Here is a 57,505-nt window from a genome sequence, read left to right as displayed (position 1 = left end):
CGGGCCGGGCAGCCGGTGCTGGACGTGCTCGTCATCGGCGGCGGGCAGAGCGGGCTCACCGCCGCCTTCGGCCTGATGCGCGAGCGCGTCACGAACCTGCTGGTGGTGGATGACAGCGAGCCGGACCTCGCGGGGCCGTGGAAGACCTTCGCGCGCATGCACACGCTGCGCACGCCCAAGCACCTCACCGGGCCGGACCACAACCTGCCCAACCTCTGCTTCCAGTCCTGGTACGAGGCGCAGCACGGCGAGGCCGCGTGGCGGGAGGTGGAGCGCGTCCCCAAGGAGATGTGGGCGGACTACCTCAACTGGTACCGCCGTACGCTGGAGATTCCGGTGCGCTGCCGCACGCGGGTGGGCGCGCTGGCCTGGAGCGCGGAGGAGGAGTGCTTCGTCGCTCCCCTCCACCACACGCGAGAGGGCGACGCGGGCGTGCTGTATGCGCGCAAGGTCGTGCTGGCCACCGGCATCGATGGCTCGGGCCGCTGGGAGGTGCCGTCCGTGGTGGCCGGCCTGCCGCGTGAGCTGTACGCCCACACGCGCGACGACATCGACTTCGAGGCCCTGCGCGGCAGGAGCGTGGGCGTGCTGGGCGCGGGCGCGTCCGCCTTCGACAACGCAGCGGTGGCGCTGGAGCACGGCGCCGCCGAGGTGCGCCTGTTCTACCGCCGCAAGTCGCTGCCCAACGTGAATCCGTACCGCTGGGCGGAGTTCGTGGGCTTCCTCAAGCACCACGCGGACCTGCCGGACGCGGACCGCTGGCGCTTCATCCACCGCATCATGGAGATGGGGCAGTTGCCGCCCGCGGACACCTTCCGCCGCGCCCGCTCCTTCCCCCAGTTCCACCTGCACGGCGGCAGCCCCTGGCTCTCCGCCGAGGAAGTCGGTGGCAGGGCCCGCGTCACCACGCCCCAGGGGCAGTTCACCTTCGACAAGCTCATCGTCGGCAGCGGCACGGTGACGGACCTGTCGCTGCGCCCGGAGCTGGCGCTGCTGCACGACGACATCGCGCTGTGGAAGGACCGCTTCAGCCCGCCGAAGGGGCAGGAGCACGTGGACCTCCTGCGCCACCCGTACCTGGGCGAGCACTTCGAGTTGCAGGAGAAGCACCCGGGCCGCGCGCCGCACCTGGCGTCCATCTTCAACTTCACCTTCGGCTGCCTGTTGTCGCTGGGCTTCGGCGGGGCGAGCATCTCCGGGATGAAGTACGGCCTGCCCCGGTTGGTGAGCGGGGTGACGCGGCAGCTCTACCTGGATGACCGGGACGCGTTCTTCGAGTCCCTGGAACGCTACGACGAGAAGGAATTCGAGCCATGAGCGGAGAGCAGTTCGTGCTGCGAAGCCGGCGGGTGCTGGCGCCGGGAGGCCTGCGCGAGGCGGCGGTGGTGGTGAAGGACGGGAAGGTGGCGGCGGTGGTGTCGCCCTCGGAGATTCCGGTGGGCCTGCCGGTGACGGACGTGGGCGACAAGGTGGTGATGCCCGGCGTGGTGGACAGCCACGCGCACATCAACGAGCCCGGCCGCACCGAGTGGGAGGGCTTCGAGACGGCCACGCGCGCGGCGGCGGCCGGCGGCATCACCACCGTGGTGGACATGCCGCTCAACTCGCTGCCGCCCACCACCACCCTGGACGCGCTGCTGCTCAAGGCGCGCACCGCGGAGGGGCGCTGCCAGGTGGACCACGCCTTCTGGGGCGGGGTGATTCCGGGCAACGCGGACCAGCTGGAGGCGCTCATCGACGCGGGCATCTCCGGCTTCAAGTGCTTCCTGTGCCCCTCGGGCGTGGATGAGTTCCCGCACTCCGACCGCGCGGTGCTCGACGAGGCCATGCCGGTGCTGGCGCGGCGGGGCGTGCCGCTCATCGTCCACGCGGAGCTGGAGTCGCCGGTGCGGCGCGGGGCCAGGGAGGCGGACCCCCGCACGTACCGCGGCTACCTGGAGTCCCGGCCGAAGCGCTGGGAGAACGACGCCATCCGGATGATGGTGGAGCTGGCGCGCAACCACGGCTGCCGCGTGCACATCGTCCACCTGTCCTCGGCGGACGCGGTGCCGATTCTTCGCGACGCCCGCCGCGAGGGGCTGGCCATGTCGGTGGAGACGTGCCCGCACTACCTCTCCTTCACGGCGGAGGAGATTGAGGACGGCGCCACCCACTTCAAGTGCGCGCCGCCCATCCGCGAGTCGGAGAACCGCGAGAAGCTGTGGGCCGGGCTGGCGCAGGGAGACATCGAGCTGGTGGTGTCGGACCACTCGCCCTGCACGCCGGCGCTGAAGCACCTGGAGAAGGGGGACTTCGGCGCGGCGTGGGGTGGCATCGCCTCCCTGCAGCTCAGCCTGCCGGCGGTGTGGACGGAGGCGCGCAAGCGCGGCCTGGGGCTGGAGCAGCTGGCGCGGTGGATGTGCGAGGCCCCCGCGAAGCTGGTGGGGCTGGCCGGGGTGAAGGGCACGCTGACCCCCGGGGCGGACGCGGACCTCGTGGTGTTCGACCCGGAGGCTTCCTTCACCGTGGAGCCCTCGCGCCTGCTACACCGTCATCCGATAACCCCCTACGCGGGCCGGTCGCTGACGGGCGTGGTGGAGATGACGTTCCTGCGGGGGATGAAGATCTACGAGCGCGGCCAGCCGTTGCCGCGCCCGGTTGGTCGCTGGGTGCGCCGCCCCGTCGCGGCGCGTGTCGCTGCCTGAAACACCTGAGACACCTGGAGAAGGACACACCATGCACGCACCCGAAGAGGGAAAGCTGCGCGTTGGCTTCACCGAGCTCGTCGACCTCGCGGCGGAAGCCGTCGGCGGCCGAGCCCTGCTGGCCAGCGATGAGTTCTTCGCGGGCAAGGAGAACCTCCTGAAGCCCGGCCGGGGCGTCTTCATCCCCGGCAAGTACACCGAGCAGGGCAAGTGGATGGACGGCTGGGAGTCGCGCCGCAAGCGCGTGCCGGGCCATGACTGGTGCATCCTCCAGCTCGGCCTGCCGGGCGTGGTGCGCGGCGTGGACATCGACACCAACCACTTCCTCGGCAACTTCCCCGAGTTCGCCTCCGTGGACGCGCTGGAGGTGGAGGGCACGCCCACGGCCGAGTCGCTGGTGGATGCGAAGTGGACGCGCATCCTCCCGCAGCTGCGGCTGCAGGGGGGCTCGCGCAACCTGTTCCCCATTGCGAGCGAGGGGCGGTGGACGCACCTGCGCCTCAACATCTACCCGGACGGCGGCGTGGCGCGCTTCCGGGTGCACGGCGAGGTGCGGCCGGACTTCGAGCGCCTGACGCGCGCCCATGGCACGGTGGACCTGGCGGCGGCGGAGCACGGCGGCACGGTGGTGGCGTTCAACGACGCCTTCTTCGGCGGCAAGGACAACCTCATCCTCCCGGGCCGCGCGGCCAACATGGGCGAGGGCTGGGAGACGCGCCGCAAGCGGACGCTTCCGGGCTTCGACTGGATTGTGGTGAAGCTGGCCGTGCCGGGCACCGTGCAGAAGGTGGAGGTGGACACCGCGCACTACAAGGGCAACTTCCCGGAGTCCGCGTCGCTGGAGGGCTGCTACCTGCGCGAGCCGGTGGTGGACTTCGCCAACGCGCACGACATCGCCTGGACGGAGCTGTTGCCGCGCACGAAGCTGCAGGCGGACCACCGGCACTTCTACGAGTCCGAGCTGCGCGCGCAGGGGCCCTTCACCCACGTGCGCCTGAAAATCTTCCCCGACGGCGGCGTCAGCCGGCTGCGCGTCCACGGGCGGCCGGCGTGAGCGCGCTCGAGCGGCTCAACAAGCTGCTGGCGTCGGAGGCCCGCGCGGAGCTGATGCGCTGCTGCGGCTCCTCGCGCTGGGCGGACGGCATGGTGCGCTCGCGGCCCTTCCGGGACGCGGAGCACCTGTTCGCGGAGGCCGCGTGGCTCTGGAAGCAGACGGGGCCGGACGACTGGCGCGAGGCCTTCACGCACCACCCGCGCATCGGTGACGTGTCCCAGCTCCGGGCGAAGTTCGCCGCCACCGCCAGCTGGTCCTCGCAGGAGCAGGGCGGGGTGAGCGGCGCGGACGAGGCGGTGCTGCAGGGACTGGCCGAGGGCAACGCCGAGTACGAGAAGCGCTTCGGCTTCATCTTCCTGGTGTGCGCCACCGGCAAGAGCGCGGCGGAGATGCTGGGCCTCCTGCGCGCCCGCCTGGACAACGCGCCGGACGAGGAGCTGCGCATCGCCGCCGAGGAGCAGGCGAAAATCACCCGCATCCGACTGGAGAAGCTGCTGGCGTCATGAGCACTCTTTCCACCCACGTCCTCGACACGCACCGCGGCCGCCCGGCCTCCGGAGTCCCCATCTCCCTGGAGCTCCAGGGCCCCGGTGGCACCTGGAAGGAGCTGGCGCGCGGAGTCACCAACGACGACGGCCGCGTGCGCGACTTCCTTCCGCAGGGCGCCCGCGTGGAGCCCGGCATCTACCGCATGGCCTTTGACACCGGCGTGTACTTCCGCGCGCAGGGCGTGAAGGGCTTCTACCCGTCGGTGACGGTGGTGTTCGAGCTCACCGCGCCGGAGGAGCACTACCACGTGCCGCTCCTGCTGAGCCCCTTCGGCTACTCCACCTACCGGGGGAGCTGAGTCAGAGCTTGCGGCCCATGGCCTGGGCGGCGCGGATGGCATCCCCGCCCCGCCGCAGCAGGGCGTGCAGCTCGGTGATGAGGACCGGCGGCTTCACTGGCTTGACGAGGTACACGTCGGGCCGAGGGGCGTCCTGGTTGCCCTCCTCGCGGGGCTGGTAGCCGCTGACGAAGACGATGGGGATGTCCTTCAGCGTCGGCTCGGCGCGGAAGCGGCGGCACAGCTCGTAGCCGTCCATTCCGTCCATGTTCACATCGGACAGCAGCACGTCCGGAGGGTGGGCGAGCGCTTGCGCGAGTCCCGACTCACCGTCGGCTGCCGTGTCGCAGTCGAACTCGCCGGACAGCAGGAGGCGCAGCGTCTCCCGCATCGTCCACGAGTTCTCGACGATGAGAACCTTTGGCTTCACGTCACACCGACTCCCAGGGTGGGGAGGCGGCGGCTTCGAGGCCCGGCGCTCCCGCGTTGACTCAACGACACCTCCAGCATCACCGCACCGCGCACGGCGAGCAAGGGGTCCGCAACGCCCCCCGTCGGGGCAGGCAGACCCCGGGGCTCCCGGGCGATGCGGCTGGACGCCGGGGGACTACTCCTCGGGTGGGGGATTGACGAGGCCCCGGCGGGACACCTCGGAGTCGGGCTCCTCGTCGCCGCGTGCCTCGCGCTCGGGCACCTTCTCCGTGGTCCACTCCTCGCCGCGCTCCACGCGGGCCTCCCAGTCGGTGTCCGACGTGGGGCTGGCCTCGCGCGCCTCCCGGTTCAGCCGCTGGGCCGTTTCGGCGGCGCCCCGGTCCTGCGCGTCCTCGAGCTGCCCCCGGTTGCGGGGCTGGAAGTTCTCTCCGGCGTGGAAGCCCGCCTGCTGGTCGTCGCCGATGTCCCGGGGCCGTTCGTCCTTCGGGCCCTTGCCCTTGTTGCCCGCCATGGTGTCGCCTCCGTGCGTACCGCGTGCCCGACTCAAGTTCGGAAGCGCCGGCACGCCAGGCAAGCGCGGCCCGGCCGGCCGTCCGGGTGGTGGGCTAGCGGGACGGGGTCGTGCCTTGGTGCGCCAGCGTCGGGCCACCCCGGGCCACTTCCTCCACCCGCGGGCCCAGCCCGGCGGTGGGCGTGGCGATGCGGCACGCCGCGCCCCCGTGGACAAGCCCCACCACCTGCATCCGCGAGTCCACCAGCGGCGCGCCCGAGTCCCCCGGCCGGCCCCTCATCGTGGTGAAGAGGGCGGCTGGCACGTCCGGCAGCGAGGGGCAGCGCCCCAGCCGCTCCAGCAGGGCCTCCTGCGCGTCGCCGGGCCTGTCGTGGCGGCCGGTGAAGATGAGCGGCGCGCCCGGCGCCGGCAGTGTGTCCGCCACCTCCAGCGCCCGCACCGGCGCCCGGGCATCCAGCCGGATGATTGCCACGTCCCGGCCCCGGTCCACGTGGACGTAGGTGCCACCGAGCCGCTGTCCGTCGATGAAGGACAGGTCCACCCGTGTGTCGTGCGGCTGGACGCAGTGCGCCGCGGTGAGGGCATGGTTTCCGTCCTCCACCACCACGCCCGCGCAGTGCCCCGGCTCCAGCGTCACCGTGGCGGCCGCCACGTCGTCTACGTCCAGCGGGGTGTCCTCCTCCGGCGGAGCGCCGCCGTCACAGGCCGCCACCGCGAGGACGCCCAGCGCTCCCACACATGCCAACCACCGCCTCGAGCCCGCGCGCATCATCCACCTCCGTCGCGGGTGCGCCACTCAGCGCTGGCGCCCCTGACGGGAGGATGCGCACCCACCGTGCGCACCCTTCACGAAGGGCTGTCCGGCAGGCGCACGGCCGGGGCGCGCGTCGGTCGTCGCTTGCCTGTGCACGACGGAGGGAGGTCCGCTGTTACCCGTAGCAGCCCCATCGAACGTGCTCGTACCGTGGAAACGTGATATTCCATTGACCTCTGGATTCCGCTTACCCCCGGGTCCCAACGCACCTCCGTGAGTGACGAGGAGAAGACAGCCGTCCTGGACGAGCGCAGCCGTCCTCCAAGCTCGTGGGGGGACCGCATCCGCACGCCCATCACCCTCCCGGGAGCCACGGGAGAGCGCCGCTCGCTGGATGTGGGCATGGTGGTGACAGGGCGCTACCAGGTGGAGGGGCTGCTCGGTGAGGGCGGCATGGGCCGCATCTGGCTGGCGTCGGACCTGCACGAGAAGCGCCGCGTGGCGCTCAAGGAGATGCAGGTTCCGGCGGGGCTGACGGCGGGGAAGACGGAGGAGCTGGTGCTGATGTTCCGGCACGAGTTCTTCGCGATGAAGAAGCTGCAGCACCCCGGCACCCTGAAGGTCTTCGACTGGGGGATGACGGAGGCCGGCAACCGCTTCATCACCATGGAGGTGGTGGACGGCAAGGACCTGAGCACGCTGGTGGGCGACGCGCCGCTCGACACGCGCACGCTGTACCGGGTGCTCATCCAGATGGCGCAGGTGCTGGCCTTCCTGCACTCGCGGCTGTACGTGCACTGCGACATCAAGGCCAGCAACGTGCGCATCACCCGCTCCGGCGCGGTGAAGCTGATGGACTTCGGGGTGATGCACCAGCTGGGCACGCCCAGCCCCGGCCGGCTCAAGGGCACGCTGGAGTACCTGGCCCCGGAGTGGCAGCGCGGCGCGAGCATCGACGGGCGCGCGGACCTGTACTCGCTGGGGGTGATGGCCTACTACCTCGTCACCCGGCGGCTGCCCTTCAAGCGCAACACGCCGGCGGCGCTGCTCGCGGACCACCTGACGCGCCCGCCGCCGCGGCCCTCGACGATTTGTCCGGTGGAGCCGCAGCTGGAGGAGCTCATCCTCGTGCTGCTGGCGAAGGATCCGCGCGAGCGCTTCCAGGACGCCGGTGAGCTGCTGGAGGCGCTGTGCCACGCCAGCGGCGAGCCGCTGCCGGAGGAGCCGCTGTCGGCGCGCGCCAGCTACCTGCACGTGCCGGAGGTGGTGGGGCGCGGCGCCGAGCTGGAAGCGCTGATGAACGGGCTGGCCGAGGCGGACTGGGGCCAGTCGCACGCGGTGCTCATCGGCGCGCCCGCGGGCGTGGGCAAGACGCGGCTGCTCCAGGAGTTCGAGCTGCAGGCGAAGCTGGCGGAGCTGCCCTTCGGCCGCGGGCAGTGCCGCGCGGAGGGCCAGGCGCCGCTGGCGCCGATTTCCCAGGCGCTGCGCAGCCTGGTGCCGCACACGCCGGTGGAGATGATGGCGCGGCTGTCGCCGAAGCTCTCGCGGCTGCTGCCCGGGCTGGGCGGCACGGAGGGCCCGGCGCCGCAGGCGGTGGGTGAGGAGAAGCTGGCCTTCTTCGGCGCGCTCGCCGAGTGGGTGCAGGCCTTGGGGCGCCAGATGACGCTGGTGCTGTGCTTCGAGGACCTGCACTGGGCGGACAGCGCCACGCTGGAGGTGCTCAACGTCCTCATCCGCACGCTGCACGGCACGCGCGGCATGGTGGTGGGCACGTTCCGCTCCGGCGAGCTGAGCCGGCTGAGCCTGGCCTTCCAGACGGTGGACGAGAAGCTCACCACGCGCATGGACCTGGAGCCGCTGGCCGCCGAGCACGTGGGCACGCTGGTGGAGTTGGTGCTGCCGGGGCTGACGGTGCCCGAGGGCTTCGTGGCGCGGCTGCACGCCACCACCGGCGGCAACGCCTTCTTCGCCACCGAGTGCCTGCGCGCGCTGGTGGAGGCGGACGCGCTCAAGCGCGTGGGAGGGCGATGGAGCGCGGCGGAGGGGCTCGACACGCGTCCGTTGCCGTCCAGCATCCAGGACGCGGTGCTGGCCCGGCTGGCCACCGCGCCGCCGGAGCAGGTGGCGCTGCTGCGGCGGCTGGCGCCCGCGGGACGCAGCCTGGACCTGCCCATGGTGCGCGCGCTTGCGGACCTGCCCGAGGTGGAGCTGTTCGCGGTGCTGGACGGAATCGTCGAGCGGCAGTTCCTCCAGGAGGTGGAGGGCCGCTACGTCTTCACGCACGACACCGTGCACCAGGCCGTCTACGACAGCACGCCGGAGTCCGAGCGGCGGGTGGCGCACGGCCAGGTGGCGCTGGCGCTGCAGACGCTGCACTCGCAGCGGCCTGATTTGTCGCGCACGGTGGGCTGGCACTACCTGCGCTCGTCGGAGCCGGAGCTGGCCATTGGCCCGCTGCTGGACGCGGGCCGGGCGGCGATTGAAGCGCAGGCGCTGCTGGAGGCCACGCTGCTGCTGAAGGAGGCGGCGGCCCTGCTGGAGGCGGCGCCGGACTTCCCGGGCCGCGACAGGCTGCTCCTGCGCATCTGGGTGACGATGGTGGAGGTGGGCTACGCGAGCGACCCGCCCACCTCGCTGGCCTTCGCGGAGAAGCTCTTCGCGCACTGGGCGTCCACGGTGGACCTGGAGGAGGGACGGCGGCAGGCGCTGGAGGCGCTGGAGGCGGCGTGCTCCGCGCCCGAGGCGGAGCGCCCCGCGCGGCTGCGGGAGCTGTTCCGCGAGCGCGAGGCGGATGCGTACGCGTCACCCGCGGACGTCTTCTGGAAGCAGGCGGAGCTCCAGATTCTCCAGGCCATGGCGCTGGCCATCGTCGGGCGCACGGCGGACCTGTCGGCGCTTCTGACGCGCGTGCAGGCCGAGCAGCCGGAGGTGTCGCCCTACCGTGCCGGGGTGCTGCTGTCGCCCGCGGTGCTGTGCGCGTACACGGGCCGCTTCGCGGGCGTGCTGGAGACGCAGTACGAGCACCTGGCGCGCCTGCGAGGGCTGCGCGAGGCGATGGGCCGGCTCCCCCGGCGCCTGGCGTGGGCGCTGGGCATGGGCGGCTACATGATGAACATGAACCTGGCCCTGCGCGGCGAGCCGCTGGACGCGCAGGCCACGCGCGACGGGTACGCGGTGGCGGAGGCCCACGGGTTCACGGACGTGCGGGCGTTCCACCTGTTCTCGGTGGTGACGCGCGCGGCCTTCACGGGAGACGCCGCGGCCTTCGTCCCGGCCTTCACGGAGAAGACGGACCTGGTGAGGCGGCTGGGCAACCCCCGGCTGATGGAGCGCAACCTGGCCATCTTCACGCCGCCCTACTACCTGGAGCGCGGCGAGCACGAGCACGTGGCCGCGGTGGTGGCGCGCGCGGAGACGCTGGCCGGGGTGCTGCCCGGTGACAGGTGGCTGCAGTGCCACGTGCAGGTGTACCAGGCGTGCCGGGACGTGCTCTTCGAGGACGCGGCGGCGGCGCGCAAGTCGCTCCCCAGGGCGCTGGAGGCGGCCCGCGAGGGTGGCCTGCGCATGGAGACGCTGCTGCGCGTGTACCAGGCGCGCTTCGAGCGGGAGCAGGGGAATCTCCTGGCGGCCTCGGAGGCGGCGGAGGCCGCGCTCGCGCGGGCGTTGGACCCGGTGCTCGCCAACCCGTGGGATGAAATCGTGGCCCGCCGCGCGGTGGCGGCGCTGCTGCCCGGCGAGGAGGGCACCGTGCACCTGCGGCGCGCGCTGGCGCTGGCGGAGCTGACGGGCAACGTCCTGCAGATGGGGCTCGTGCACCTGGCGCTGGCGGAGCGCGAGCCCGTGAACGCGGCCTCGGTGGTGGAGCTGGAGGCCGCGGAGGCGCTCTTCACCGAGGCGCGCGCCACCAGCCTGCTGTCGCTGACGAGCTCGGTGCGCGGCGCCCTGCAGCGGCGCGCGAGTGTCCGGCAGAGCGCGTAGCCGCTGGCGCTGACCGCTGCTGACGCCGGGGCTCGCGGCTGCGCGCGACTGTGCGGCAGAGCACGTAGCCATTGGCGCTGACCGCTGCTGACGCCGGGGCCCGCGGCCGTGCGCGACTGTGCGGCAGAGCACGTAGCCATTGGCGCTGACCGCTGCTGACGCCGGGGCCCGTGGCCGCGCGCGACAGTGCGGCAGAGCGCATGGCTCCCTGTGCTGACGGGGCTGACCGTGAATGGGGGCGCGGAGGCTGTGCGCCCCGCCCGATGCTCGCGGTGTACCGCTTCCCCGCCGGCCAGGAGCGGTAGAGTGCCCGCATGGCCCCAGCTCCCCTGCGCTTCTGTCTGGACTACCTGTCCCCCTACGCCTATCTCGCGTGGACGCGCATGCCCGCCCTCGCCGCGCGCCATGGCCGTGTCGTGGAGCCCGTGCCCGTGCTGCTGGCGGGCCTGCTCAACGCGCTGGGCTCCGTGGGCCCGGCGGAGATTCCGCCCAAGCGCGTCTACGTCTTCAAGCACACGGTCCGCATCGCCCATGAGTTCGGCGTGCCGCTGGTGCCGCCCCCGTCGCATCCGTTCAACCCGCTGCTCGCGCTGAGGGTGACGGCGGCCGTGGAGGACCTGGAGGCCCGGAGCCGGCTGGTGTCCGCCCTCTATGCGTCCACCTGGGGCGGCGGGAAGGGCTCCGAGACACCCGAGGCCGTGGCCGCCGCCATCCAGGCCGCCGGGCTGGATGCACCCGCGCTGCTCGCCGCCGCGCAGACGCCGGAGGTCAAGGACCGCGTGCGCCGCAACACGGAGGAGGCGCTCGCCGCGGGCGCGTTCGGCGTGCCTTCCGTCCTGGTGGACGGGGAGATGTTCTTCGGCGTGGACTCGCTCGGTCACCTGGAGCGGTTCCTGCGTGGCGAGGACCCCCTCTCCCAGGTGGACCTCGAGCGCTGGAGAGACCTGCCCTCGACCGCGTCCCGGCGCTGAAGAGCTGGCGCACGGAGCCGCCGCTTTCCGCTAGGGTGCCCGGACCATGGTTTCCCGTGGCCCCGCGATGACGCTCACCCAGAAGGTCCTCACGCACCACGCGCGGGGACTGGCGCGCCCCTGGGTGCGGGCCGGTGACATCGTCCGCCTGCGTGTCGACTGGACGATTGCCAGCGAGCTTGCGTGGAACGGCATGGACCGGACCTACAGCGCGCTGGGCCGGCCGCCCTTGCATGACCCGGAGCGGTTCTTCCTCGCGGTGGACCACACGGTGGACCCGGTGTCGCTCGCGAATGACGCGAAGGCCCGCGCGCTCGCGCAGCGCTCGCGAGACTTCGCCCGCGAGGCCCGCGTCCGCCACTTCCACGACGCCAACGAGACCATCCTCCACACGCGCTTCTACCGGGAGCTCGTGCAGCCGGGGCAGGTGGTGCTCGGCGCGGACTCGCACACGACGTCGCATGGAGGGCTGGGCGCCTTCGCCATCGGCCTGGGCGGCGCGGACGTCACCGCGGCCATGGTGCTCGGCGAGACGTGGCTGGAGGTGCCCGAGGCCATCGCCGTCGAGTACGCCGGCACGCCCGCGTTCGGCATCGGAGGCAAGGACATCATCCTCCACACGCTGGAGCGGCTCGGGCGCAATACCTCCGCGCTGGAGCGCACGGTGGAGTTCCGTGGCGACGCGGTGCGCGGCTTCTCCACGGACACGCGCTTCACGCTCGCCAACATGACGGCGGAATTGGGCGGGCTCAACGGCATCTTCGAGGCGGATGCGGTGACGCTGGCGTGGCTCGCCGGGCGTGCTTCGGAGAAGGACGCGGCGCTGTGCTTCCGCGCGGACGAGGGCTCCCCATACGTGGAGCGCCACCGGCTGGACCTGGAGCGGCTGTCCCCGCGTGTGGCGAGGCCGTTCTCTCCGGACAACGTCGGCTCCGTGGAGGAGGCGTCGGGGCAGCCGCTGCATGGGTGCTTCATCGGCGCATGCACGACGACGGAGGAGGAGTTGGTGCTCGCCGCGCTGGTGCTGGAGGCGGCGTTCAAGGACCGCGAGCGTCGGGCTCCGGTGCGCGAGCGTCTCGTGGTTCCCGGAGACCTGGCCATCATCGAGCGCATGCGGCAGGGCGGCCTGTGGGCGCACTACGAGAAGGCGGGCTTCCGCATCGGCCCGCCGGGCTGCTCCATGTGCCTGGGCGTGGCGTCCGAGCGGGCGCGGCCGGGCGAGGTGTGGTTGTCCTCGCAGAACCGCAACTACGAGAACCGGATGGGGCAGGGCTCGCTGGCGTGGCTCGCCTCCGCGGCCACGGTGGCGGCGTCCTCCGTGGACATGCGCATTGCCGACCCCCGGCCGTACCTGGAGCGCATCGACCGCGAGCGGTACGCGCGCCTGTTGTTCCGCGACCGGATGCCGCGCGTCCCGGAGGTCCCGGTGCGCGAGCCCGACGTGGAAGGAACGTTCATTCCGCCGGCTCCGGGGCCCGGTGACCCGCGAGTGGGGGCCCAGGCTCGCGAGCCGGAGGTGGAAGGAACGTTCATTCCGCCGGCCCCGGGGCCCGGTGACCCGCGAGTAGGGACGCAGGCGCGAGAGGTCGGGGTGGAAGGAACGTTCATTCCCCTGGCTCCGGTACCTGATGCCCCGCGCGTAGGGGCGCAGGCGCGCGAGGTTGGGCTGGAAGGAACGTTCATTCCGGCCACGTCGGCGTCCGGGAGCCCGGGAGCGGAGTCGACCGCGCACGAGCCCGAGGTGGAAGGAACGTTCATTCCGTCGGGTGCGGTGGCCGGGCGCTCGCGTGCGGAGGTAGAAGGAACGTTCATTCCGTCAGGCGCGGTGGCCGGGCGCTCGCGTGCAGAGGTGGAAGGAACGTTCATTCCGCCCGCCGGTGGCCCGGGAGTGGGGCTTCCCGTGAGGCCCGCGGCGCTTGGGGCGGACGCGGGGGCGGAGCAGGTCTCACGCGGTGACCATCCTCCTGCCAGCGTCATCCACGCACAGGTACAGCGCTTCGGTGACCACGTGGACACCGACGCCATCATCCCCGGCGAGTTCTGCCACCTCACCGACTCCACGGCCCTGGGCACGCACTGCTTCGAGCACGTGCGTCCCGAGTTCGCCGCCCGCGCCCGCGACGGCCGCACCGTCATCGTCGCGGGGGAAGGGTGGGGCACCGGCAGCTCCCGCGAGCAGGCCGTCTGGGCCCTGCAGGGCGCCGGCATCCGCGCCGTCATCGCGAAGAGCTTCGCCTTCATCCACCGGCGCAACCTCGTCAACGACGCCGTGCCGCATCTCGTCCTCACCGACCCGGACTTCCACGCGCTCGTCCAGGAGGGCGACGCCCTCGACGTGGACCTGAGCCGCGCCACCGTCACCCACGGGCCCTCCGGCCGCCGCTTCACCGCCGCGCCCGTCAGCCCGCTCGTGCACGCGCTCCAGTCCGAGGGCGGGCTCGTCCCCGCAATCCGCCGCCTCGGCCGTCACCTCTTCGAGGTCCTCCCCGCATGAACGTCCTCGTCGAGCTGGGCATCGCCGTCGCCGGCCTCGTGCTCGCCATCGTCCTGCTGTCGCTCAACCTCTGGCGCGCCATCCTCTTCCTCTTCCCCGCCAGCGTCCGCGTGGAGCCCGAGGCCCCCGCCGACCAGATGGACCTCCCCGTGGAATTGGAGCCCGTCGCCACCCAGCTCCAAGCGCTCGGCTTCGTGCCGCTCGGCAGCCACGACGAGAAGCCGCGCCTGCAGAAGGCCTCGCGCTCCTACGACTGGGCCCACCCGGGCGAGCGCGTCTTCGCCACGCTCCACCTGGGTCAGGATGACTCGCCCCGGCTCTACCTCCTCACCCCGGTGGCGCCCCACGGCTTCGTCATCACCGCCGGCTACCGTCGCCCCGCGCTGGAAATCCCCGGCGTCTACCGCTCCGGTTCACTGGAAGACGCTTCCCCCGAGCGCCTGCTGCGCGCCCACCTCCGCCGCCTGGAGGGCTTCGCCCCCACGGGGGACTTCACGTGGGAAGGCCGGGTGGAGGCCGGGCGTTCCTGGTACCAGGGGCTCGGCCGCAAGGAGATTCGGCGGCAGAACCTTCAGGGCTTGTTGTGGACAGTCATGGCACTGGCCATCGTCGCCAGCGCCTTCCTGGGCCGGCGGGTGCCCTGACGACCCACCCCCACACCTCATGACGTCACGGCGTGCGTGCACACCGCACGCGTTGAGAGTAGGTAGACGACCACCATGAAGAGCGTGTCCAAGACCGAGGAGATCTTCTTCCTGTCCGGCAAGCGCACCCCATTCGGAACCTATGGGGGCAGCCTGAAGGACCTCAGCGCCACCGACCTCGCCGTGGAGTCCGCGAAGGCCGCCTTCGCCCAGGCGAAGGTGTCCCCGGGGGACGTCCAGCACGTCGTGTACGGGAACGTGGTGCAGACCAGCTCGGATGCCATCTACCTGCCGCGCCACGTGGGCCTGCGCACCGGCGTGCCCGTCCCCGTGCCCGCCCTCGGCGTCAACCGGCTGTGCGGCTCGGGCTTCCAGGCCTTCGTCACCGCGGCCGAGCTGATGCTCACCGAGCAGGCGAGCTGCGTGCTGGCCGGCGGCACCGAGTCCATGAGCCAGGCGCCCCACGTCATCCGCGGTGCCCGCTGGGGCCTGCCGCTGGGCAAGGGGGGGCTCGAGGACATGCTCTGGACGGCCCTCACCGACAGCTACACCGGCCAGGCCATGGCGCTCACCGCGGAGCAGCTCGCGGTGGACTACGGGCTCACGCAGGACCAGGTGGACGAGTACGCCGTCCTCACCCAGAAGCGCTTCGCCGCCGCGCAGGAGGCGGGCCGCTTCAACGACGAGATTGCCCCCGTCACCCTCAAGGGGAAGAAGGGCGACACCGTCGTCTCGCGCGACGAGCACAACCGCCCGGAGACGACGCGCGAGGGGCTTGCCAGGCTGCCCAAGGTCTTCAAGAAGGACGGCGTGGTGCACGCGGGCGCGGCCAGCGGCATCTGCGACGGCGCGGGCTCCATGGTGATGGCGACCCGGAGCTTCGTGGAGAAGCAGGGCCTGAAGCCCATCGCCCGGCTGGTCAACTGGGGCATCTCCGGGTGCGACCCGAAAATCATGGGCATCGGCCCCGCGCCGGCCATCCGCCAGCTGCTGGAGCGCGCGCAGTGCAAGCTGTCCGACGTGGACCTCTTCGAGGTCAACGAGGCCTTCGCGCCGCAGTACCTCGCGGTGGAGAAGGAGCTGGGCCTGCCCCGGGACAGGACGAACGTCAATGGCGGCGCCATCGCCGTGGGCCACCCGCTGGGGGCGTCCGGGGCTCGCATCACCACCACGCTGGTGTACGAGCTCAAGCGCCGCGGCGCTCGCTATGGTATCGGGTCCGCCTGCATCGGCGGCGGCCAGGGCATCGCGGTACTGGTCGAGGCGCTCTGATGGCCGCACAAGACACGGGACGCGAGATGAGCAACGAGGTGGACGCGAAGACGGCCCGTGAGCGGGCCAAGGCCATCGCCGAGCAGCGCCGCGCGGAGCGCCGCAACCGCAAGCGCAGGTGCGTGGTGTGTGGCGTGGAGGAGAGTGACAAGACGCCGTTCCACGCCCACCCCGAGGGCATCGGCCCCGCCTGCAAGGACGAAGTCGCTTGCCTGTCTCGCAAGGCCGCCGGCGGGCGGTGAAGTCCCGGGCTCCGGCCCCGCGCCGCCCGCGCGAGGCCGAGCTCATCCACGACTGGAACGCCGCCGGCGCCCCGCCCCGCCCCGCGCACCCCGTGCAGGTCTCCGACGAGACGCTGCGCGACGGCGTCCAGTCCGCCTCGGTGAAGGAGCCCTCCACCGAGGCCCGGCGGGCACTGCTCTCCCTGATGGACCGGCTGGGCGTGGGCGCCGCGAGCCTGGGCATGCCCTGCACTGGCGAGCGCGCCTTCGAGCACAGCCTCTCCCTGGCGCGGCACGTGCGCGAGGCCCGGCTGGGTCTGGAGCCCTACTGCGCCGGCCGCACCGTGGTGGAGGACCTGGTCCCCATCGCCGAGGTGGCGCAGCGCTCCGGCGTGCCGGTGGTGGCCCACACCTTCGTCGGCGCCTCCGGCATCCGCCAGTGGACGGAGGGCTGGAACGACGCCTTCCTCCGCCGCGCCACCCGCCGCGCCATCCAGTTCGCCCGGAAACAGGGACTGGAGGTGGCCTTCGTCACCGAGGACACCTCGCGCTCCTCTCCAGAGCGCCTGGAGGGCCTCTTCCGCACCGCGCTGGACGCGGGCGCCACCCGGCTGGTGCTGTGCGACACCGTGGGCCAGGCCTCGCCCGACGGCGCGCGCGCCCTGGTGCGCTGGACGCGCCGGCTCGTGGACGGGTGGGGACTTTCCGACGTCCGGCTGGAGTGGCACGGGCACAACGACCGGGGCCTGGCCCTGCCGTGCGCCCTGGCCGCGCTGGAGGCGGGCTGTCACCGGGCGCATGGCTGCGGGCTGGGGGTGGGGGAGCGCACCGGCAACGCGCCCCTGGACTTGTTGCTCCTCAACCTGTCGCTGCTGGGGTGGGCCCGGGTGGACCTGGGCGCGCTGCTTCCGTACGTGCGGGGGGTGTCCGAGGCGCTCGGAGTGCCCGTTCCGCGCAACTACCCCCTGGCCGGTGAGGACGCCTTCCGGACGTCCACGGGGGTGCATGCGGCGGCCATCCTCAAGGCCCGGGCCCGGGGGGACGCGTGGCTGGAGGACCGGGTGTACTCGGCGGTGCCGGCGGCGGCGCTGGGACGGCGGCAGGCGATTGAGGTGGGCCCCATGAGCGGCCGGGCCAACGTGCGGGCCTGGCTCGAGGCCCACGGGGTGCCCGTCACGGAGTCGCTCTGCCGGGCCGTCCTCCGGGCGGCCCGGGCCAGCCCCGGCCTACTGTCCGACGAAGAACTGCGGGCCCTCTGTTCAGGGGAAGGCGCGGCCCCGGCCCGGACGCGCCGGGGCCGGATTGTCGGCCCCGTTTCTTGATGGCGGAATCGTCTCGGGGTAAACGTCCAGAATCTCTGGTTTAGACGAGGGTCGGAATGGGCGTTATCAGCTTCACGGGAGTCAAGGTGTTCTCCACCACTCTCGCGAGAGATCGCGAGAACATGGGTGAGAACATCACCAAGTGGCTCAAGGAAAACCCCAACGTCGAAGTGGTGGACAGAGTGGTGACGCAGTCCTCCGACAAGGAGTTCCACTGTCTGACCATCACGCTCTTCTACAAGCCGAAGGCCTGAGCGGCCCCAAGGCGGCTGAGAGAAGAGTCGGTGTGCGAGGGCGCTCTCCCTGATGACGGGGATGGGCGCTCTTCGTCGTTTGGGGTTGCGAAGCGGGCGAGGTTCCACCACCTTTGGTCGGCTCTTCGAGCGGCGAGTGGAGGGAGTACTGAATGCGACCGATGCGCAGCTTCGGCGGTAGGGGTGGAGGCGGGCTGCCCGGCCTGGAAACGACGGCGTCCAAGCTGGCCGCCGCGCTGGTGGCCGGTTCCGTCCTGTACCACCTCACCAAGAGCGGGCAGGGGAGCCTGCTGCTGCTGCTGCCGGACTTCGTCTTCAGCCGGCTCTTCCTGTGGCAGCCCCTCACCTACGCGTTCATCGAGGCGAGCCCCTTCGGCATCATCTTCGGCGCCATCATCACCTGGTCCATTGGCGGCTACCTGGAGTCAATCTGGGGCGGCAAGCGCCTGCTCCTGGTGGGTGTCGGCGTCACCGTGCTGGCGGGCGTCCTCACGTCGCTGCTGGCCCTGCTGGTGCCCGGGGCAACGGTGCAGGCGTACACCGGTGGCAACGTCATGACGACGGTGCTGTGGGTGGCGTACGGCCTGAGCATCGGCAAGGGGGAGACGAACTTCTGGGGCATCCCGCTCTCGGGCAACGCGCTGGCGGGCGTGGGCGCGGGCTTCGTGGTGCTGATGGCCATCATCGGGCCGTGGCAGGCCCAGGTGCCGGACCTGCTCGCGCTGGGCATGGTGTTCGCCTACGTGCGCGGCGCCAACCCGCGCCGGCTGATGCTGCACTTCCAGCACTGGCGCCTGCAGCGCCAGCTCCGGGACCGCTCCAAGCACCTGCGCGTGGTGCCGAAGAACCAGAACCGCCCGGACCGGGACCAGTACCTCAACTAGGCCGGGGCTCGGCTCCGGAAGGCAGCCCTCAGTGGGCTGCCTCGGGGTGTCCGTACTGCTTGAGCTTGCGGTAGAGCGTGGCCACGCCGATGTCGAGCTGCTCGGCGGTGCGCGCGCGGTTGCCGCCGTTCTGCGACAGCACGGCGAGGATGTACTCCTTCTCCATGTCCTCCAGCCGGCGCGGGTTGCCGGTGGGCACGAGGCTGGGCGGCGCGGCACGGACCTCCTCGGGCAGGTCCTCTCGCTCCACGCGCTGGCCCTCGCACAGGGCCACCGCGCGCTCCACGGCGTTGCCCAGCTCGCGCACGTTGCCGGGCCAGCCATAGCGCAGCAGCTGGTCCGCGGCCTCGGGGGCGAGGCCCGCCACCTTGCGGCCCAGCCGCTCGGCGGCCTCGGCGAGCAGCAGCCGCGCCAGGGGGAGGATGTCCTCGCGCCGCTCGCGCAGCGGGGGAATCTTCAGCTCGATGACGCGCAGGCGGTAGTAGAGGTCCTGGCGGAAGCGGCCCAGGCGCACCTCCTCGGCGAGCTCCCGGTTGGTGGCGGCCACCACGCGCACGTCCACCTTGCGGCTGGTGTTCTCGCCCACGCGCCGCACCTCCTTCTCCTGCAGCGCGCGCAGGAGCTTGGCCTGCATGGACGCGGGCACCTCGCCCACCTCGTCCAGGAAGAGGGTGCCGCCGTGGGCCGCCTCGAAGAGGCCGGCGCGGTCATGCGTGGCGCCGGTGAAGGCGCCGCGCGCGTGGCCGAACAGCTCGCTCTCCAGCAGGCTCTCCGTGACGGCCGCGCAGTTGACGGCGACGAAGGCCTTGTGCGCGCGGGTGGACTCGTCGTGGATGAGGCGGGCGATGCGCTCCTTGCCCACGCCGCTCTCGCCGGTGACGAGCACCGTGGAGTCCACCTTCGCCGCGCGGCGCGCCAGGTTGATGACGCGCAGCATGGCCTCCGAGCGCGCCACCATGCCCGCCGGGTCCTCCGTCACGCCCGCGCGCGCGAGCGACTGGCGCTTCGCGCGCAGCTTGCGCTCGGCCTGCTTCAGCGCGTCCGTCACCTGCGCCAGCACGCCCTCCATGCACTGCGTTTCATAGAAGCGCAGCACCTCGGTGCACTCGGTGCTCCACTCCTCCGCGGGGCGGCCGACGAAGTGGCAGGCCGCGTCGCCCTGGCCCACGCAGCGCAGCTCCGTGCCGTAGATGGGCTTGCCGTTGACGTAGCTCATGTAGCCGGACGCGAAGCCGGTGAGGCTCCAGCACACCGGCTGGTCCGCGCGGCCCAGGTGCAGCAGGTGCTGCTCGGCCTCGTAGGAGTCGCGCCACTGCGCCTCGGCGAAGGGCTCGGGGCCCTCTTCGGGCCGTCGCTCCACGCGCTCCACGCGGACCTGGCCCTGGAGGGTGTGCAGGCGGCCACCGGCCCGGCGCCACACGGACTCGTCCGGCCAGGGCACCGCCGTCTTGAGCGCCTCCGCCGTCCGCCAGCCGTGCGCGTAGCCCAGCCGCGTGAAGATGCCGCGCGCCGCCGTCATCCCCACCAAGTCGATGAGCTCCTTGCGCAGCAGGCCCAGCGCCACCGGGTCCATCAGCACCGCCCGCTGCCCCGCGAAGTGGATGAGCCCGCCTCCCGGCTCGAAGTTCAACAGCTCGTTCAAGCCCAGCTCGAATCCGCCAGCCACGGTGTACAACTCCCTTCCAGAGTGAGCTGTCTCTCTATCATTATGAGAGTCCCATTGCACGCGCCGGCAAGGGATTGGAGCAATTCCAGGGGGTTGTCATGTTGCGTGCCCTGGTCCTGGGGTTGCAGTAGAAGGCGCCCATCATGGGCGACGGACTGGACAGGCGCGAGGTACTGCAAGGAGCGGCGGCCGCGGGCGTGGCGGGCGTGCTGGGTGCCGGCCAGGCGGGCAGCCGGGCGCCGGCGGTGTTCGTGTCCCACGGCTCGCCCATGGTGGCGCTGGACTCGGACGACTACCCGAAGGCGCTGAAGACCTTTGGTGACGGCGCGGCGGCGGCGCGGGCGCTGGTGGTGGTGTCGGCGCACTGGGAGACGGAGGGCGAGGTGCGCGTCACGACGAGCGCCGCGCCTCCGCTCATCTATGACTTCTACGGCTTTCCGGAGCCGCTCTACCGGCTGAAGTACGCGGCGCCGGGCGCGCCCGCGCTGGCCGGGGACGTGGTGGCGCGGCTGAAGGAGGCCGGCCTGCCGGCGGTGGCGGACGCGGAGCGCGGGCTGGACCACGGCGCCTGGGTGCCGCTGCTGCACGCCTTCCCGGACGCGAAGCTGCCGGTGGTGCAGGTGTCGATGCCGCTCGGCGCGAGCCCCGCGCAGGTGGCGCGGATGGGCGAGGTGCTGCGCCCGCTGCGCGCGCAGGGCGTGGTGCTCATGGGCAGCGGCGGCATCGTCCACAACTTGCGCCGGCTGAATTTCCACGAGAAGAACGCGTCCGTGGAGCCGTGGGCCCAGGCCTTCGATGGTTGGGTCTCACAGAAGCTGGCTGTGCGGGACTTCTCCGGCCTCCAGCAGTGGTTGGATGCACCGAATGCACGGCTCGCGCATCCGAGAGCCGAGCACCTGATGCCGCTGTATTTCACCCTCGGCGCTGCCCTCCCCGAGGACCGACTCACCTCCGTATTCGAGGGCTTCCATCACGGAACCCTGTCGATGCGCAGCTTCGCGCTGCGCGCCTGAAACCGCTGAACCCCAAGGAGCACACACCCCATGAAGACCTCCCTGAAGAGCGCTGTTGCCCTGATGTTCGCCCTCCCCTCCATGGCGCTGGCCACCACGTGGGACGTTGACGGTTCCCACTCCAGCGCGGGCTTCACCGTGAAGCACATGATGGTGTCGAACGTGAACGGCTCCTTCAACGTGAAGAGCGGCACCGTGAATGTCGACGACAAGGACATCACCAAGTCCACCGTCGAGGCCGTGCTGGATGCGACGACGGTCAACACCGCCAATGCCAAGCGCGATGAGCACCTGAAGAACGCGGACTTCTTCGACGTGGCGAAGTACCCGACCATCACCTTCAAGTCGAACAAGGTGGAGAAGGCCGGCGAGGGCAAGCTGAAGGTCTCCGGCGACCTGACCATGCACGGCGTCACCAAGCCCGTCGTCCTGGACGTCACGGGCCCGGCGAAGGAGTCCAAGGACCCCTGGGGCAACACCCGCACCGGCGTGCAGGCGACCACCAAGCTGAACCGCAAGGACTTCGGCCTGACCTACAACTCCGCGCTGGAGACGGGCGGCGTGGCGGTGGGTGAGGAAGTCACCGTGAACCTGGACCTGTCGCTGGTGAAGAAGCAGCCGGCGGCCCCGGCCAAGCCGGCGACCGCGACGGACAAGAAGTAGTCCGAAGCCTCAGTCCCCGCTGAATGACGGAGGGGCCTCCCACGCGAGTGGGGGCCCCTCTTTCACGTTGCGGGCTGTGCGTGGGGGAGGGGAGCGCCGCCCTGGGACGCGCTCCCCTTCCGGGGCAGGGCCTCAGCCCTCGGCCACGGCCTGCACGCTGGAGCGGTAGATGAAGATGCGGGCGGTGTTGGTGCGCTGGTCCGCGGGGATGACGAAGAAGCCCGGGGTGGCGCCCTTGAAGTCCTGCGAGAAGCCCGCGACCTGGCGGCCGTCGTTGAAGGTGACGCGAATCTTCTGCCCCTCGGCCTGCGGCTGGCGCGTGCCGGCGGTGAGCATGAAGAAGATGGCCTTCACGCGCTTGCCGGGAATCTGCTCGGGCGCGTAGCCGCTCTGCTGCTCCAGGGAGATGACCTCGTCGAGCAGGTCCGCGTCGCGGATGGTGCCGCGCTTCACCTGGCCCTCGACGGTGTGGATGATGACGCGGTGCTCGCCCTCCACGAAGGAGGTGATGGGCGCCGAGTCCACCACGGCCGGCTGGGCGAAGAACGGCTCGCGCGCGGCGCGCAGCTGGTTGGCGGCGGGCGCGGGCTCGGCCACGGCGGGGGCCACGGCCGGCACGGAGACGGAGGCCCGGGTGTTCGGGGCGGCCGTCACCACGGGCGAGGGCGGGACGACGACCGGGGTGCTCGCGGCGGAGGCCCTGGGCGCCGGCGGGGCGGCGCTGGCGGAAGCCCGGAAGGCGGAGCTCACGACGGCGGACGCGGCCATGACGGCGGCGGCGGGCGCGGCTGGAGCGTAGGCCGCGGGCGGCGGCTCCACGGACTCCTCCACGAGGTCGATTTCCGCGAGCTCCTGCTCGGGCTCGATTTCCACCGGGACTTCTTCCTCGACGGGCGCGTCATGCTCCGCAGCGGAGAAGTCCTGGGACTGGGTGGCGAAGGGGCTGCCGCCGGACTGCCAGGCGGGAGCCGCCGGGGGCTCCGCGGCCCACGGCTGCGCGGGAGCGGCGGGCTCCTGCTCCCAGGGCACCGCCTGGGCGGGCGCGCCGAAGGGCGAGTCCGTCTGCGCGGGCGTGGAGCTCCACTCCGGCTCGACTTCCACCGGCGCGTCGCTCCACTCGGACTGGACGGCCTCGGCGGGCGCGTCGGCGACGGAGATGTCCTCGGCGGGCGTCTCGCTCCACTGCGAGGCGGCGGTGGACTGCTGCGCGCTCCACTCGGGAGCGGGCTCGGCCTCCGGCGTCACCCACTCGGGCTGGAGCTCCTCGGGAGCGGCCTCGGCGGCGGGCGTGGACTCGGCCCACTCGGCCTGGACGGCGTCGGCGGGGAGCTCCTCCATGGGGGAGGCCCACTCGGCCTGGGCGCTCTCGGGAGCGGCTTCGGCGGCGGGTGCGCTCCACTCGGGCTGCGCGGGTGTGGTGGCGGCCCACGCGGGCTGGGCGCCGTCGGCCGTGGGCTCGGCCCACTCGGCCTGGACGTCCTCGGGGGCAAGCTCCTCGACGGGCGTGGCCCACTCGGGCTGGGCGGCTTCGGCGGCGGGCGAGGCCCACTCGGGCTGCGCGGCCTGGGGAGCCGCTTCAGTGGTCCACTCGGCCTGGACGGCCTCGGGAGCCAGCTCTTCGACAGGCGTGGCCCACTCGGGCTGCGCGGCCTGGGGGGCGGCTTCAGTGGCGGAGGGGGCCCACTCGGCCTGTACATCCTCGGAGGCGACTTCTTCGGCCGCGCTCCACTCGGCCTGGGGAGCGGCTTCGGTGGCGGGCGTGGCCCACTCGGCCTGGACCTCCTCGGGCGCGAGCTCCTCGACGGGCGTGGCCCACTCGGGCTGGGCCGTCTCGGGAGCGGACTCCTCGACAGGCGTGGCCCACTCGGGCTGCGCGGCGTCGGTGGAGACCTCTTCCGCGGACGTGGCCCACTCGGGCTGCACTGCCTCGGGAGCGGCTTCTTCGACGGGCGTGGCCCACTCGGGCTGCGCGGCCTCGGTGGAAGCCGTGGCCCACTCGGGCTGCGCGGCCTCGGGTGCAGCTTCTTCGGCGGGCGTGGTCCACTCGGGCTGGGCGGCCTCGGTGGAAGCCGTGGCCCACTCGGGCTGGGCGGCTTCTGGCGCCGCCTCCTCGATGGGGGTCGCCCACTCGGCTTGGAGCTCGACGGGGGCGGACTCTTCGGCAGGGGCGGCGGTCCACTCGGACGGCGCGGCCTCCGTGCTGGCTCCGCTCCAGGCCGACGGGTTCTCGGTGGCCGCAGTTCCATCCGCGGACGGCGTCCACTCGGAAGAGGGCTCGGCGTCCCCGGTCATGGCGGCCGGCTCGGAGGCAGAGGCCCACTCGGGCTGCAGCTCGATGGCCGCGGTCTCCTCGGAGGAGCTGGACGTCGCGGTATCGGGCGCCCACTCGGACTGGAGCTCCACCGCCGAGGTGTCGGCCGTGTTGTTCCAGGCCTCGCCGGTCGTGCCAATCTCCGAGATGAAGTCGGCATTGCTCGCGAGCGGCACGGCGTCCGCCGTGCTCCCGCTCCACTCGGTGCTGGTGGCCTCGGGCTCCTCGCTCACGAGCGGCATCGCATCCGCCGAGTCCCCGCTCCAGCCGGCAACCGCGGACTGTCCCTCACTCCGGAGCTCCAGGCCCCGGTCGTTGGTGGACGTGAAGCTGCGGTACTCCACGAACTCGCCCGCGGCGGCGAGCGGCACCGTCTCTTCGGGATTGCCGCTCAGGTCGAACATCTCCTGCGCGGAAGGCGGGCCCACGTACTCTCGCGCGGCGGGGGCGGCAGACCCACCGGCGACCTCGAGCGTGTCAGCCTGAAGGTCCGGGCCCACCTGCACCGAGCGAAGCTCGATGGCTGGCACGTCGGACTCCGCGAACGGAGACCCGGCCGGCACCGCGGGCTCCACCTCGGTGCCGAGGTCGGCCACGTCGAACGTGGGCGGCTCCGCGCTCTCGGGGGCCGACTCGATGTCCATGACATCGAGCGAGGGCTCCTCCATGCCGGAGTCCTGCGCGGAGGACGGAGCCTCCATCGTCGCGAAGTCCGTCGCGTCGGCGGCACCCAGCTCCATCGTGGGCGCGTTCTCCTCGGTGCCCGTGAAGGGGGCGGGAGTGGACTCCTCGCTCACGTCAGAGGACTCGAGTGCGATCTCCTCGGCCGCTGCCGGCGTGCCCTGCTCCCAGGTCGCGCCCGCCTCGTCCGGAGCCGCCACTGCGGCAGGCTCCCGTGCGTCCTCGTAGCTGGAGTCCGCGTAGGGCTCCGCCTCGCTGACGTCGGACGCATCGAGTGCAATCTCCGCCGGGGCGGCGTCGCTCACGTCGGACGCATCGAGTGCAATCTCGGCCGGGGCGGCCTCGCTCACGTCGGAGGCGTCGAGCGCAATCTCCGCCGGGGCGGCCTCGCTCACGTCGGAGGCGTCGAGCGCAATCTCCGCCGGGGTGGTCTCGCTGACGTCTGAGGCGTCGAGCGCAATCTCCGTCGGAGCAGCCTCGCTCACGTCGGACGCATCGAATGCAACCTCGGCCTGGGCGGCTTCGCTGACGTCGGAGGCGTCGAGCGCAATCTCCGCCGGGGCAGCCTCGCTCACGTCGGACGCATCGAGTGCAATCTCGGCCGGGGTGGCTTCGCTGACGTCAGAGGCGTCGAGCGCAATCTCCGCCGGAGCGGACTCACTCACGTCGGACGCATCGAGTGCGATTTCCGCCGTGCCCGTCAGGTCCTCTGGAGCGCTCTCGTTCTCGGCGGACTGGGAGAGCTGTACCGAGGAGGTCTCGACCTCTACGCTCGCCGAAGGCGTCGTGTTCTCGGTGGACGCATCGAACTCCGCGGAAGCCTGGGCCTCGGCCGGAGTGCCCGAATCCCAGGCGCCTGCCGCGCTCTCCGCGAACGCGGTCGGCTCGCCCGAAGCGCCCGCGTCCCACCCGGCCGCTGCATTCTCCTCGTTCGAGGTCGGCTCGCCCGGAGTGCTCCACTCGCTCGCAGCGTTCTCCGTGCCCGGAGCCGCCTCGCCCGAAGTGCCCGCGTTCCACTCGCCGGCGGTGTTCTCGGCGTACGCGCCCGGCTCAACCGACGCGCTCGCGTCCCACTCGCCGGCGGTGTTCTCGGTGTATGCGCCCGGCTCAACCGACGTGCTCGCGTCCCACTCGCCGGCCGCGTGCTCGGCGACCGGGGTCATCTCGGCCGGAGTGCCTGAGTCCCATGCATTCGCGGAAGCGTCCGCGACGGGAGTCGCCTCGGCCGGAGTGCCCGAGTCCCAGGTGCTCTCCGCGTTCTCGGTGTACGCGCCCGACTCGGACGGAGTACCCGAATCCCAGGTGCTCGCGGCAGCCTCCGCAACCGGAGTCGCCTCGGCGGGAGTGCTCCACTCGCCCGCTGCGGCGTCCTCGAACGAGGCTGTCTCGCCCGGAGTGCTCCACTCGCTCGCCGAAGCTTCCGCGACCGGAGCCGCGTCGACCGAGCTCCACTCATTCGCCGAAGCTTCCGCGACCGGAGCGGTCTCGACCGAGCTCCACTCGTTCGCCGAAGCCTCCGCGACCGGAGTCGCCTCGTTCGAGCTCCACTCATTCGCCGAAGCTTCCGCGACCGGAGCGGCCTCGTCCGAATTCCACTCGCCCGCCGAAGCCTCCGCGACCGGAGCGGCCTCGTCCGAGCTCCACTCGCCCGCCGCGCTCTCCGCGACCGGAGTCGCCTCGTCCGGAGATGCGGCTTCGATCATGTCGGACGCATCGAGCGAGATCTCCGCATCCGCCGCCTGAGCCGCATCCGTATCGCCGGCCCGGGCCTCCGCGGAGTCACCCGTAGGCGTCGTGCCCATGTCCTGGGCCATGAGCTCGATGTCGGCATCCGAGGTCGGCGTGGCATCTTCCATCGCCCCGACGTCGATGATGTCACCCGCGTCCGCAGACTCGGCCTGCGCGGCCTCCACGGCGAGCGGGGCGGACGCCCACGCCTCGTCCATGGGCGTGTGCTCCTCGGCCAGCAGCGGCTCGCTCTCGGCCGTCGCGTCGACGAGCTCGACCTCGGAGGAGGCCACCTCCAGCTCGGCGGAGGACTGCTCCACGTTGTCGGGCGAGGCCGGAGTCTCCGGCGCCGACTCGACCTCCATCGACAGGTCGGCGAACGACGCCTCCAGCGACGCCTCGGGCTCGGTGGCGGAAACGGCCTGCACCTGCTCCGGCTCGCCGACCGAGGAGAAGTCATCCTCCGCGACCGTCTCACCCGAAGCCTGGGGCAGCGGCTCCGCGCTCGCGGCCACCGTGTCCGACTCCATCAGGTCCACGCTGACGTCCGCGAACGAGGCGGACGGGTCCGGGGTGGTGTCGACCGACACGTCCCCCTCCGTCACCTCGAGCACGTCCTCGGCGGGGGCCGAGGCCTCGTGGGCCGCCTGCTCCTCCGCGCCCTGTGCCTCCTGCTCCATCGCGGCCGCGGACTCCGCGGCGCCAGGGGTCATCCACGGCGCGGGCTCGCTCAGCGCGGGGATGTCGATGTCGTCCGCGCTGAGGGCCAGCGCATCCTGCTCGGCGGGAGCCTGCGGCGCGTAGGCGTTCGGGTGCGCGTAGCCGGGGTAGGGCTGCGGCTGCGCCTGGCCCGCCCAGGCCTGCTGCTGCGCGTTCGGATCAGCCTCCCAACCGGCATGGCCCTGCTGCGCATAGCCCTGGTTCGGGTCGTACCCGCCCTGCGCGTTCGGGTCATACGCCTGCTGATTCGGGTCGTACCCGCCCTGCTGCGGGTAGCCCGCGTAGCCCTGCGCGTTCGGGTCATAGCCCGGCTGCGCATAGCCCTGCGCGTTCGGGTCGTAGCCCTGCTGCGCATAGCCCTGCGCGTTCGGGTCGTAGCCCTGCGCGTTCGGGTCATAACCCGGCTGCGCATAACCCTGGTTCGGGTCGTAGCCCGGCTGGGCGTAGGCCTGGTTCGGGTCGTAACCCGGCTGCTCGTAGCCCTGGGCGGGGTAGGCGTACCACTGGCCGTCGGCGCCGTAGTAGCCCTGGGGCTGCTGCTCGGCGTAGCCGGCGGGGTAGGCGTACCACTGGCCATCGGCGCCGTAGTAGCCCTGGGGCTGCTGCTCGGCGTAGCCGGCGGGGTAGGCGTACCACTGGCCATCGGCGCCGTAGTAGCCCTGGGGCGCGGCCTGCTGCTGCCAGGCGGCCTCGGACACGGGGGCCGCGTCCTGGATGCCCAGGAGCCCGCGCAGCTCAGTCCAACGAGCCTCCTCCACCGGAGACAGGCTTCCCAGCTTCCGCTTCTCGTCCAGGAAGCGAAATTCTCTCATCGCCGCGCGCGTGTCCGACATCCGTCACCTTGCTGCGGACAGCGTACTTCGCAGGGTACTGCCGCAGCGTGAATGGGGGGCTGCGAGTGTAGGGGACTCCCGGGGAGGGGTAAACCAATTGGACCGGGCTCGGCTGGCAGCCTCCTCTACTGGAGAGCGTCCCGTACCTCCTCGTCGAGGGACGCCAGGGTCTCCCCGTAGTGCTCCCGCAGGGCCTCCTCGACGGGCCTTCCCCCACCCACCTCGCGGATGAAGGAGATGAGCCGATCGGCCCCCCCGCGTCGCACCAGCTCCCTCACGGCGAGGGCGGACGTCGCATAGGCAACGCTCGGGTCCTTGGTGTAGATGAGGGACTGCTGGGCCAGGTCCGCCAGTCGGGGCAGCGTGCCGCCCTTGGCCGCGACGGCCATCCTCCCGCGGATGCGGTTGTCCGGGGGGCCCTCCGCTCCCAGGTAGCGCCACTCCACGTACTCGGCCAGCCCCTCGTTGAGCCAGATGGGGAGCTGGGTCCGCGAGTCCGGGGTGTACTCGTCGAGCACGGCGTGGATGTACTCGTGGACCAGCGTGGCCCGGGTGCGCTGGTTCAGCTCCGCCGCGTCGTTGATGCGGATGGCGTTGTCCGAGTACTGCCCGGCGACGAACCGGGCATACGACTCGCCGAAGTGCAGGCGGAACTCCTCCCGCGTGTAGAGGACGACGTCCACCGGCGACTCGCGCGTCTTGCCAATCTCGCGCAGGGTGAAGTCGTAGGCCTCGTCCAGCGCGGAGACGATGTGGCCCTCGTAGTCGGCGCGCTGGCCGAAGTCGCGCTGGTTGTTGAAGTAGCGGATGGTGAAGCGCCCGTTGGAGCGGGTGCGCATGCCGCCCGGGCCCGTGCTGGACTCGTAGGTGAGGCTGACCGGGCGCGTCTCGCCCTTGGTCCCCCGTCCCGTCGCCGGGGCCACCTCCAGGTCCGTCTCGGACGGCCTCCGGCCCGTCGGCTTGCCATTCATGAGCTGCTCGAGCCGCTCCGCCTCCTTGCGCGCGGCGCCCTCTTCATTCGTCTTCGCGCGGGCCTGCTGCACCAGCCGCTTCGCCTCGGCGGCCTCGCGCGAGCGGGGCGGCACCTTCTCCAGCACCACCAGGGCTCCCGCGGCGTCCTGCTCCTCCAGCAGCAGCCGGCCCAGCTCCAGCGGGAAGGCGCCGTCCTTCGGGTGCTTCTCCAGGCCCTTGCGCAGGGCGGCCTCGGCGGAGGCGCGCTGGTCCGTCTTGCGCGCCGAGCGGGCCAGGCACCGCAGCGCACCGGCGGACTCCTCGTACACGGCGGCGCGCTCGCCCAGCGAGTACGCCATCACCGGGTCCTCGTTCAGCAGGGCCTCGCACCCCTTGAGGAGCGCGCCGGAGATGGTGCGCCGCTGCGCCTCCGGCACGTCCTTCGCCTCACCGGAGGCGAAGGCGAGGTACAGGTCCTCCCAGGCGCGGCTCGCGGCCAGCTCCTTCGCCTTCTGGGCGGAGGGAGGGGGCGCGGCGGCGAGGACGAGGGCGACGAGCAGGGCACGCATGCCCGCCAGTATGGCCGAGCCCCGGTGCAGTCATGCAAGACCCCCTCGCCGTCCCGGTGTTACTTGCGCGCCACCTGCCAGCCCAACTGGTGCAGGGCCTGCATCAGCTCCTCGATGTGGCCGGGGCCCGTCGTCTCGAGCGTCACCTCCACCATGGCCTCGCCCAGGCCCGCCTTGGAGAAGGCGCGCTCGTGATGGATTTCCACCACGTTGGCGCGCAAGTCGGCCACCTGGGTGGTGAGCTTCGCGAGCATGCCGGGCCTGTCGGGCAGCCGCACCTCCAGCTGCACCAGGCGCCCCGTCTTCACCAGGCCGCGCTCGATGATGCGGCTGATGACGTTCATGTCGATGTTGCCGCCGCTGAGGATGATGGCGGTGCGCTTGCCCTTCGCCTGCGGCACGTCGCCGCTGAGCAGCGCGGCCAGGCCCACCGCGCCCGCGCCCTCCACCACGCTCTTCTCCTGCTCCAGCAGCGTGAGGATGGCGGCCGCGATTTCCTCCTCGTCCACCGCCACCACGTCATCCACGTACTTCTGCACCATGGGGAAGGTCAGCTCGCCCACGCGCTTCACCGCGATGCCGTCCGCGATGGTGGTGCCCGCGGCGGTGAGGTCCACCAGGCGGCCGGCCTCCACCGACGCCTTCATGCTGGCGATGGTGGACGTCTGCACGCCCACCACGCGGATGCCGGGCTTCTTCTCCTTCAGCGCGCAGGCGATGCCGGAGATGAGCCCGCCGCCGCCGATGGGCACGAGCACCACCTCCAAATCAGGACACTGCTCCAGGAGCTCCAGGCCGATGGTGCCCTGGCCGGCCATGACGAGCGGGTCGTTGAAGGGGTGGACGAAGACGGAGCCCTCCTCCTTCTGGATGCGCAGCGCCTCCGCGTAGGCCTCGTCGAAGTTGGAGCCCTTGAGCACCACGTGCGCCTTGTACTCGTCACGCGTGCGCGACACCTTGATGAGCGGCGTGCGCTCCGGCATCACGATGGTGGCCTTGATGCCCAGCCTCAGCGCGTTGTACGCCACGCCCTGCGCGTGGTTGCCCGCCGACGCGGCGATGACGCCCCGGCGCCGCTCGTCCGGCGTCAGCGTCAGGAGCTTGTTGAGCGCGCCGCGCTCCTTGAAGGCCCCCGTGCGCTGGAGGTTCTCCATCTTGAAGAACACCGCCGCGCACTCCGTCTTCTCCGTGAAGTAGTCGGACTGCGGGCACGGGGTGGGGCGGATGACCGAGCGCAGGCGCTCCCGCGCCGCGAGGATGTCCTGGAGGGTGACCATGGGCCGCGTGTACCGGATGCGCGCCCCGGGCGGAAGAGACACGCGCCGGGCAGCCGTCCTGCCGCCCGTCCCGCCGCAATGCGGCACGTCCACCGCCAGACACCCGGTGGCACGGTGCCGGGCCGCGTCAGATGCCGCGCAGCACCGTGGCCTTGCCCACCCGGCCGATGGCCAGGATGTAGGCGGCCGTCCGCATGGAGACCTTCCGCGCGCGGGCAATCTGCGCCACGCGCTCGTAGGCCTCCTTCATCGTCTTCTCCAGCTCCGCGTTGACGCGCTCTTCCTCCCACGACAGGTGCTGGAGGTTCTGCACCCACTCGAAGTAGCTCACCGTCACGCCGCCCGCGCTGGCGAGCACGTCCGGCACCACGAAGATGCCGCGCTTCTCGAAGATTTCGTCCGCCTCCGGCTGGGTGGGCCCGTTGGCGCCCTCGATGATGAGCCGGGCGCGCACCGCGTTGGCGTTGTCGCGCGTCAGCACGTGGCCCAGCGCCGCGGGGATGAGCACCTCGCAGTCCGCGGCGAGCACGTCCTCGTTGGTGCACGGCGTGCCGCCCGTGAAGCCCGTCACCGTGCCGGTGCGCTTCACGTGCTCGAAGAGGGAGGGGATGTCCAGGCCCTGCGGGTTGCGCACGCCGCCCAGCACGTCCGCCACCGCCACCACCACGCCGCCGTCCTCCCAGAGGAGCTGCGCGGTGTGGCTGCCCACGTTGCCAAAGCCCTGCAGCGCGAAGCGCGTGCCCTTCACCGGCAGGCCCAAATCCCGCATGATTTCACGGCACACGTACAGCAGGCCGCGCCCGGTGGCCGCCTCGCGGCCCTTGGAGCCGTAGAGCTCCAGCGGCTTGCCCGTCACCACCGCCGGCGAGTGGCCGTGGTAGCGCGAGTACTGGTCCATGATCCACGCCATCACCTGGGGGTTGGTGTTGACGTCGGGGGCGGGGATGTCCCGCGTGGGGCCGATGACGTCCTGCACCTGGTCCACGAACTTCCGCGTGAGCCGCTCCAGCTCCTTGATGGACAGCTGCGACGGGTCGCAGGCGATGCCGCCCTTGGCGCCGCCATAGGGGACATTCACGACGGCCGTCTTCCACGTCATCAGCGACGCGAGCGACGCGCACTCGTCCTGGTCCAGCAGCGGGTGGTAGCGCAGGCCGCCCTTCATGGGGCCGCGGCTGTTGTCGTGCTGAATCCGGTAGCCGAGGAACGTGCGAATCTCCCCCGAGTCCATCTCGATGGAGACCTGCACCTTCACCTCGCGCAGGGGCGTGGCGAGCAGCGTCTCGATGGGGGTGCCGACGTCCATGATCCGCGCGGCCTTGCGGAAGAAATAGTTGGTGCCGTCGACGGCGCTCATGGCTCGAATGCTCCTCGCGCGAGACCTTAACAGAAGGGGTGCGCTACCATAGGAAACTGCCATGCCGGCCGGCCCGCCAGACCTCGCCTCCGCGAGCGGATACCTGAAGGAACTGGCCCGGCGCATCCGCGCGCTGCGCGAGCGGCGCGGCCTCACCCAGGAGGACTTCGCCGCCCGGTGCGGCATCTCCGTGTCCTTCGCGTCCCTGCTGGAGCGCGGCGAGCGCAGCCCCAGCTACGAGACGCTCCTCCAGGTGGCCTCCGCGCTGGAGATGCCCCTGTGGGAGCTGCTCCGGCTGGAGGACGCGCAGGACGTGGGCCTGCACCGGCTGGAGGCCTTCGCCCGGGCCCGCCGCCTGTCGCGGATGGACCTGGACCGGCTGCTGGCGGTGGCACAGGTGCTGTTCAGCGAGGACGCGGCCTCCGCGGTGACGGAGGCCCGCCCCGAGCCCGCCCGCTGCGGCGTGCCCGGGTGTGGCCGGCCGGTGCTCGCCCGGAGCCTGTGCACCGCCCACTACCACCGGGAGCGGCGCAGGAAGGCGGCCGGAGCGGGCACCGGGGACTGACGGCCCGCGCGCTACTTCTTCTTCGCGCGCTCCACCTTCAGCGTCCGGTCGCCGTGGGGCTTGCCGTGCGTGGACTCGAAGCCCGCCACGTCCTCGTCGGCGACGAAGACGTACGCGTACGTGGGGCGCAGGTCCATGCGCACCACCTTGCCGGCGGGAGCCCCCGCAGCCTCGAGCGCGGCGGTGACGGCCGCCTCGTCCAGCCCGTCCTGGCGGCCCAGGCCCACCCACAGGCGCGTCTGGCCCGGCACGTCCGGCAGGGCCTCGCTCCTCGGGCGGCGCTCCTCGCGCGAGCCGCGCGGGCGGTGGCGCTCCACCTTCAGCGGCTTCTCGCCGTGCGGCTTGCCGTTGAGGGCCTCGAAGGCGGGGGCGTCCGCCTCGGCCACGTAGGCGTAGCCGTAGGTGGGGCGCATCACGACCTTGAGCACCTTGCCCGCGGGCGCGCCCAGGGCCTCCAGCGCGGCGGGCAGCTTCGCCTCGTCCATGCCGTCATCGGTGCCCAGGTTCGTCCACAGCTTCGCCTCGCCGGGGCCCGCGTCCGGGGACGGGGGCGGGCGGGGCGCGGAGTCGCGCTCGGTGCGCGGCTTGCTGCGCTCCACGCGCAGCACCTTGGAGCCGTGCTGCTTGCCGTTGAGGGCCTCGAAGCCGGGCACGTCCTCCTCCGCGACGAAGACGTACGCGAAGGTGGGGCGCAGCTCGGCGCGCACCATCTTCCCCAATGGGGCGCCCGCGTCCTCCATCGCCGTGGCGATGCTGCCGGGCCCCAGGCCGTCCGCGGTGCCCAGGTTGACCCACAGCTTCACCTCGCCGGGGCCGGCCTCCAGCGCCGCGGCGCTGCGGCCGCCCTCGCCACGCTCACGCCGGGGCTCGTCCCGACGGGGGCGCCGCTCGCGCTCCGGAGCCGCTTCCGCCCGCTCGGTGCGCTCCGGCCGCTCGGCGCGCGGAGGCCGCTCCCGGCGCTCCTCGCGGTCTCCCCGCTCGCGCCGCTCGCCGCCGCGCTTGTCGCCACGCTCCCCGCGGCGCCCGGTGTCGCGGCTCTCGAACTTGCGCTCCTGCGGAGGCTCGCGCCCCTCGGCCGCGAACTGCGCCGCCGCCTTCTCCATGCGCAGGTGGCTGAAGAAGTACTTCAGCAGGAAGGCGATGAGGTCATCCGCGTCCGAGCGCGTCTTGAGCTGCGAGGCCAGCGGCAGGAAGCCCTCGAAGATGGAGGAACCCGCCGCCTCGTGGATTTCGCGCACGTGGCGCTCGGTCCACAGCCGCATCGCCTCCTCGGGCGCCGGCATCTCGCGCATCTCGAACTTGATGCCGTACTTCTTCTCCAGCGTGGTGAACGTGGCCAGCTCACGCCCGGAGAAGAGGTTGATGGCGGTGCCCTTGTTGCCGATGCGGCCGGTGCGGCCCACGCGGTGCAGGTACACCGCCGCGTCCTCCGGCAGCGAGTAGTTGATGACGTACTCCAGGCCGGAGATGTCGATGCCGCGCGCCGCGATGTCCGTGGCCACCATGAAGGCCACCTCGCCGCGCTTCACCTTGCCCATCACCCGCTCGCGCTCCTTCTGCGGCAGGTCTCCGTTGAGCAGCTCCGCGTCGAAGCCGTTGCGGTTGAGCACCGCCGTCACCAGCGCCGTGTCGTCGCGGGTGTTGCAGAAGATGATGGCGTTCTGCGGCTCTTCCTTCTCCAGCACGTAGATGAGGTTGCGCGGCTTGGGGAAGGCGTCCGACACGTCGTAGCGGATGTGGTGGATGTGCTCCACCGTGAAGACGTCGCCGGACAACAGCAGCGTCTCCGCATTCGTCGTGTAGCGGGCGATGAGGTTCTGGATGTCCGTGGGGACGGTGGCGCTGAAGAGCAGCACCTGCCGGTTCTTCGGAAGGCGGTCGAGGATGCGCGTGACTTCCTCGTAGAAGCCCTGGTTGAGCATCTCGTCCGCTTCGTCCAGGACGGCGTGGTCGCACCCGTCCAGCTTCAGGTTGCCGCGGTTGATGTGGTCGAAGACGCGGCCCGGGGTGCCGACGATGATGGGGGTGCCTTCCTCGAGCGCATCCTCCTGCTGCTTCATGGAGGCGCCGCCGTAGATGGCCGCCACCTTCACGCCCTTGTACTTCGCCAGCGACTTCAGCTCGTCGGCCACCTGGAGCGCCAGCTCGCGGGTGGGGCAGAGGATGAGGGCGCGCACGCGCTTCTCATCCGAGGGAATCTTCTCCAGCAGGGGCAGGCCGAAGGCGGCCGTCTTGCCGGTTCCCGTCTTGCTGCGGACGATGAGGTCCCGGCCTTCGATGGCCGGCTTGAAGGCGCGGGCCTGGACGGGGGTGGGGTTGGTATAGCCGCGCTCCGCCAGCGCGCGGCGGAGGGGCTCGGAGAGGTTCATCTCGTCGAAGCCGATGTCCGCGACGTACTCGGCGGGACGGGTCGGGGCTTCGTCAGGTGCCGGGCTTCCCGGCATGGGCTCTTGGTTGTCGCTCATCAAGCATGGGCATAGCCCCTGCATTACCCTCTGGCAACAATCGCAGCACTTTGCTGTATGGAGCGCCCATGGCGAATGGGAGGAAGAGAACCAAAGAGGCGACCCCCCGCTCTCGCGCGAAGCGCCCGGCCACCCCGGAGGTGGTCGACGCGGAAGTGGTTGACGCCCAGGCCGGGGAGGCCGAGCCCCAGGTGGACCCGGATTCCATGGAGCCGGACCCGGCGGAGCTGGCCGAGGTGGAGCCCGAGGCGGACGTGAGCGCCCCCCTCGTCCCCGTCCGGGCCCTGGCCCGGGCGGAGTCGTCCAGCCTGACGACGAAGGACCCCCTCCAGGCCTACATGGCGGAGGTGCAGCGCCACCCCCTGCTGACGCGGGAGGAGGAGGTGGACCTCGCCCGGAAGTACCGGGCGACGGGCGACGTGGGGGCGGCCTACCGGCTGGTGGCCTCCAACCTGCGCCTGGTCGTCAAGCTGGCGCACGAGTACCACCGCAACCCGCTGTCCCTGCTGGACCTGGTCCAGGAGGGCAACATCGGGCTGATGCAGGCGGTGAAGAAGTATGACCCGGAGCGGGGCGTGAAGCTCAGCAGCTACGCCGCGTGGTGGATTCGGGCCTACATCCTCCGCTACATCATGGACAACTGGAAGATGGTGAAGCTGGGGACCACCGAGGCCCAGCGCAAGCTCTTCTTCAAGCTGCGCCAGGAGCAGGAGAAGCTCATCTCCCAGGGCTTCGAGGCCAGCCCCAAGCTGCTGGCGGAGCGGCTCAACGTCTCCGAGCAGGACGTGGTGGAGATGGACCAGCGGCTGGGGCACGACGAGATGTCCATCGACGCGCCGCTGCGCGGGGACGAGGACTCCGGCGCGACGCGCGCGGACCGCTACCTGCCCTCGGGGGCCATGGCCGTCGACGAGCGGCTCGGCGCCGAGCAACTCAAGGCCCTCTTCCGCGAGAAGCTGGCCGAGTTCTCCCGCACGCTGGAGGGCAAGGAGCGCTACATCTTCGAGAACCGGCTCACCTCCGACGAGCCCCTCACCCTCCAGGACATCGGCGACAAGTACGGCGTCAGCCGCGAGCGCGCCCGGCAGATTGAGGCCGCCCTCATCAACCGGATGCGCGAGTTCATGCGCGAACACATCCCCGACTTCGACCTGGTTGCGACGCCAAAGGCCTGACGCCCCGGCCCCAGGGACGGCCGGGCTCCGGGCTTGGAGACCAGGCGGGCATTCCCGGCAAGCGGGGAGCCCTGGGGATACACGGCCGGACGGCGGCGATATGCTGTCCGTCCGGCACCGTTCATCTCCGACCCCAGGGGGCCCCTCATGCACCGCTTCACCCGCGCCGCGGGACTGTGTCTCGCCGTCGCCACGCTGGCGCTCGCCGGCTGCTCCAACACGCTCCGGCAGAACTACATGCGCGACCAGGCGTCGCACCACGTCTACCGGAAGCAGCTAGTGGAAATCTGGCCTGCGGTGCACGAGGTGCTGAAGGCGCGGGGCCTCTCGTGGCGGGAGAACCCGGGCGTCTTCGTGCTGGAAACGGAGTGGCGGGAGTCGGGGGGCGGCACCCTGGGCCCCACCACCTCCTCGCGCTTCCTCGTGGAGGGCCTCCGGCTGGCCAATGGCGGCACCAGCCTGCGGGTGACGCGGCTGGACCGCACCTCGCAGTCCATTGGCGTGGGCTACACGGATGGTGTGGTGCGCAACACCCGGGAGCGCGCCGCGGCAGCCAACGGCAGCACCGCCAGCGGCACGCTGCCCACCGAGAACCGCTCCTCGCGCGATACGGAGCTGGAGCTGGCGCTGCTCCAGCGCATCGACCCGGAGGCGGCGGCGAAGCTGGAGGCGGCCGCGAAGGCCGCCCACCCCTGAGTGGCTACTTCCAGGGCCGGGAAATCACGCAGGCGTTGATGCCGCCCACGCCCATGGACAGCTTTCCCGCGCAGCCCGCGGGCGTGGCCACCGCCTCGTCGAAGACGAAGCGGCCGTGGACGCGGGAAATCTGCTTGTTGAGCTCCGCCTGCTTCAGCGGCGTGGGGAACACCTTGCCGCTGCCGTAGCCCAGGTACTGGGCCGTCAGCTCCCAGCCGCCGCCCGCGGACATGCCGTGGCCGAAAGTCCCCTTGCGCGCGGTAATCAGCACCGTCTCGGGCAGCACGTCCCGCAGGTTCTGCACCTCCAGGAAGTCACCCGGGGTGGCGGTGGCGTGCAAATCCCAGCTGCCCACGTCCGCGGGCGTCAGGCCGGCGCCGGCCAGCGCCTCGCGGATGGCCAGCGTGGGGCCTTCCTTGGACGGGGTGATGATGTGGTCCGCGTCCGCGGTGACGCCCACGGCGACGGGCTCCATGCCCAGCGGCTTGAAGCCCTTCGCCGTGAAGTGCTCCAAGTCCCCCAGCACCCAGACGACGGAGCCGCCGGCGATGTGCGTGCCGCGCAGCGCGGTGAGGGGCTTGGAGACGGCGGCGTCCGCGGAGATGACGCGGGCGTTGTAGAAGCCGCCCACGACGAGCGGGGTGGGCGGCGGGTCCGTCATGCCCATGACGACGGCCTTGGCCTGGCCCAACTGAATCGCGTTGATGGCCAGCCGCAGGCCGTAGCCGAAGGACGAGCACGCGGCCACCGGGGCGAACGTCATGCCGGTGATGCGCCCCATCATCGAAATCTGCGAGGCGGGCGTGTTGTGGATGTTCCACAGCACGTTGGAGGAGACGGCGTTCCACGGCGGCTCCGGCGACATCCACTTCTTCTGCAGCCGGGCGTTGCGGGTGCGCTTCTCCTTGATGACGGCCAGCTTGGCGGACTCGACGTCCCCCTCGTCCGGCACGCCGATGGCCTCGATGTCGCGCAGCTCCGCCAGGTACTCGCGCAGCTCGGAGGAGCGGCCGGCCCAGAAGTGCCACCACGCGTCCTCGGCCTCGTCGCGCGTGGCCTCCTCGACGGTGGAGGGCTCCGGGGGCAGGCCGGGCAGCGGCTCGCGCGTCTCCATCCACTGGCGCAGGACGCTGTTGCGCTCCGGGGCGGCCCAGAAGCGGTCCCACCGGCGCTGCGCGCGGTACAGGTCGAGGGAGATGGACTGGATGGTGGGCAAATCCCCCAGGCCGGTGCCCACGTAGACGTGGGCGCGGGGCCCCAGCGCCTGCAGCTCCTGCTCCAGCCCCGGGTTCTGCTGGAGCGACTGGATGAACGCGCCGATGGCGAACTGCGTCGGCTGGCCCATCTTCCGCTCGAGCTGCGAGAAGCGGCTGCCGGGGAAGCGCGCGTCAATCCACGGCTTGTAGTCGGTCAGCTCGAACTCCGGCATGCCGACGAGGAAGTTGTCCGGCCCGAAGCCGTTGAAGGGGGACAGCCAGCTTTCCGAGGATGAGAGGTTGCGCTCGAAAGCTTCGATGTTCCTGGACTTGGGGGCGACGACGCCCCAGCCGAAGATGCCTACTCTGCGCACGTGAGGCTTTCCTTGCCGCTAGGGGGAGAGCGGCTCGATTTTCAGATTGTCGAAGTGCACGCGGGTCTTCCAACCCGAGAACCCGAAGAACTGGTTGCGCGGGCCCTCCAGCGGGGAGGGGTCCTGGAGGGTGAGGAAGGGCTGGCCATCCAGCTCCCACGCGATGTGGCCGCCGCGGCGGGTAATCTTGAAGTGGTGGTGCTTGCCCGGGACCACGACCTGGCCGTTGCGCACCGCGCGGTCATTGGTGTGCTCGTGCTGGCGGGCGATGGCGGACTGGGTGTTGCGCCAGCCGCCGAGGATGAAGACGTAGCCGGTGGCGGTGTACTGCAGGCGCAGGTCGCCCGCGTAGAAGGAGCGGCCGTCGCCCCAGGCCTCCACCTTGATGTCGCCCTCGGGGCTGTCCGACCAGGCGTCGAACTCGATGGTGGCGTTGGCGGGAAGGGGCCGCTTGAGCCACACGGGCCGGTTGTGGATGAGCTCCACCACCAGCGCGCCGTCCTCCAGCTTCGTCGCGGAGGGGTTGGTGACGTTCCACGCGTCGCCCAGCGTGGCGCGGTTGAAGTCGTCCGCGTAGGGGCCGGGCGGCGGCACGGGCTCGGCGGCCACGGGGGCGGCGGCGACCAGCCGGTCCGGCGTGTCCACGCGCAGGTTGTCGAAGAAGATTTGCGACTCGTTGCCGGACAGGCCCAGCCTGTCGTTGCCGGGGCCCTTGAGGGGCAGCGGGTCATCCAGCTCGAGCATGAGCTGGCCGTCGATGCTCCACCGGAGCCTCTGGCCGCGCCGCTCGACGCGCCAGTGGTACGTGCGGCCCGACTGCACCGGCGTGCCGCGCGCCTCCACGCGCACCCGGGTGTCCGCGTCGTAGACGCCGGAGGCCACCAGGTCCGCCGTCCCGTCGGCGCGGCTGGCGCGGCGCTTGAGCGCGTCCATGTTGGGGGCGCCCACGTCCTTGCGGGCGATGACGGACACGGAGTTGTTCCACCCGCCGTGCACCAGGACGTAGCCCGAGGCCGGGTCCACGCCGTTGCCGAAAATCTCGAGCCGGACGTCACCCTCCGGGTACTCGGAGCGGACGTCGAACTCGACGGCCACGTCGTCCGGCAGCGGGGCCTGGAGCCAGAGCGGGTTGTTCTTCACGCCCGGGGCGAGCAGCTCGCCATTCACGGTGCGCCAGAAGCCGCCGGTGGTGAAGAAGTCGCGCTTCACCACGGCCGGGTCCGAGAAGTCCTGGGCGTAGGGCACCGCGGCCGTCACGTCGGCCTGGCCCCGGAAGAGGGCGTGGTGGATGAGCGGGAACTGGATGAGGAGGATGATGCCGGCGAGCAGGGCCCAGCCACGGCGGGACATCCCCCGCGGCTTCACCCACACGTCGGAAGGCGCGGGAGCTTCCGGTCCGGGCGTGGGCTCCGGGGGGGAGGGCTCCTGCGGCTTCTCCTTGTCCTTTTCCTTGCGCCTGGCCTGGCCCATCAGTCCTTTACGGGGGATTCCGGGGGGAAAGGCGGCGGAATGTACGCGCCAGGGCGGTGGACGTAAAGCGCGCCGCGGTCGGGGCTACTTGGCGCCCCAGCGCTTCTCGAGCGCCCGCTGCTCCGCCTGGCGCTGCTTCAGCTGTTCGCGCTCGGCGCTCCGCTTGTCCGCATCCTCGGGAGAGGGGCGGACGGCCAGCTGGTACACCGCGCCGGCGATGGCGAAGAGGCCCGCCGCGACGATGACGCCCCAGGGGCGGCTGGCCACGGCGGCCACCAGCCCGCCGAACTGGTGCAGCGCCGCGAGCGCGCCGATGACGAGCACCCACGCGCCCACCGAGGACGCGACGAGCGCGGCCACCACGCGGTGCAGCAGCGCGCCCACCAGCCCGCCGATGATGAAGCCCGGCGCGAAGCCCAAGAGGAAGTCCTGGGGCCCGGCAATCTGCCCGGCGACCAGGCCCAGCGGCACGCCCAGGCCCACGAAGGTGATGGCCGGGGGGAAGAGGAAGCCCAGCGCCAGCAGCACCGCCGCGACGATGGTGGGCAGCCTGGGCACCACCTCCGGCATCCCGAGCTTCGTGGTGACGATGCCGGTGCACCACACGCCCAGCAGCGCGCCGAGGGGCCCCGCGAGCACGCGGAACAGCCGCCCGCCGCCCGCCAGCAGCAACGTCACCCCGACGACACAGCAGACGATGCCGGCCCACATGGGCAGCAGCCGGTAGATGCCCACCCAGCCCGAGGGGTTGAACGTCTCGTACGCCCTGAGGGCCTGGAGAAGGCCTTCCATGACTTGGGTCTCCTTGGCTCCGCGCGCAGCGAAGCGGTGCGCGTGCCGGAAGGGGACGCGCGCTGGTGAGCTTACGCGTATCGGGACAGCGCGAGCACCAGCAGCACGACGAAGATGGCGGCGCCCAGCAGGGCGAAGCCGTACAGGCTCCTGGGGGTGGAGGTGCGCCGGAGCAGCTCCTCGGCTTCGGCCCGGTCCTCGGCGGAGGGGTTCTGGGCCAGGATGCGCTCGGCGTCCCGCCGGGCTCCGGCCACGTCGCCGGCCTCCCTGCGGGCCCAGGCGGCCCTCACGTCCGCCGACCCGGGCGACCCTGGCCCTGGAGACGTCTGTCCGCCTTTTGCCATGGGGGCCCTCTATACCGGGGAATGCGAGTACCCGTCGACGGTATATAGGAACGCTCCATGTCCTCCCGGCGATTGACGCGTCGAAACCTCCTGCTCGGCACCGCCGCGCTCGCCCCGCTGCTGTCCCGGCGGGCGGACGCCTTTGGCGAGAAGAGCCGTTTCATCCCCGCGGTGGCCCGGCACGGAGGCCGCTGGGATTTGCGCATGTCCGGGCTGCGCCGCATCGCCTGGGAGCTGCAGCGGCGTACCTCGGTGGAGGTGGTGCCGGACGCGCGCGGCTTCCCGCTCAGTTCGCCGGACCTCTTCGAGTACCCCTTCCTCTACATGGGCGGCGAGGGCTCCTTCCCCGCGCTCACCGACGCCGAGGTGGCCAACCTGCGGCGCTACCTGACGTACGGCGGCTTCATGCTGGCGGACGCCAACGACGCCAGCGACGGGGACGGCTTCGACGCGTCCTTCCGCCGGGAGATGGCGCGGGTGCTGCCGCAGAGCCCGCTGGCCGAGCTGTCGTCCGGGCACGTGGTGTTCAAGTCCTTCTTCCTGCTGGACGCGGCGCCCGGGCGGCTGCTCAACAAGCCGCAGATGTCGGCGTGCATGATGGGCAAGCGCGCCGCGGTGCTGTACTCGCAGAACGACCTGGCCGGGGCGTGGAGCCGCAGCGAGTCCGGCGACTACGAGTTCGACGTGTCTCCCGGCGGCGAACCCCAGCGTGAGCTGGCCGTGCGCCTGGGCATCAACATCTGCATGTATGCCCTCTGCCTCGACTACAAGGACGACGCCGTCCACCTGCCGCTCATCCTCAACAAGCGGCGCTGAAGCACCGGCCTGACGCCGAAAGCCTGGATGAACTCCCCCACCTTCAACGCCTGGAAGCTCGTCAGCCTCTCTCCGCTCCCGCAGTGGGCGCTGGTGTTGCTCGCCCTCGGCCTGGTGCTGGGCGTGGCGCTGGCCGCCTGGGGCGTGCGCCGCGAGCCCTCGCGCCTGCGCCGCGTGCTCCTGTGGACCCTGCGCGTGGGCGCGGGCGTGGCCGCGCTCTTCTTCCTCCTGGAGCCCGGCATCCGCCACCTGCAGGTGGCGCGGATGAAGAACCGCGTCGCCGTGCTGGTGGACCGCTCCGCCTCCATGAGCTTCCCCTCGGAGCCCGGCGGCCCCACGCGCACCGCGCAGGTGGCCTCCTTCCTGGAGAAGGCCGCGCCGCAGCTGGCCGCCCTGCAGGACCGCTTCACGGTGGAGATGTACGGCTTCGACCCGGAGCTGGCGCCGGTGACACCCGCGTCCCTGGCGAAGGAGCCGGCGCGCGCGGGCACCACGGACCTGCTCGCCGCGGTGCGCGCGGCGGCCGGGGCGGGGCAGGGCGCTCGCAAGCTGTCGGGGATGCTGCTGTTCAGCGACGGCGCGGACAACCAGGACCTGAAGGCCGGCGTGGTGGGCCGGGCGCGCGCGGCGCTGGCGGACCTGAATGTCCCCGTGTCCACCTTCACCGTGGGCCAGGAGGCGCTGAAGGACCTCGCGGTGGAGGGGCTGAAGGTGGATGACTTCGCCTTCGTGCGCAACTCGCTCACCGTGGAGGTGGAGATTCACGGCCGCGGCTTCAGCGGGCGCGAGATTCCGGTGGTGCTCAGCCAGGAAGGCAAGACGGTGGCGAGCAAGACGGTGCGCCTGGAGTCCTCGGACGACATGAAGCCGGTGTCCTTCACCTTCACGCCGGACCAGACGGGGCGCTTCGTCTACACGGTGACGGTGCCCACCTTCCCGGACGAGGCGGTGGCGGACAACAACACGCGCTCCTTCACGCTGAAGGTGATTCGAGACCGCGTGCGCGTGCTGCTGGTGGTGGGCCGGCCCTCGTGGGACGAGCGCTACCTGCGCGGCCTGTTGCGCCAGGACGCCAACGTGGACCTGGTGTCCTTCTACATCCTTCGCACGCTGTCGGACGACCCGGGAGTGTCGAGCGAGCGCGAGCTGTCGCTGATTCCCTTCCCCATGGAGGAGATTTTCGACACGAAGCTGGACACCTTCGACGTCGTCATCTTCCAGAACTTCGGGCACGCGGACCCGTCGCTGTCCATCGCCGAGTACGAGCGCAACCTGGAGCGCTACATCCACAACGGCGGCGCCTTCGTGATGATTGGTGGCGACAGCGTGCTGGGCGAGGGCCGCGCGATGATGCCCACGCTGATGGAGGCGCTGCCCGTCGCCGCCGCAGGCCCCGCCAACCCGGAGCCCTTCAAGGCCCGCCTGACGCCGGAGGGGCAGCGCCACCCGATAACGGGCATTGGCACGGGCGCCGCGAGCACCGAGGCCGCGTGGGCCGAGCTGCCGCCCATTCCCGGCGCCAACCTCACGACGGCGCGTCCCGGGGCCACGGTGCTGCTGGACGTGCCGCACATGACGGCGAACGGGAAGAGCGTGCCGCTGGTGGCGGTGTGGGACTACGGCCGGGGCCGGGCGCTGGTGATGGCGACGGATGCGTCCTGGTACTGGGCCTTCGCGGCGCACCGGGACGGCTCGCCGAGCCGCGCGTATGACCGCTTCTGGGGCAATGCGCTGCGCTGGCTGGTGAGAGACCCGGACCTGACGACGCTGAAGGTGACGGCGGACCCGCCGTCCGTGGAGCCGGGCCGGCCCGTGGGCGTGGTGGTGCAGGCGCGCATGGCGGACTACCAGCCCGCGCAGGACGCGCAGGTGCGCGTGGAGCTGTTCTCCGTCGCGGCGCAGAAGCCCGTGGCGGTGCAGACGGGGACGACGGGCGTGGATGGCGTGGTGCGGCTGGAGTTCGCGCCGCCCGCGCCGGGTCCGTACAAGCTCCTGGCCTCGGCGAAGAAGGGTGAGACGGATTTGGGCTCGGGCGAGGACGCGGTGGCCGTGCGCGCCGTGGGGCCGGAGCTGTCGGATGCGTCGGTGCGGCCGGAGCTGATGGAGGCCATCGCGAAGGCGACGGGTGGCAAGGCGTACAAGCTGCCCCAGGACGGGCTGCCGGATGTGCCGCTCCTGGACCCGCCGGTGGTGGAGGTGGGCCGCGCCAAGGACCAGCCGCTATGGGACCGCTGGTACTACCTGGTGGCGCTGATTGCCCTGCTCGGCGCGGAGTGGTTCGCGCGGCGCCGGTTCGGCTACGTGTGAGCGGGGCGCCGCTGTAGCGCGAGGCCCGGGTGCGGTAGACAGTCGCCTGTCCCCCACCCGGAGCTCCCGTGCGATACGCCCTCGCGCTTCTCCTCGTCGTCCTCCCGCTCACGCCCTTCGCGCAGCAGCAGGGCTCGCAGCCCGTTTCGCAGCCGGACATCGACGCCGCGATTGCGCGGACGATGGAGGCCTTCGAGGTGCCCGGCATCGCCATCGCCGTCGTGAAGGACGGGAAGGTGGTGCTGACCAAGGGCTATGGCGTGCGGAAGCTCGGTGAGCGCGCGCCGGTGACGCCGGACTCGCTGTTCGGCATCGCCTCCAACACCAAGGCCTTCACCGCGGCGGCGCTGGCCATGCTCGTGGATGAGGGCAAGCTCCAGTGGGACGACCGCGTCATCGACCACCTGCCGTCGTTCCAGATGTACGACCCGTACGTCACGCGCGAGCTGACGGTGCGTGACCTGCTGGTGCATCGCAGCGGCCTGGGGCTGGGCGCGGGGGACTTGCTCTACTTCCCGCAGACGACGTTCACCGAGGACGAGATTGTCTCGCGGCTGCGGCGCATTCCCCCGGCCAGCAGCTTCCGCAGCCGGTACGCGTACGACAACATCCTCTACCTCGTCGCGGGGAAGGTCATCGAGAAGGCGAGCGGGAAGACGTGGAGCGCGTTCATCCGCGAGCGCATCTTCGCGCCGCTCGGGATGCGCACCAGCAACACCAGCGTGACGGCCTTCCGCCCCGGCGCGAACGTGGCGATGCCGCATGCGAAGGCGGATGGCGTGCTGACGGCCATTGCCCCGGTGCCCTTCGACAACAACGCGCCCGCGGGTGCCATCAACACCAGCGTGAATGAGCTGTCCCGGTGGATGCTCGCGCAGCTGGAGCGCGGCGTGATTCCGGGCACGGACGGGAAGAAGCGGCTCTTCAGCGAGGAGCAGTCTCGCGAGATGTGGTCCGCGCAGACGGTGCTGCCCGTCAAGGAGCCGTCGAAGGCGCTGGCCGGGACGCGCGCGAACTTCGCGGCGTACGGGCTGGGCTGGTCGCTGCGCGACTACCGGGGCCTCAAGCTGGTGGGGCACACGGGCGGGCTGGCGGGCTACGTGTCGCGCGTGGTGCTCGTCCCCGAGCAGCGGCTGGGCATCGCCGTGCTGACGAACCAGGAAGCGCGTGGCGGTTACGAGGCGCCCACGTGGACGCTGCTGGACGCGTACCTGGGCGCGCCCGCCACGGACTGGGTCGCCGCGTTCAAGGCAGACGAGGAGGAGAAGGAAGCCAGGGCGCAGGCGGTGGTGGGCGCGGCGAGCGCGGGACGGAATGCGCAGTCGCGGCCCTCGCTTCCCGTGGACGCGTACGTGGGGAAGTACCGGGATGCCTGGTACGGGGACGTGGCCATCGTGAAGGAGGGGGAGAAGCTCGTCATGCGCTTCAGCCGCACGCCCGCGTTCACCGGGGTGCTGGAGCACTGGCAGTACGACACCTTCGTGGCGAAGTGGAAGGACCGCGCGCTGAACGCGGATGCGTACGTGAGCTTCTCGCTGAAGCCCGACGGCTCCATCGCCGAGATGCGGATGCAGCCCGTGTCACCGCTGACGGACTTCAGCTACGACTTCCAGGACCTGCTCTTCACGCCCGTGAAGGACGGGGCGGCCGGAGCCGTTGTCCGCCCCGTCCACTGACCCAGCCCGCCTGCAGGAGCGACTCGAGGGCTGGAGAGACAGGACGCGTTCCATGCCGAGGTACGAGGAAGAAGCGCACGCGCGAGAGCTGCTGGCCCTGCTGGAGCTGCGATTCGCGCACCCTTCGGCGCCCGTGGCACTCGCGATGGAGGGGGCGGGCGTTCACTGGCACGTCGACGCGCGGGCAGGGGAGCGTTCCTGCCGGGTGCACACGTTCCACTACAACCGCGAGGGAGCGGAGTACTACCTCGTGCTCTCCGAAGGAGAAGGCGCGCAAGCGCTGGCGAAGGGGCGGACGCGCTCGGTCGACGTGGTGCCTCACGTGCTCCAGGCCTGGCTCCTGGATGCGACACCGCTCCAGGAGTTGTACTCGCGCTTCCCCTTCATCGACCGGCAGAGGCGAGCACTCGAAGCGCTGCGCGGGAAGGTGGATGGCGTGCTGGAGCGCCTGGGGTCATCCCGGCGGTGCTCCTTCGAGCAGGAGATTGGAGACTCCTACACGTTGACCGTGGAGGGGGATGGCCGCTCCTGCGAGCTCGAAGCGCTCCAGCCGGGCTCCGAAGCACGCTGCACGTTCAGCCACCTGGGCACGAACCTGGCCGTGGGAGCGACCTCGGATGTAGATGCGCTCGCCACCGCCATCGGGCGATGGCTGGACTCAGGTGCTCGCGTCGACCCGCTCACGCGTGAGTTCCCCTTCGTCCACGGCGAACCCCACGCTCCGTCCTACGAGCAGGGCCGCTACGCGGAGTGGCTCTGGGAGTTCCACATCGCACACGCGCGGCAGAGTCAGGCCACGGGACGCTGGGAACCGATGGCGGCGCACCTTCCTCTGCTGGAGCGCATGGCGCGGCACCCCGTCATCCGGCGCTTCTTCGTGTTCACGAGCCACGAGGTGCTCTGCTTCTCCCGCTGCCCTGTCTATCCGTTCTCTACGGCGGGGCTTCCGGTCATCATTCCCCACGAGAGCTCCCGTGCTCCCCGGGCCGACCCGGGATTGGCGCGATACACGGTGCGCGCAGGTGCCCGGAAGCTGGAGGGACGCACGGAAGAGGTCTTACAGGTCGTCGAGGAGATTCTGACGGCCGAAGGTGACTCCACCTTCTACGGAAGCGAGGAGCACCGGGAGTCCTGACCCGGGAATGCGGACGGGCTTGCGTGGCGAGGAAGCTCCTGCCGGACCTCGCAGGAGCTCCCCGGGCAGGCGCGGGGACCGTCCTGTTCGGAAATGTCGGGGAGTTTGTGGCGCGAAATGTCCCGACATTTCCGAACAGGACGCTGCCAGGCAGGGTGCCTCCCCGGCCTGGGAGAGGCACCCACCGCGCGGATGCCTACTGCTGCGCCTTCTCCACCACGCCGCAGGCGATGCGGCCGCCGGCGTCGCCGGTCGGGTCGGTGAAGTAGTCGTCCTCCTTGGTGTGCACCACCACCGCCGAGCCGTCCTTGTCGAACAGCTGCTTCAGCGTGAGGCCGCTCTGGGCGAAGATGTCGAACTGCACGCGGCCGTCCTGGCCCACGTAGAGGTTGGGCAGGTCTCCGTGGTGCTTGCCCTTCTTCGCCATCATGCCGTGGGCCTTCTTGCTCGGATTGAAGTGGCCGCCCGCCGTCTTGAAGTCCGGGGCCTCGCACTTGCCCGTCTCGTGGATGTGGAAGGCGTGCTGGCCGGGCGGCAGGTTGCTCAGGGTTCCCTTCACGACCACGCCCTGCGCCGTCTGCTCGAGCGTGATTTCACCCACGTCCTTGCCCTGGGCGTCCTTCACCATCGCCTTCGCCATCTCGCCCTTCGGAGGCGCCTTCTTCTCCGGAGCCGGCGCCGGAGCGGCGGGCTGCTCACCGGCCGACTTCTCCTGTCCCTGTCCCTTTCCCTTGCCCTGACCCATGGCCCCCTTGCCCTGACCCTTTCCTCCCTCTTCCTGGGCGGGCGTCGCGGCCTCCGGGGCCTGGGCCAGTGCGGGCATGGCGGCGGTGAGGGCGGCGGCGGTCAGCAGGGCTCGAATCTTCATAAGTGGGTCCTTCCTCCTGGGTGGTTCGCTACGGAGAAAAGACGACACTAGCGATTGCGCATTCACGGTGCCTCGGAAACCGTGCGGGCCTTCGCGTCCGCTGCCCCGGAAGCGTTCACTCCTTCGCGGCAGCCCCCAGCGGCACCGGCACCACGCGGGAGGCGCCGAAGGCTGGCGCCCAGATGTCCTGGACCTCGGGCCCGTTGAGGAACGCCACCAGCGCCCGGAAGGCCTCGAGGGGTCCTCCGAGCCGCTCCGCCCACGCCTGTCCCCGTGGCGACAGGTTGGGCACCAGCGGCCCCAGCTCCTCCAGCGTCGACGCGGAGCGGGTGACGGCGAGCCCCTCGTCCCGCAGGCGCTGGGGCACGTATAGCGGCGCGAAGCGCGCGTGCCGATGGTCATGCACGCAGCCCTCTTCCTCGAGCAGCGCGGCCGACAGCGGCAGCTCGCGCACGTTGAAGAGGAGCTTCACCGCGCCCAGGTGCGGGTCATACGGCCCGCGCAGCCGGTGGTCTCCCCGGGGGATGAGGCGCCGGTCCAGGTAGCAGTACGCCCGCGCCTCGGGCGGCACCGTGCCCCGGTGGCGCGCGCCCCCGTAGCGGAAGAAGGGGCGCACGTGGCTCGGGTCCACCTCCAGCGGCGGGCCCGCCTTCAGCTCGTGAAGCTTGGGGAGCAGCTCCTCCGGCAGTCCGTGGGCCCGCGCGAAGTCGGGCAGCTGTTCCTTCCGGGCCGCGGCGAAGGCTCGCACACGCGCCAGCAGTCGCTTTGCGTCCGCGTCCACCAGCAGCTCGTCGAAGCGCGTCTTCACGCCGGGCAGGCTCACCGGGATGAGCGTGCTCAGCGGCTCGCCCTCCGCCCGCCACCGCGCGTCCAGGTCCGCGGCCTCCGGGGCCGTGGGCGCGAGGCGCCACTCCGGAGCCTCGGGGGTGAAGCCCTGCCAGACACCCCGGCGCTCGAAGCGCGGAGCCACGCGCGGGCCCGGCAGCGAGGACCACACGGTGATGCACGTGCGCACCTGCGTGCCGGAGAAGGCGCCGGGGCCCAGGTCCACCACCTCGCGCAGGGCCAGCGTGGCCAGCAGGGACTGGCGCAGTGGCGCGTACATGAACGCGTCCAGCAGCGTCGCCGGGGTGATGAAGGCGAGCACTCCGGGTCGCGAGACGAGCCGGTGCGCGGCCACCAGGAGGAAGAAGGCGAAGTCGTCTCGCAAGCTGGTGCCCGGAAGCAGGGCCAGCGGGAGGAGGGCGCGCAGTCGCGCGTAGGTGCTCGCGTCCTTCAGCACCGGCGACGTGCCGTTGTAGGGCGGGTTTCCCACCCATAGCTCCCGGTGCTCCGGCGGCGTGGCGGCGAGCAGCGGCTCCAGCCCGCCGCGCAGCGAATCTCCCACGCGGATGTCCGCGCCGGGCACGCGGGCCTGGCAGACGCGCGCCACCTCCGGATCCAATTCCAGGCCGCACAGCCGCGCATCGGGCCGTCGCTTCGCCACCGCCGCGAGGAAGGCGCCCGCGCCGCAGGCCGGGTCCACCACGGTGAGCGGGCCGTCGCCCAGGTGCTCCAGCGCGAGCGCCAGCGTGCGCTCCACCAGCGGCGCGGGCGTGAAGAACGCCCCCACCGCCTTGCGGTTCAGTCCGGGGAACTGACGGACGAGCTTCTCCTCGTCCACCTCCAACGGGCTGCTGGCAGCGCGTCGCATCCATCCCCCCATCGTCCTGGCCACCGACATACCGCGTCCGTGCCGGGCCAGCCCCCCGGTACTCCACCCAGGCGCGCTGCTGTGTCCTTCGCGTCAACTCACCTGCCCTGGAGGGCAAGACGCGTTGCCGCAAAACCCTCGTGGCTTGACCCACGGCGGAAGAGATGGCACCGGGGCTGTCGATGCCGGGGGCCCGTGTCACGGTGGGCGGGTCTGCCGGGGAGCGACGTTCAGGGCGTGGAGCCCACGTGCTGGCGGTCGCCTTCGCCAACACGCAGCCCGCCGGTGGAGTGCTCACCGGCCGAAGGCCCGAGGGACCTCCGCCGCATCACGGCCAACTCCCACCCGCGGAAGAGGCCCATGCCCGCCAGCATGGCCGCGACGAAGAGCAGCACCGTGGGCGCGCCCTTCGCCAGCGAGACGAGGGCCGGCCCCGGGCAGTAGCCCGCCAGCCCCCAGCCGATGCCGAACAGGGCCGCGCCGCCGACGAGCCGACGGTCCACTCGCGTCTGCGTCAGCTTGGGGAAGGCCGGCGCGAGCACTGGCTGCGTCCGCCTCAGGATGAACCGTCGCAGGACGGCGTGAGTCCCGACGGCGCCGGCCATGAGGAAGAGGAGGCTCGGGTCCCAGGCGCCAGCGACGTCGAGGAAGCCCATGACGCGGGCCGGGTCCGTCATCCCTCCGATGCCCAGGCCCAGCGCGAAGAGCAGGCCCGCCACCAGGGCCATCAATACCGCCTTCATCACGCACCTCCCAGCAGGTGCCGCATCACGAAGGCGGTGCCCATTCCGGTGGCCACGAAGACGGAGGTGGCCACCAGCGAGCGCCTGGCGCCGCGTGCCACGCCACAGACGCCGTGCCCGCTGGTGCAGCCTCCGCCCAGCCGTGAGCCGAAGCCGACGAGCAGGCCCGCGAGGACGCTGACGCCCACCCCCGAGACGACCGGAGCTCCCAGCGCCCGGGGCAGGAATACCGCCAGCAACGCGCCTCCGAGGACGAGGCCGCCGACGAAGGCCGCGCGCCAGGCGACGTCACCGCTCGCGGGCGTGACGATGCCCGCGGTGATGCCACTGACGCCCGCGATGCGGCCGTTGAAGAGGAGCAGCAGGGAGGCGCTGATGCCAATGAGGACGCCGCCCAGGAGCGAAAGGAGGAATGGATTCATCGCTGGTCTCCCGAGATACAGGTCGCAGACGGAGCATTGAAGAGCTGTCGGAAGAGCATCGCCATGGCCTCCCCACAGTGAGAGTCGGGCCGATGGAAATGGGATTCATCGGGCGGCCGGAAGAGTGCCCTGCTCCCCAGCCAGGCGGTCCCCGGGCCGTGCGTCCGAGAGAAGGACTCCCATGGCGGCGAGAAGTGAGGCGGAGCTGTCGGCGGCGGCCCGGAAGGGTGATGGCGAGGCGCTGGAGGCGCTGCTCGCCCGGCAGGAGCCCGCGCCCCTGAGCTTCACGTCGAAGACGGGCGCGGGCCCGGGCTCCTCCTTGGAAGCCCGGGCGAACCGTCAGGCCTTGCTCGGGTGGACCCCCGGCGGCGGCGTGGCGACGGCCGCGGAGGCCGGCACCTCCGGCGCGGGCAGGCCCTCCGTGGGCGCGCCCACGTGCATCCGGTGCCGGACCTCGTCGAAGCGGTCGGACGCCTCGTGCTCCGGGAAGAGCAGCGACACCACCACGCCCACCAGGAAGGCGAGGGGGATGGTGATGACGCCCGGGTTCTTCAGCGGGAAGAACGCCGTGGTGTTCTTCAGCAGGTCCACCTGCACCGTGGGCGACAGGAAGATGAGCACCACCGCGCTGAACGTGCCCACCAGCATGCTGGCCACCGCGCCATTCGTGGTGAACTTCTTCCACGACATGGACAGCAGCAGCGCGGGGAAGTTGCCGCTCGCGGCGATGGCGAAGGCGAGGCCCACCATGAAGGCCACGTTCTGCCCCTTGAAGATGACCCCGAGCACCACCGCGAGCACTCCCAGCAGGAGGCTGGCGAGCCGTGCCACCTTGAGCTGCTCGTGCTCGGGCGCCTTGCCCTTGCGCACCACGGTGGACCACAAGTCGTGGGACAGTGCCGCCGCGCCGGACAGCGTCAGGCCCGCCACCACCGCGAGAATCGTGGCGAAGGCCACCGCGGCGATGAAGCCCAGGAAGCCCGTGCCGCCCACCACCTCCGCCAGCATGGGCGCCGCCATGTTGCCGCCCTTGTCCACTCCGGTAATCGCCGTGCGGCCCACCAGCACCGACGCGCCGAAGCCGAGGATGAACGTCACCAGGTAGAAGTAGCCGATGAGCCCCGTGGCGTAGAACACGCTGCTGCGCGCCGCCTTCGCGTCAGGCACCGTGTAGAAGCGCATCAGGATGTGCGGCAGGCCCGCGGTGCCGAACATCAGCGCCAGGCCCAGGGAGATGGCCTCCAGGGGGCTCGCCACCAGCTTGCCGGGCGCCAGCGTCTCCGCGCCGTACTGGGTGGCCGCCTCGTTGAAGAGGTTCACCGGGTTGAAGCCGAACTTGTAGAGCACCGCCACCGCCAGCGCCGTCGCGCCCGCCAGCAGCAGCACCGCCTTCACGATTTGCACCCACGTGGTGGCAATCATCCCGCCGAAGAGCACGTACAGAATCATCACCGCGCCCACGATGATGACGGCCATCTCGTACGACAGGCCGAAGAGCAGGTGGATGAGGTTGCCGGCACCCACCATCTGCGCAATCAGGTAGAAGCTCACCACCGCGAGCGTGCCCAGCGCCGCGGCCAGGCGCACCGGCGTCTGCTTCAGCCGGTACGCCACCACGTCCGCGAAGGTGTACTTGCCCAGGTTGCGCAGGGGCTCGGCGATGAGGAACGTCACCACCGGCCAGCCCACCAGCCACCCCACCGAGTAGATGAGCCCGTCGAAGCCGGACATGGCCACCAGCCCCGCGATGCCCAGGAAGCTGGCGGCGCTCATGAAGTCGCCGGCCAGCGCGAAGCCGTTCTGCACGGCGCTGACGCCGCCTCCCGCGGCGAAGAACTCGGACGTCGTCTTCGTCTTGCGCGCCGCCCAGTACGTAATCGCCAGGGTGATGCCGACGAAGAGGAGGAAGAAGACGATGGCCGTGGTGTTGGGCTGGCCCAGCTGCGTGCCCGTCGTGGTCGGGTTCATGCCGTCCTCACTTCCTGTCCCGGTACTGGTGGAGGGCCCGGTCGTACTTCCCATTCGCCCAGACGATGTAGATGCCTGTCAGCAGCCACGCGGCGAGGATGACGAGCACCCCCAGCACGATGCCGATGGACAGGCCGGGGATGATTTGCTGCCCCATCAGCGGCTTGTTGAAGGCCACCAGCAGGATGAAGCCCAGGTACGCCACCAGCATGGCCACGGTGAGCGCCGCCGCCACGCGCCAGCGTGACGCGGCCAGCGCTTCCAGGGCCTGCTCTCGGGAGTTCGTCTGCATCGTCGTTCCTCCGCTCATCGCCTGGCCTTCGGGGGGACGCCCTTGGTGAGCAGCTCATCGAGCACGGCGGGGTCGGCCAGGGTGGTGGCGTCGCCCAGGTTATCCGTCTCTCCGGACGCAATCTTCCGCAGCATGCGCCGCAGAATCTTCCCGGAGCGCGTCTTGGGCAGGCCATTGACCAGCACCACACGGTCCGGCGTGGCAATGGGGCCGATGACGTGGCGTACCTGCTCCTTCAGCGCACCCACCATCTGCTCGGCCGAGGCGTCCGACCAGTCCGGCTTCATGGTGACGAAGGCGCACACGCCGGTGCCCTTGAGGTCATGCGGGAAGCCCACCACGGCGGCCTCGGCGACGGACTCGTGGGCCACCAGCGCGCTCTCCACCTCGGCGGTGCCCAGGCGGTGGCCGGACACGTTGAGCACGTCGTCCACGCGGCCCGTAATCCAATAGTAGCCGTCCTGGTCGCGCCGGCAGCCGTCACCCGTGAAGTACAGCGTGGGGAAGCGCGAGTAGTACGTCTCCACGAAGCGCTGGTGGTGGCCGTACAGCGTGCGTGCCTGCCCGGGCCAGGAGCGCGCCAGGCACAGGTTGCCGCTGACGCCGTTGCCTTCAATCACGCGGCCCTCGTCGTCCACCAGCACCGGCTCCACGCCGAAGAAGGGCAGGGTGGCCGAGCCGGGCTTGCACGGCGTGGCGCCCGGCAGCGGGGCGATGAGGATGCCGCCCGTCTCCGTCTGCCACCACGTGTCCACCACCGGGCAGCGGCCCTCGCCCACCACGTCATGGTACCAGCGCCACACCTCGGGGTTGATGGGCTCGCCCACCGAGCCGAGCAGGCGCAGCGTCTTGCGCGAGGACTTCTTCACGAAGCCGTCGCCTTCCTTGATGAGGGCGCGCAGCGCGGTGGGCGCGGTGTAGAGGATGGTGGCCTCGAGGTCGTCCACCACCTGCCAGAGCCGGCCCGCGTCGGGGTAGGTGGGCGTGGACTCGAACATGACGGTGGTGGTGCCCGTCGCCAGCGGCCCGTAGAGGATGTAGCTGTGGCCCGTCACCCAGCCGAGGTCCGCGGCGCAGAAGTGCACGTCGTCCGGCTGGATGTCGAAGACGTAGCGGAACGTGGTGGCCGCGTAGGTGAGGTAGCCGCCGGTGGTGTGCAGCACGCCCTTGGGCTTCCCGGTGGAGCCGGAGGTGTAGAGGATGAAGAGCGGGTCCTCCGCGTCCATCCACTCGGCGGGACAGGTGCCGCGGTGCTTCGACATCTCCGCGTCCAGCCAGGCGTCGCGGCCGGCGCGCATGGGCACCTCCTTGGCGGTGCGGCGCACGACGAGGATGGACTCCACCTGGGTGAGGCCCTCCACCGCCTCGTCGGCGATGGCCTTGGTGGGCACGAACTTGGGGCCGCGCGGGCCCTCGTTGGCGGTGACGAGCACCTTCGCGCCCGAGTCGAGGATGCGCTCGCGCAGCGACTCCGACGAGAAGCCGGCGAACACCACCGAGTGCACCGCGCCGATGCGCGCGCAGGCGAGCATGGTGTACGCCAGCTCCGGCACCATGGGCAGGTAGATGCAGACGCGGTCGCCCTTGCGCACGCCGTGGGCCTTGAGCACGTTGGCCACGCGGCCCACGTGGTGCTGCAAATCCCGGAAGCTGATGACCTGGTACTCGCCGGGCTCGTTCTTCGCCCAGATGATGGCGGGCTTGCCGGGGCGCGCCTTGGCGTGGCGGTCCACGCAGTTGAAGGCGACGTTGAGCTTGCCGCCGCCGAACCACGAGAAGTCCACCTGCTCCGCGTCCACGTCGAGCACGGTGTCGGGCTTGTGGAACCAGGTGAGCTGCTGGGCCATCTCACCCCAGAAGGCCTCGGGCTCTTCCAGGCTCTTTCGATAGAGGCGCTGGTAGTCCTCCAGGCTCTTCACGTGTGAGCTGCGGGTGAACTGCTCCTTCGGGGGGATGAAGTCATCCTGCGTCGGGGCCATGCGCGTCATTCCTTCGGGGCGGGAGGTCAATAGAAGAGCTGGAGCTGGGCCGTACCGGTGATGCCGGTGTCGGCCTCGGAGAGGTCGCCCACCCTGGAGATGGCGACCTCCGACTTGAGGTTGAGGGTGTGCTTCTGGAACCAGAGGTTGAAGCCCGGCTTCAGGGCGAACACGTCCTGGCTCCGCACGCGCGAGTTGAAGTACTCGGCGGAGAGCAGGGGCTCGAGCTGGCCGAAGCGCCAGCCGACCTCGGAGTAGAAGCCGGTGCCGCTCTGGGGCGAGTCGAAGCCCTGGCGATAGTGGAAGACGCCCGAGTTGAAGATGACGGCCTGGTCCCCGGCGAGGGGCAGGTCCAGGAAGACGTCCGTGGACACGGCGAACGAGTCGTGGACGCCCGAGGCGGTGGCGACGGCGGAGGGCTGGTAGTCGACACCCGCGCCCACGGAGAGGCGCGGCTTGTCGTCGAAGTAGATGCCCTGGAAGAAGAGGTCCTCCTCGCGGGTGAAGAAGTTCCAGCGCACGAGCGCGACGCCGCGCGGGAGGTCATCCGGGTTGACGGTGGTGCCGTCGGGCTTCCGCACGCCCTCGGCGCCGTTGAGGATGGCGGCGCGGAAGCCGAGCGGCCCCGCGAAGCCGCGCAGCTGCACGCCCACGTCCCGCCAGACCTTGCCGACGCCCGGGGTGAAGCGGACGAGGCTGGAGTGGTAGTCCACCGTGTTGAGGGCGATGGCGCCCTGGAGGTTGTGGCGCGAGAGCGGGGCGATGAGGAAGCCCGCGTCCACGAAGACCTTGTCCACGAGCTCGTACGAGACGAACGCGTCCTGGACGAAGAAGGCGACGTCGTAGTTGCCGTCCTTGCCGAAGTTGGGCTGGTCCGTCTCGAAGAAGAAGGACAGGCGTTGGGTGACGTTGCCGAAGACGAGCAGGCGGGCGCGCCGCAGGTAGAGGTCGGTGCCCACGTCCCCCACGGGCGCCCCGTCCTTGATGAGCTGCAGCTGCGGCTGGAGCAGCAGGCTGATGTTGAGGACGGCTTCGTCGCCAATGGGAATCTTGGCTGCGACCGCGGGGCCGGCGGACAGCAGGGCCACGAGGCCCAGGAGCGACAGCTGGCGGAGGGGGGCAGGGCGCATGCCCCTCGCCCTGAGCAACGCCTCTGCCAACGGGCGTTGCTCGGAGATTCAGGACCTTACGGGTTGGCCCGGTGCGTCAGGACGTTACGGAAGGTGACGTGCGCGTTACCGCGGTAACGAATCATGCAATGCGTCGTAACAGGGTGTGCGGGCTCACGGCTGCGCGGGCTTCAGTCCTCGCAGCCGCCACACGAGGAAGGTGTGCAGCTTCCGCCCGCGGAACTCCCCCGCCAGCTCCACGTGCCCCTCCACCGCGGTGAAGCGCGCGACCAGTTCCTCCGGTGGAGGCGGGCCGTCCTCGGCCACCCACAGCACGTCCTGCCCCGGGGAGATGGCCGGGTCCGGCCACACGTCATACTGGCTGAAGCGCGCGGGGGGGAAGGTGTCCGTCACCGCGCCCGAGTAGGCCGCGACGTGGGACGCGAGCTGGTAGTTGAGCGCGTAGATGACGGCCACGTTGTGTGCCTCCAGGCCGGGGAACAGCTTCTCGGGCGCCGCCAGCTCGCGCAGCACGCTCCAGCCATGGGTGCGCCACAGCACCGTGTCCCGCCGCTCGGTGCGCACCACGGGGAAGAGCACGTGCGAGCCCACCGCCAGCACCACCGCCAGCCCCGAGGCCGCGGCAGCCCGCTGCCACGCCGGGCGCATGCCGGCCACGCCCACGCACACGGCCACGTAGGCCGCCGCGGGCCAGTTGGCCTCGCCCCGTGCGCGCGCCGACGCGTAGCCGAAGAAGAGCAGCGGCACCACCGCCGCCATGCGCAGCAGGAACTGCTCGCGCGGGCCGCGCACCGCGTACACCAGCGCGAGGGGGAACAGCACCGGGCCGCCGAGCGCGAGCTGCCCCGCGAGGAACTCGCCGAAGGTGTTCCACCCGCCGCGCCCCTCGAAGCCGTGGTTGAGCTGGAAGAGGAACCCCACCCACTCGTGCCGCGCGTTCCACAGCACCACCGGCACGAAGCACAGCAGCGCCAGCGCCCCCGTGCCCCAGGCCCCCCACGGCAGCCTCCGCGCGCGCGCGGCCGCGAGCAGGAAGGCGAGGCCCAGCAGCACCGCCGGGTACTTGGACAGGAGCGCCAGCCCGCAGGCGAGCCCCGCCCACCCCCAGCGCTCATTCCACAGGGCCCACAGCCCCAGCGTCCAGAAGAGGAGCAGCGGCGAGTCGGGCGTGGCCCAGACGCCGGCCACCATGCCCACGGGCACCACGCTCCACAGCGCCGCCGCGCGCCACGCCGCCTCGCGGCTGCCGTACACGTCCCGCGCCAGGCCCCACACCGCGGCCACCGTGCCCGCGCCACACACCAGCGCCGTGGCATGGATGCCGAGCAC

At 71.3% G+C, this 57,505-nt stretch carries 45 protein-coding genes (2 of these 45 running past the window's edge); 23 read left to right on the top strand and 22 right to left on the bottom strand.

Translation table 11 applies throughout. The annotated features are described in order from the left end of the window. The 5 genes in view from ACX9TP_RS37940 to uraH are tightly spaced (at most 31 nt apart) and all read left to right on the top strand, a layout consistent with a single transcriptional unit that may run on beyond the window. On the top strand, positions 1-1,317 hold the 3' portion of the coding sequence (locus ACX9TP_RS37940; protein ID WP_482975545.1) for an FAD/NAD(P)-binding protein. Its footprint begins 129 nt before the window's first position; only the last 1,317 of its 1,446 coding nucleotides appear in the window; its start codon lies beyond the left edge, outside the window; the stop codon is at positions 1,315-1,317. Further along, positions 1,314-2,684: an allantoinase AllB gene (allB, locus tag ACX9TP_RS37935; RefSeq protein WP_482975544.1), complete on the top strand. Its 1,371-nt coding sequence runs from the start codon at positions 1,314-1,316 to the stop codon at positions 2,682-2,684. Before ACX9TP_RS37940 ends, allB begins: the two co-directional genes overlap by 4 nt. A 31-nt stretch (positions 2,685-2,715) precedes the next feature. Next, the gene (gene alc / locus ACX9TP_RS37930; RefSeq protein ID WP_482975543.1) at positions 2,716-3,738 is read left to right on the top strand and encodes an allantoicase; all 1,023 of its coding nucleotides are present in this window, start codon (positions 2,716-2,718) and stop codon (positions 3,736-3,738) included. Continuing rightward, on the top strand, positions 3,735-4,244 hold the full coding sequence (uraD, locus tag ACX9TP_RS37925; RefSeq protein ID WP_482975542.1) for a 2-oxo-4-hydroxy-4-carboxy-5-ureidoimidazoline decarboxylase: 510 nt from the start codon (positions 3,735-3,737) through the stop codon (positions 4,242-4,244). The genes alc and uraD overlap by 4 nt, the downstream gene beginning before the upstream one ends. Beyond that, complete coding sequence (gene uraH, locus ACX9TP_RS37920) at positions 4,241-4,585, top strand: hydroxyisourate hydrolase (RefSeq protein ID WP_482975541.1); 345 nt, start codon at positions 4,241-4,243, stop codon at positions 4,583-4,585. Before uraD ends, uraH begins: the two co-directional genes overlap by 4 nt. Position 4,586: 1 nt before the next feature. Here the strand turns inward: uraH and ACX9TP_RS37915 are convergent, their stop codons facing one another. From ACX9TP_RS37915 to ACX9TP_RS37905, 3 genes are all read right to left on the bottom strand, one after another. Continuing rightward, on the bottom strand, positions 4,587-4,994 hold the full coding sequence (locus ACX9TP_RS37915) for a response regulator (protein ID WP_482975540.1): 408 nt from the start codon (positions 4,992-4,994) through the stop codon (positions 4,587-4,589). Between the two features lie 177 nt (positions 4,995-5,171). Next, positions 5,172-5,507, bottom strand: a complete 336-nt coding sequence (locus ACX9TP_RS37910) for a hypothetical protein (protein ID WP_482975539.1) — start codon at positions 5,505-5,507, stop codon at positions 5,172-5,174. Positions 5,508-5,601: 94 nt separating this feature from the next. Further along, positions 5,602-6,243: a S1 family peptidase gene (locus tag ACX9TP_RS37905; protein WP_482982283.1), complete on the bottom strand. Its 642-nt coding sequence runs from the start codon at positions 6,241-6,243 to the stop codon at positions 5,602-5,604. Between the two features lie 420 nt (positions 6,244-6,663). Between ACX9TP_RS37905 and ACX9TP_RS37900 the strand changes: the two genes are divergently transcribed. The 9 genes from ACX9TP_RS37900 (at position 6,664) to ACX9TP_RS37860 (ending at position 18,301) form a co-directional block, all read left to right on the top strand. Next, positions 6,664-10,239, top strand: coding sequence for a protein kinase domain-containing protein (locus ACX9TP_RS37900; RefSeq protein ID WP_482982282.1), 3,576 nt, complete (start codon positions 6,664-6,666; stop codon positions 10,237-10,239). A gap of 314 nt (positions 10,240-10,553) precedes the next feature. After that, positions 10,554-11,210 (top strand): DsbA family protein, encoded by a 657-nt coding sequence (locus ACX9TP_RS37895; RefSeq protein WP_482975538.1) that lies wholly within the window; start codon positions 10,554-10,556, stop codon positions 11,208-11,210. Between the two features lie 46 nt (positions 11,211-11,256). Next, complete coding sequence (locus ACX9TP_RS37890; RefSeq protein ID WP_482975537.1) at positions 11,257-13,704, top strand: LeuD/DmdB family oxidoreductase small subunit; 2,448 nt, start codon at positions 11,257-11,259, stop codon at positions 13,702-13,704. Beyond that, positions 13,701-14,348: a hypothetical protein gene (locus ACX9TP_RS37885; protein ID WP_482975536.1), complete on the top strand. Its 648-nt coding sequence runs from the start codon at positions 13,701-13,703 to the stop codon at positions 14,346-14,348. The genes ACX9TP_RS37890 and ACX9TP_RS37885 overlap by 4 nt, the downstream gene beginning before the upstream one ends. 75 nt (positions 14,349-14,423) lie before the next feature. After that, positions 14,424-15,620, top strand: coding sequence for an acetyl-CoA C-acetyltransferase (locus ACX9TP_RS37880; RefSeq protein ID WP_482975535.1), 1,197 nt, complete (start codon positions 14,424-14,426; stop codon positions 15,618-15,620). A gap of 26 nt (positions 15,621-15,646) precedes the next feature. Continuing rightward, complete coding sequence (locus ACX9TP_RS37875) at positions 15,647-15,862, top strand: hypothetical protein (protein WP_482982281.1); 216 nt, start codon at positions 15,647-15,649, stop codon at positions 15,860-15,862. Continuing rightward, a complete protein-coding gene (locus tag ACX9TP_RS37870; RefSeq protein ID WP_482975534.1) occupies positions 15,829-17,163 on the top strand; it encodes a LeuA family protein in 1,335 nt (444 codons plus the stop codon). Before ACX9TP_RS37875 ends, ACX9TP_RS37870 begins: the two co-directional genes overlap by 34 nt. Positions 17,164-17,219: 56 nt before the next feature. Next, on the top strand, positions 17,220-17,417 hold the full coding sequence (locus ACX9TP_RS37865; protein ID WP_163995518.1) for a hypothetical protein: 198 nt from the start codon (positions 17,220-17,222) through the stop codon (positions 17,415-17,417). A 152-nt stretch (positions 17,418-17,569) separates the two neighbouring features. Then, positions 17,570-18,301 carry a DUF1751 domain-containing protein gene (locus ACX9TP_RS37860; protein ID WP_482975533.1) on the top strand — a complete coding sequence of 244 codons (732 nt, stop codon included), beginning with the start codon at positions 17,570-17,572 and terminating at the stop codon, positions 18,299-18,301. Between the two features lie 28 nt (positions 18,302-18,329). On the opposite strand, the gene ACX9TP_RS37855 is transcribed toward ACX9TP_RS37860, so the two are convergent. Further along, the gene (locus ACX9TP_RS37855) at positions 18,330-19,967 is read right to left on the bottom strand and encodes a sigma 54-interacting transcriptional regulator (protein ID WP_482975532.1); all 1,638 of its coding nucleotides are present in this window, start codon (positions 19,965-19,967) and stop codon (positions 18,330-18,332) included. 143 nt (positions 19,968-20,110) lie between these two features. Here ACX9TP_RS37855 and ACX9TP_RS37850 point away from each other — a divergent pair, with 143 nt between their 5' ends. Further along, complete coding sequence (locus ACX9TP_RS37850; protein WP_482975531.1) at positions 20,111-20,980, top strand: DODA-type extradiol aromatic ring-opening family dioxygenase; 870 nt, start codon at positions 20,111-20,113, stop codon at positions 20,978-20,980. Positions 20,981-21,010: 30 nt separating this feature from the next. After that, entirely contained in the window at positions 21,011-21,643 is a 633-nt protein-coding gene (locus ACX9TP_RS37845) for a YceI family protein (protein WP_482975530.1), read from the top strand. Positions 21,644-21,775: 132 nt separating this feature from the next. On the opposite strand, the gene ACX9TP_RS37840 is transcribed toward ACX9TP_RS37845, so the two are convergent. The 4 genes from ACX9TP_RS37840 to ACX9TP_RS37825 all read right to left on the bottom strand — a co-directional run bounded on the left by ACX9TP_RS37840 (position 21,776) and on the right by ACX9TP_RS37825 (position 32,070). After that, on the bottom strand, positions 21,776-27,916 hold the full coding sequence (locus ACX9TP_RS37840; RefSeq protein WP_482975529.1) for a DUF6982 domain-containing protein: 6,141 nt from the start codon (positions 27,914-27,916) through the stop codon (positions 21,776-21,778). A gap of 125 nt (positions 27,917-28,041) precedes the next feature. After that, positions 28,042-29,436 carry a peptidase MA family metallohydrolase gene (locus tag ACX9TP_RS37835; RefSeq protein ID WP_482975528.1) on the bottom strand — a complete coding sequence of 465 codons (1,395 nt, stop codon included), beginning with the start codon at positions 29,434-29,436 and terminating at the stop codon, positions 28,042-28,044. A 59-nt stretch (positions 29,437-29,495) separates the two neighbouring features. Continuing rightward, positions 29,496-30,713, bottom strand: coding sequence for a threonine ammonia-lyase (gene ilvA, locus ACX9TP_RS37830; protein ID WP_482982280.1), 1,218 nt, complete (start codon positions 30,711-30,713; stop codon positions 29,496-29,498). Positions 30,714-30,840: 127 nt separating this feature from the next. Beyond that, complete coding sequence (locus tag ACX9TP_RS37825; protein WP_482975527.1) at positions 30,841-32,070, bottom strand: Glu/Leu/Phe/Val family dehydrogenase; 1,230 nt, start codon at positions 32,068-32,070, stop codon at positions 30,841-30,843. Between the two features lie 61 nt (positions 32,071-32,131). Between ACX9TP_RS37825 and ACX9TP_RS37820 the strand changes: the two genes are divergently transcribed. Continuing rightward, on the top strand, positions 32,132-32,635 hold the full coding sequence (locus ACX9TP_RS37820; protein ID WP_482975526.1) for a helix-turn-helix domain-containing protein: 504 nt from the start codon (positions 32,132-32,134) through the stop codon (positions 32,633-32,635). Between the two features lie 11 nt (positions 32,636-32,646). Here the strand turns inward: ACX9TP_RS37820 and ACX9TP_RS37815 are convergent, their stop codons facing one another. Beyond that, entirely contained in the window at positions 32,647-35,100 is a 2,454-nt protein-coding gene (locus ACX9TP_RS37815) for a DEAD/DEAH box helicase (RefSeq protein ID WP_482975525.1), read from the bottom strand. Between the two features lie 68 nt (positions 35,101-35,168). On the opposite strand from ACX9TP_RS37815, the gene ACX9TP_RS37810 reads away from it, so the two are divergent. Both ACX9TP_RS37810 and ACX9TP_RS37805 read left to right on the top strand, forming a co-directional pair. Continuing rightward, positions 35,169-36,275 (top strand): sigma-70 family RNA polymerase sigma factor, encoded by a 1,107-nt coding sequence (locus ACX9TP_RS37810; RefSeq protein ID WP_482975524.1) that lies wholly within the window; start codon positions 35,169-35,171, stop codon positions 36,273-36,275. A 147-nt stretch (positions 36,276-36,422) separates the two neighbouring features. Beyond that, complete coding sequence (locus ACX9TP_RS37805) at positions 36,423-36,971, top strand: hypothetical protein (RefSeq protein ID WP_482975523.1); 549 nt, start codon at positions 36,423-36,425, stop codon at positions 36,969-36,971. Positions 36,972-36,975: 4 nt separating this feature from the next. Here ACX9TP_RS37805 and ACX9TP_RS37800 read toward each other — a convergent pair whose 3' ends face one another. The 4 genes from ACX9TP_RS37800 to ACX9TP_RS37785 all read right to left on the bottom strand — a co-directional run bounded on the left by ACX9TP_RS37800 (position 36,976) and on the right by ACX9TP_RS37785 (position 41,057). Beyond that, positions 36,976-38,541: a beta-ketoacyl synthase N-terminal-like domain-containing protein gene (locus ACX9TP_RS37800; protein ID WP_482975522.1), complete on the bottom strand. Its 1,566-nt coding sequence runs from the start codon at positions 38,539-38,541 to the stop codon at positions 36,976-36,978. A gap of 18 nt (positions 38,542-38,559) precedes the next feature. Next, on the bottom strand, positions 38,560-40,011 hold the full coding sequence (locus ACX9TP_RS37795) for a DUF6250 domain-containing protein (RefSeq protein WP_482975521.1): 1,452 nt from the start codon (positions 40,009-40,011) through the stop codon (positions 38,560-38,562). An 84-nt stretch (positions 40,012-40,095) separates the two neighbouring features. Then, the gene (locus ACX9TP_RS37790) at positions 40,096-40,803 is read right to left on the bottom strand and encodes a hypothetical protein (RefSeq protein WP_482975520.1); all 708 of its coding nucleotides are present in this window, start codon (positions 40,801-40,803) and stop codon (positions 40,096-40,098) included. A 71-nt stretch (positions 40,804-40,874) separates the two neighbouring features. Further along, positions 40,875-41,057, bottom strand: coding sequence for a molecular chaperone DnaJ (locus ACX9TP_RS37785; RefSeq protein ID WP_482975519.1), 183 nt, complete (start codon positions 41,055-41,057; stop codon positions 40,875-40,877). A gap of 147 nt (positions 41,058-41,204) precedes the next feature. Here ACX9TP_RS37785 and ACX9TP_RS37780 point away from each other — a divergent pair, with 147 nt between their 5' ends. The 4 genes from ACX9TP_RS37780 to ACX9TP_RS37765 all read left to right on the top strand — a co-directional run bounded on the left by ACX9TP_RS37780 (position 41,205) and on the right by ACX9TP_RS37765 (position 47,081). Continuing rightward, positions 41,205-41,963 (top strand): DUF4159 domain-containing protein, encoded by a 759-nt coding sequence (locus ACX9TP_RS37780; protein WP_482975518.1) that lies wholly within the window; start codon positions 41,205-41,207, stop codon positions 41,961-41,963. 27 nt (positions 41,964-41,990) lie between these two features. Further along, complete coding sequence (locus ACX9TP_RS37775) at positions 41,991-44,270, top strand: glutamine amidotransferase (RefSeq protein ID WP_482975517.1); 2,280 nt, start codon at positions 41,991-41,993, stop codon at positions 44,268-44,270. 68 nt (positions 44,271-44,338) lie between these two features. Continuing rightward, complete coding sequence (locus tag ACX9TP_RS37770; RefSeq protein ID WP_482975516.1) at positions 44,339-45,946, top strand: serine hydrolase; 1,608 nt, start codon at positions 44,339-44,341, stop codon at positions 45,944-45,946. 52 nt (positions 45,947-45,998) lie between these two features. Continuing rightward, a complete protein-coding gene (locus tag ACX9TP_RS37765; protein WP_482975515.1) occupies positions 45,999-47,081 on the top strand; it encodes a DUF6193 family natural product biosynthesis protein in 1,083 nt (360 codons plus the stop codon). A gap of 196 nt (positions 47,082-47,277) precedes the next feature. Here the strand turns inward: ACX9TP_RS37765 and ACX9TP_RS37760 are convergent, their stop codons facing one another. The 9 genes from ACX9TP_RS37760 to ACX9TP_RS37720 form a co-directional block, all read right to left on the bottom strand. Beyond that, positions 47,278-47,949 (bottom strand): superoxide dismutase family protein, encoded by a 672-nt coding sequence (locus tag ACX9TP_RS37760; RefSeq protein ID WP_482975514.1) that lies wholly within the window; start codon positions 47,947-47,949, stop codon positions 47,278-47,280. A 115-nt stretch (positions 47,950-48,064) separates the two neighbouring features. After that, entirely contained in the window at positions 48,065-49,642 is a 1,578-nt protein-coding gene (locus tag ACX9TP_RS37755) for an HsdM family class I SAM-dependent methyltransferase (RefSeq protein ID WP_482975513.1), read from the bottom strand. Between the two features lie 230 nt (positions 49,643-49,872). Beyond that, on the bottom strand, positions 49,873-50,385 hold the full coding sequence (locus ACX9TP_RS37750; RefSeq protein WP_482975512.1) for a DUF6691 family protein: 513 nt from the start codon (positions 50,383-50,385) through the stop codon (positions 49,873-49,875). Continuing rightward, a complete protein-coding gene (locus ACX9TP_RS37745) occupies positions 50,385-50,807 on the bottom strand; it encodes a YeeE/YedE family protein (RefSeq protein WP_482975511.1) in 423 nt (140 codons plus the stop codon). The genes ACX9TP_RS37750 and ACX9TP_RS37745 overlap by 1 nt, the downstream gene beginning before the upstream one ends. Before the next feature lie 339 nt (positions 50,808-51,146). Next, a complete protein-coding gene (locus ACX9TP_RS37740) occupies positions 51,147-52,775 on the bottom strand; it encodes a solute symporter family protein (protein ID WP_482975510.1) in 1,629 nt (542 codons plus the stop codon). A gap of 7 nt (positions 52,776-52,782) precedes the next feature. Next, positions 52,783-53,067 (bottom strand): DUF485 domain-containing protein, encoded by a 285-nt coding sequence (locus ACX9TP_RS37735; RefSeq protein ID WP_482975509.1) that lies wholly within the window; start codon positions 53,065-53,067, stop codon positions 52,783-52,785. Positions 53,068-53,081: 14 nt separating this feature from the next. Next, the gene (gene acs, locus ACX9TP_RS37730; RefSeq protein WP_482975508.1) at positions 53,082-55,046 is read right to left on the bottom strand and encodes an acetate--CoA ligase; all 1,965 of its coding nucleotides are present in this window, start codon (positions 55,044-55,046) and stop codon (positions 53,082-53,084) included. A 26-nt stretch (positions 55,047-55,072) separates the two neighbouring features. Beyond that, positions 55,073-56,176, bottom strand: a complete 1,104-nt coding sequence (locus ACX9TP_RS37725; RefSeq protein WP_482975507.1) for a porin — start codon at positions 56,174-56,176, stop codon at positions 55,073-55,075. 153 nt (positions 56,177-56,329) lie between these two features. Next, on the bottom strand, positions 56,330-57,505 hold the 3' portion of the coding sequence (locus tag ACX9TP_RS37720; protein WP_482975506.1) for an ArnT family glycosyltransferase. It continues 213 nt past the right edge of the window; only the last 1,176 of its 1,389 coding nucleotides appear in the window; the start codon falls outside the window, past its right edge; it ends in the stop codon at positions 56,330-56,332.

It is taken from the genome of Pyxidicoccus sp. M15 (assembly GCF_056858435.1).
This window is presented reverse-complemented; position numbering and strand designations above follow the sequence as displayed.

Excerpts from the sequence above, each read along its gene's own strand:
- ACX9TP_RS37910 (WP_482975539.1), bottom strand. The coding sequence starts at position 5,507 with ATGGCGGGCAACAAGGGCAAGGGCCCGAAGGACGAACGGCCCCGGGAC.
- ACX9TP_RS37880 (WP_482975535.1), top strand. The coding sequence starts at position 14,424 with ATGAAGAGCGTGTCCAAGACCGAGGAGATCTTCTTCCTGTCCGGCAAG.
- ACX9TP_RS37845 (WP_482975530.1), top strand. The coding sequence starts at position 21,011 with ATGAAGACCTCCCTGAAGAGCGCTGTTGCCCTGATGTTCGCCCTCCCC.
- ACX9TP_RS37760 (WP_482975514.1), bottom strand. The coding sequence starts at position 47,949 with ATGAAGATTCGAGCCCTGCTGACCGCCGCCGCCCTCACCGCCGCCATG.
- ACX9TP_RS37780 (WP_482975518.1), top strand. The coding sequence starts at position 41,205 with ATGTCCTCCCGGCGATTGACGCGTCGAAACCTCCTGCTCGGCACCGCC.
- ACX9TP_RS37860 (WP_482975533.1), top strand. The coding sequence starts at position 17,570 with ATGCGACCGATGCGCAGCTTCGGCGGTAGGGGTGGAGGCGGGCTGCCC.
- allB (WP_482975544.1), top strand. The coding sequence starts at position 1,314 with ATGAGCGGAGAGCAGTTCGTGCTGCGAAGCCGGCGGGTGCTGGCGCCG.
- ACX9TP_RS37725 (WP_482975507.1), bottom strand. The coding sequence starts at position 56,176 with ATGCGCCCTGCCCCCCTCCGCCAGCTGTCGCTCCTGGGCCTCGTGGCC.
- ACX9TP_RS37765 (WP_482975515.1), top strand. The coding sequence starts at position 45,999 with ATGCCGAGGTACGAGGAAGAAGCGCACGCGCGAGAGCTGCTGGCCCTG.
- ACX9TP_RS37900 (WP_482982282.1), top strand. The coding sequence starts at position 6,664 with ATGGTGGTGACAGGGCGCTACCAGGTGGAGGGGCTGCTCGGTGAGGGC.
- ilvA (WP_482982280.1), bottom strand. The coding sequence starts at position 30,713 with ATGGTCACCCTCCAGGACATCCTCGCGGCGCGGGAGCGCCTGCGCTCG.
- ACX9TP_RS37735 (WP_482975509.1), bottom strand. The coding sequence starts at position 53,067 with ATGCAGACGAACTCCCGAGAGCAGGCCCTGGAAGCGCTGGCCGCGTCA.
- ACX9TP_RS37810 (WP_482975524.1), top strand. The coding sequence starts at position 35,169 with ATGGCGAATGGGAGGAAGAGAACCAAAGAGGCGACCCCCCGCTCTCGC.
- ACX9TP_RS37825 (WP_482975527.1), bottom strand. The coding sequence starts at position 32,070 with ATGAGCGCCGTCGACGGCACCAACTATTTCTTCCGCAAGGCCGCGCGG.
- ACX9TP_RS37790 (WP_482975520.1), bottom strand. The coding sequence starts at position 40,803 with ATGGAAGGCCTTCTCCAGGCCCTCAGGGCGTACGAGACGTTCAACCCC.
- alc (WP_482975543.1), top strand. The coding sequence starts at position 2,716 with ATGCACGCACCCGAAGAGGGAAAGCTGCGCGTTGGCTTCACCGAGCTC.
- ACX9TP_RS37890 (WP_482975537.1), top strand. The coding sequence starts at position 11,257 with ATGGTTTCCCGTGGCCCCGCGATGACGCTCACCCAGAAGGTCCTCACG.
- uraH (WP_482975541.1), top strand. The coding sequence starts at position 4,241 with ATGAGCACTCTTTCCACCCACGTCCTCGACACGCACCGCGGCCGCCCG.
- ACX9TP_RS37805 (WP_482975523.1), top strand. The coding sequence starts at position 36,423 with ATGCACCGCTTCACCCGCGCCGCGGGACTGTGTCTCGCCGTCGCCACG.
- ACX9TP_RS37745 (WP_482975511.1), bottom strand. The coding sequence starts at position 50,807 with ATGAATCCATTCCTCCTTTCGCTCCTGGGCGGCGTCCTCATTGGCATC.
- ACX9TP_RS37775 (WP_482975517.1), top strand. The coding sequence starts at position 41,991 with ATGAACTCCCCCACCTTCAACGCCTGGAAGCTCGTCAGCCTCTCTCCG.
- ACX9TP_RS37755 (WP_482975513.1), bottom strand. The coding sequence starts at position 49,642 with ATGCGACGCGCTGCCAGCAGCCCGTTGGAGGTGGACGAGGAGAAGCTC.
- ACX9TP_RS37815 (WP_482975525.1), bottom strand. The coding sequence starts at position 35,100 with ATGAGCGACAACCAAGAGCCCATGCCGGGAAGCCCGGCACCTGACGAA.
- ACX9TP_RS37740 (WP_482975510.1), bottom strand. The coding sequence starts at position 52,775 with ATGAACCCGACCACGACGGGCACGCAGCTGGGCCAGCCCAACACCACG.
- ACX9TP_RS37840 (WP_482975529.1), bottom strand. The coding sequence starts at position 27,916 with ATGTCGGACACGCGCGCGGCGATGAGAGAATTTCGCTTCCTGGACGAG.
- ACX9TP_RS37750 (WP_482975512.1), bottom strand. The coding sequence starts at position 50,385 with ATGAAGGCGGTATTGATGGCCCTGGTGGCGGGCCTGCTCTTCGCGCTG.
- ACX9TP_RS37895 (WP_482975538.1), top strand. The coding sequence starts at position 10,554 with ATGGCCCCAGCTCCCCTGCGCTTCTGTCTGGACTACCTGTCCCCCTAC.
- ACX9TP_RS37835 (WP_482975528.1), bottom strand. The coding sequence starts at position 29,436 with ATGCGTGCCCTGCTCGTCGCCCTCGTCCTCGCCGCCGCGCCCCCTCCC.
- ACX9TP_RS37795 (WP_482975521.1), bottom strand. The coding sequence starts at position 40,011 with ATGGGCCAGGCCAGGCGCAAGGAAAAGGACAAGGAGAAGCCGCAGGAG.
- ACX9TP_RS37865 (WP_163995518.1), top strand. The coding sequence starts at position 17,220 with ATGGGCGTTATCAGCTTCACGGGAGTCAAGGTGTTCTCCACCACTCTC.
- ACX9TP_RS37885 (WP_482975536.1), top strand. The coding sequence starts at position 13,701 with ATGAACGTCCTCGTCGAGCTGGGCATCGCCGTCGCCGGCCTCGTGCTC.
- ACX9TP_RS37850 (WP_482975531.1), top strand. The coding sequence starts at position 20,111 with ATGGGCGACGGACTGGACAGGCGCGAGGTACTGCAAGGAGCGGCGGCC.
- ACX9TP_RS37875 (WP_482982281.1), top strand. The coding sequence starts at position 15,647 with ATGAGCAACGAGGTGGACGCGAAGACGGCCCGTGAGCGGGCCAAGGCC.
- ACX9TP_RS37820 (WP_482975526.1), top strand. The coding sequence starts at position 32,132 with ATGCCGGCCGGCCCGCCAGACCTCGCCTCCGCGAGCGGATACCTGAAG.
- acs (WP_482975508.1), bottom strand. The coding sequence starts at position 55,046 with ATGGCCCCGACGCAGGATGACTTCATCCCCCCGAAGGAGCAGTTCACC.